General features: G+C 57.2%; 39 protein-coding genes, 3 tRNA genes and 1 other RNA gene (1 of these 43 running past the window's edge). 11 read left to right on the forward strand and 32 right to left on the reverse strand.

Annotation, left to right across the window (positions count from 1 at the left end):
• Positions 1–202: 202 nt before the first annotated feature.
• Positions 203–9,745 carry an autotransporter-associated beta strand repeat-containing protein gene (locus tag LIO64_RS10680; RefSeq protein ID WP_290549434.1) on the reverse strand — a complete coding sequence of 3,181 codons (9,543 nt, stop codon included), beginning with the start codon at positions 9,743–9,745 and terminating at the stop codon, positions 203–205.
• Between the two features lie 605 nt (positions 9,746–10,350).
• Here LIO64_RS10680 and LIO64_RS10685 point away from each other — a divergent pair.
• The 3 genes from LIO64_RS10685 to LIO64_RS10695 are packed head-to-tail and all read left to right on the forward strand — an operon-like array spanning position 10,351 to position 14,349.
• A complete protein-coding gene (locus LIO64_RS10685; protein WP_290549435.1) occupies positions 10,351–12,513 on the forward strand; it encodes an AMP-binding protein in 2,163 nt (720 codons plus the stop codon).
• Positions 12,514–12,516: 3 nt separating this feature from the next.
• Positions 12,517–13,881, forward strand: a complete 1,365-nt coding sequence (xseA, locus tag LIO64_RS10690) for an exodeoxyribonuclease VII large subunit (protein ID WP_290549436.1) — start codon at positions 12,517–12,519, stop codon at positions 13,879–13,881.
• Between the two features lie 51 nt (positions 13,882–13,932).
• On the forward strand, positions 13,933–14,349 hold the full coding sequence (locus LIO64_RS10695; protein ID WP_290549437.1) for a hypothetical protein: 417 nt from the start codon (positions 13,933–13,935) through the stop codon (positions 14,347–14,349).
• 379 nt (positions 14,350–14,728) lie between these two features.
• Here LIO64_RS10695 and LIO64_RS10700 read toward each other — a convergent pair whose 3' ends face one another.
• From LIO64_RS10700 to hisD, 5 genes are all read right to left on the reverse strand, one after another.
• A complete protein-coding gene (locus LIO64_RS10700) occupies positions 14,729–16,321 on the reverse strand; it encodes a tetratricopeptide repeat protein (RefSeq protein WP_290549438.1) in 1,593 nt (530 codons plus the stop codon).
• A 78-nt stretch (positions 16,322–16,399) separates the two neighbouring features.
• Positions 16,400–18,067: a tetratricopeptide repeat protein gene (locus tag LIO64_RS10705; protein WP_290549439.1), complete on the reverse strand. Its 1,668-nt coding sequence runs from the start codon at positions 18,065–18,067 to the stop codon at positions 16,400–16,402.
• 224 nt (positions 18,068–18,291) lie between these two features.
• Complete coding sequence (locus LIO64_RS10710; RefSeq protein ID WP_290549440.1) at positions 18,292–19,197, reverse strand: hypothetical protein; 906 nt, start codon at positions 19,195–19,197, stop codon at positions 18,292–18,294.
• Between the two features lie 23 nt (positions 19,198–19,220).
• Positions 19,221–19,865 carry a TetR/AcrR family transcriptional regulator gene (locus tag LIO64_RS10715; RefSeq protein WP_290549441.1) on the reverse strand — a complete coding sequence of 215 codons (645 nt, stop codon included), beginning with the start codon at positions 19,863–19,865 and terminating at the stop codon, positions 19,221–19,223.
• Positions 19,866–19,887: 22 nt separating this feature from the next.
• Complete coding sequence (gene hisD, locus LIO64_RS10720; RefSeq protein ID WP_290549442.1) at positions 19,888–21,186, reverse strand: histidinol dehydrogenase; 1,299 nt, start codon at positions 21,184–21,186, stop codon at positions 19,888–19,890.
• A 201-nt stretch (positions 21,187–21,387) separates the two neighbouring features.
• On the opposite strand from hisD, the gene sucC reads away from it, so the two are divergent.
• From sucC to LIO64_RS10735, 3 genes are all read left to right on the forward strand, one after another.
• Entirely contained in the window at positions 21,388–22,569 is a 1,182-nt protein-coding gene (gene sucC, locus LIO64_RS10725; RefSeq protein WP_290549443.1) for an ADP-forming succinate--CoA ligase subunit beta, read from the forward strand.
• Between the two features lie 21 nt (positions 22,570–22,590).
• Positions 22,591–23,478, forward strand: a complete 888-nt coding sequence (gene sucD, locus LIO64_RS10730; RefSeq protein WP_290549444.1) for a succinate--CoA ligase subunit alpha — start codon at positions 22,591–22,593, stop codon at positions 23,476–23,478.
• Positions 23,479–23,656: 178 nt separating this feature from the next.
• Positions 23,657–24,265 carry an NAD(P)H-dependent oxidoreductase gene (locus LIO64_RS10735; RefSeq protein WP_290549445.1) on the forward strand — a complete coding sequence of 203 codons (609 nt, stop codon included), beginning with the start codon at positions 23,657–23,659 and terminating at the stop codon, positions 24,263–24,265.
• A 53-nt stretch (positions 24,266–24,318) separates the two neighbouring features.
• On the opposite strand, the gene LIO64_RS10740 is transcribed toward LIO64_RS10735, so the two are convergent.
• The 4 genes from LIO64_RS10740 to LIO64_RS10755 all read right to left on the reverse strand — a co-directional run bounded on the left by LIO64_RS10740 (position 24,319) and on the right by LIO64_RS10755 (position 29,441).
• Positions 24,319–24,858 carry a hypothetical protein gene (locus LIO64_RS10740; protein WP_290549446.1) on the reverse strand — a complete coding sequence of 180 codons (540 nt, stop codon included), beginning with the start codon at positions 24,856–24,858 and terminating at the stop codon, positions 24,319–24,321.
• 381 nt (positions 24,859–25,239) lie between these two features.
• Positions 25,240–25,332 (reverse strand) — tRNA-Ser (locus LIO64_RS10745).
• 74 nt (positions 25,333–25,406) lie between these two features.
• A complete protein-coding gene (locus LIO64_RS10750; protein WP_290549447.1) occupies positions 25,407–27,134 on the reverse strand; it encodes a hypothetical protein in 1,728 nt (575 codons plus the stop codon).
• A 156-nt stretch (positions 27,135–27,290) separates the two neighbouring features.
• Positions 27,291–29,441, reverse strand: a complete 2,151-nt coding sequence (locus tag LIO64_RS10755) for an ATP-dependent DNA helicase RecQ (RefSeq protein ID WP_290549448.1) — start codon at positions 29,439–29,441, stop codon at positions 27,291–27,293.
• A 214-nt stretch (positions 29,442–29,655) separates the two neighbouring features.
• Here LIO64_RS10755 and LIO64_RS10760 point away from each other — a divergent pair.
• Positions 29,656–29,732: transfer RNA gene (locus tag LIO64_RS10760), tRNA-Arg, on the forward strand.
• A gap of 80 nt (positions 29,733–29,812) precedes the next feature.
• Positions 29,813–30,172: a transfer-messenger RNA gene (gene ssrA, locus LIO64_RS10765) on the forward strand.
• 951 nt (positions 30,173–31,123) lie between these two features.
• Here the strand turns inward: ssrA and LIO64_RS10770 are convergent.
• The 22 genes from LIO64_RS10770 to LIO64_RS10875 form a co-directional block, all read right to left on the reverse strand.
• Entirely contained in the window at positions 31,124–32,266 is a 1,143-nt protein-coding gene (locus LIO64_RS10770; RefSeq protein ID WP_290549449.1) for an acyltransferase, read from the reverse strand.
• A gap of 12 nt (positions 32,267–32,278) precedes the next feature.
• Positions 32,279–33,370: an adenylyltransferase/cytidyltransferase family protein gene (locus LIO64_RS10775; protein WP_290549450.1), complete on the reverse strand. Its 1,092-nt coding sequence runs from the start codon at positions 33,368–33,370 to the stop codon at positions 32,279–32,281.
• A gap of 50 nt (positions 33,371–33,420) precedes the next feature.
• Complete coding sequence (locus LIO64_RS10780) at positions 33,421–34,572, reverse strand: WecB/TagA/CpsF family glycosyltransferase (RefSeq protein ID WP_290549451.1); 1,152 nt, start codon at positions 34,570–34,572, stop codon at positions 33,421–33,423.
• Between the two features lie 2 nt (positions 34,573–34,574).
• A complete protein-coding gene (locus LIO64_RS10785; RefSeq protein WP_290549452.1) occupies positions 34,575–35,813 on the reverse strand; it encodes a glycosyltransferase family 4 protein in 1,239 nt (412 codons plus the stop codon).
• Positions 35,794–36,393: a hypothetical protein gene (locus LIO64_RS10790; RefSeq protein ID WP_290528552.1), complete on the reverse strand. Its 600-nt coding sequence runs from the start codon at positions 36,391–36,393 to the stop codon at positions 35,794–35,796. The genes LIO64_RS10785 and LIO64_RS10790 overlap by 20 nt, the downstream gene beginning before the upstream one ends.
• Entirely contained in the window at positions 36,390–37,496 is a 1,107-nt protein-coding gene (locus LIO64_RS10795) for a glycosyltransferase family 4 protein (RefSeq protein ID WP_290549453.1), read from the reverse strand. Before LIO64_RS10795 ends, LIO64_RS10790 begins: the two co-directional genes overlap by 4 nt.
• A 3-nt stretch (positions 37,497–37,499) precedes the next feature.
• Positions 37,500–38,360, reverse strand: a complete 861-nt coding sequence (locus tag LIO64_RS10800; RefSeq protein WP_290549454.1) for a hypothetical protein — start codon at positions 38,358–38,360, stop codon at positions 37,500–37,502.
• The gene (locus tag LIO64_RS10805) at positions 38,342–39,190 is read right to left on the reverse strand and encodes a glycosyltransferase (RefSeq protein ID WP_290549455.1); all 849 of its coding nucleotides are present in this window, start codon (positions 39,188–39,190) and stop codon (positions 38,342–38,344) included. Before LIO64_RS10805 ends, LIO64_RS10800 begins: the two co-directional genes overlap by 19 nt.
• Positions 39,187–40,431, reverse strand: coding sequence for a hypothetical protein (locus LIO64_RS10810; RefSeq protein WP_290549456.1), 1,245 nt, complete (start codon positions 40,429–40,431; stop codon positions 39,187–39,189). Before LIO64_RS10810 ends, LIO64_RS10805 begins: the two co-directional genes overlap by 4 nt.
• Positions 40,432–40,507: 76 nt before the next feature.
• Positions 40,508–40,969, reverse strand: coding sequence for an acyltransferase (locus LIO64_RS10815; RefSeq protein ID WP_290549457.1), 462 nt, complete (start codon positions 40,967–40,969; stop codon positions 40,508–40,510).
• 200 nt (positions 40,970–41,169) lie between these two features.
• On the reverse strand, positions 41,170–42,495 hold the full coding sequence (locus tag LIO64_RS10820; RefSeq protein ID WP_290549458.1) for a glycosyltransferase: 1,326 nt from the start codon (positions 42,493–42,495) through the stop codon (positions 41,170–41,172).
• A 5-nt stretch (positions 42,496–42,500) separates the two neighbouring features.
• Positions 42,501–43,487, reverse strand: coding sequence for a hypothetical protein (locus tag LIO64_RS10825; protein WP_290549459.1), 987 nt, complete (start codon positions 43,485–43,487; stop codon positions 42,501–42,503).
• A 13-nt stretch (positions 43,488–43,500) separates the two neighbouring features.
• Positions 43,501–44,361 carry a hypothetical protein gene (locus LIO64_RS10830; RefSeq protein ID WP_290549460.1) on the reverse strand — a complete coding sequence of 287 codons (861 nt, stop codon included), beginning with the start codon at positions 44,359–44,361 and terminating at the stop codon, positions 43,501–43,503.
• Between the two features lie 4 nt (positions 44,362–44,365).
• Positions 44,366–45,862 (reverse strand): hypothetical protein, encoded by a 1,497-nt coding sequence (locus LIO64_RS10835; protein WP_290549461.1) that lies wholly within the window; start codon positions 45,860–45,862, stop codon positions 44,366–44,368.
• A 119-nt stretch (positions 45,863–45,981) separates the two neighbouring features.
• Positions 45,982–48,318, reverse strand: coding sequence for a polysaccharide biosynthesis tyrosine autokinase (locus tag LIO64_RS10840; RefSeq protein ID WP_290549462.1), 2,337 nt, complete (start codon positions 48,316–48,318; stop codon positions 45,982–45,984).
• A 24-nt stretch (positions 48,319–48,342) separates the two neighbouring features.
• Positions 48,343–49,140, reverse strand: coding sequence for a polysaccharide biosynthesis/export family protein (locus LIO64_RS10845; RefSeq protein ID WP_290549463.1), 798 nt, complete (start codon positions 49,138–49,140; stop codon positions 48,343–48,345).
• Positions 49,141–49,176: 36 nt separating this feature from the next.
• Entirely contained in the window at positions 49,177–49,839 is a 663-nt protein-coding gene (locus LIO64_RS10850) for a sugar transferase (RefSeq protein WP_290549464.1), read from the reverse strand.
• 716 nt (positions 49,840–50,555) lie between these two features.
• A complete protein-coding gene (locus tag LIO64_RS10855; RefSeq protein WP_345779589.1) occupies positions 50,556–51,206 on the reverse strand; it encodes an NUDIX hydrolase in 651 nt (216 codons plus the stop codon).
• A 240-nt stretch (positions 51,207–51,446) separates the two neighbouring features.
• Positions 51,447–52,088 (reverse strand): ElyC/SanA/YdcF family protein, encoded by a 642-nt coding sequence (locus LIO64_RS10860; protein ID WP_290549465.1) that lies wholly within the window; start codon positions 52,086–52,088, stop codon positions 51,447–51,449.
• A 238-nt stretch (positions 52,089–52,326) separates the two neighbouring features.
• Complete coding sequence (locus LIO64_RS10865; protein ID WP_290549466.1) at positions 52,327–53,076, reverse strand: ankyrin repeat domain-containing protein; 750 nt, start codon at positions 53,074–53,076, stop codon at positions 52,327–52,329.
• A 507-nt stretch (positions 53,077–53,583) separates the two neighbouring features.
• A tRNA-Leu gene (locus LIO64_RS10870) sits at positions 53,584–53,666 on the reverse strand.
• A gap of 70 nt (positions 53,667–53,736) precedes the next feature.
• Complete coding sequence (locus LIO64_RS10875) at positions 53,737–54,198, reverse strand: RidA family protein (protein ID WP_290549467.1); 462 nt, start codon at positions 54,196–54,198, stop codon at positions 53,737–53,739.
• A gap of 154 nt (positions 54,199–54,352) precedes the next feature.
• On the opposite strand from LIO64_RS10875, the gene LIO64_RS10880 reads away from it, so the two are divergent.
• The 3 genes from LIO64_RS10880 to LIO64_RS10890 form a co-directional block, all read left to right on the forward strand.
• Positions 54,353–56,017 carry a hypothetical protein gene (locus tag LIO64_RS10880; RefSeq protein ID WP_290549468.1) on the forward strand — a complete coding sequence of 555 codons (1,665 nt, stop codon included), beginning with the start codon at positions 54,353–54,355 and terminating at the stop codon, positions 56,015–56,017.
• 98 nt (positions 56,018–56,115) lie between these two features.
• On the forward strand, positions 56,116–56,625 hold the full coding sequence (locus LIO64_RS10885) for a ferritin (protein WP_290549469.1): 510 nt from the start codon (positions 56,116–56,118) through the stop codon (positions 56,623–56,625).
• Between the two features lie 874 nt (positions 56,626–57,499).
• Positions 57,500–57,671: the 5' portion of a MarR family transcriptional regulator gene (locus LIO64_RS10890; RefSeq protein ID WP_290549470.1), read on the forward strand. Its footprint extends 263 nt past the window's final position; the window shows 172 of its 435 coding nt (coding positions 1–172); its start codon is at positions 57,500–57,502; its stop codon lies beyond the right edge, outside the window.

Consider the following 57,671-nt stretch of genomic DNA (forward strand, 5'->3'; position numbering starts at 1 on the left):
GTTAAGAGTTAAGAGTTAAGAGTTAAGAGTTAAGAGTTAAGAGTTAAGAGTTAAGGGTGGAGAGTGGAGAGTTGAGTTGCTATTAACTATTCCCTATTAACTGTTAACTAAAAAACAGAGCCGCTCCGGATCTTGTCCGGAACGGCCCTGGAAGTCCGGAGAGGGAAGTATCTCCACTCTCCTCTCTTAACCCTTAACTCTCTTAGAAGTCATACCGGTACCCCACGCTTCCGTTGAGGGAGTTGGCTCCGCTGCGGATGTCCGCGTTCCCGTTCACGAAGATCGTTCCCTTCGTTCCCACGGGTACACTCAAGCCCGCTCCGATTTGCAGCGCCGTCGTCCCTACCTTCGCTCCCCTCACCGTCTGCGTGTAGCCGGGGTTGGCCAGGAAGCCTACTCCCGTCTTGCCACGGTCGTCTCCCATGTCCTGGGCCGCATTCACTCGGAACTCTGCCAGCGCTTCACGTCCAAAGACATTGCTGCCTACCAGCCCCATCCACCGGCCGCCCAGTGCTACCGTTCCCGTCGTCCATTCCTGCTTGCCTACATTCAGCCCCGCATTTCCGGCTCCCGTTTCCGTGTAGCCGTCCATGCTCGTTTTCACGATGGAGGCGTTGAACAAAGGCTGCAGCACACTGCTCTTGTCTTCGTTGAGGTAGATGTCATAGGTCAGCTCATACATCGCTCCGAATCCCCACCCGTTGGTGTCTCCCTGCGTGCTGTAGCTGCCTTCCCCGTAGTTGACCGTACGGTTGAGTTTGGCGTCGTTCCAGCCTCCCGTCAGGATCAGCGTGTGCGCCCAGCGCTTGCTCTGGTAGCGCCCGAAGAGGTTGGCGTAGTAGCTGTCCAGGTGGCCGTCGGCGGAGTCCGCCGCGCTGGCCGTCAGGTCACCGTAGTTGGCCGTGAAGGCCGCTCCCATGGTGAAGTGGTTGCTGATGTCCACATCCATGCCCACGGTACCGCCCCAGGTAGTGAGCTGGTAGCCGCTTTCATCCCCCTTGGTGTCCAGCTTGGCGTAGGACCCCGTGCCTTCCATCCACATGTGGAAGTAGGGCATGTCTTCGTTGACATAGGAGGGGTTGACGCCCATCAGCGTAGTGCGGTTGCGGATCCAGCCCATCTGTTCGCGCAGGGCGTCTCGCTGGGCCGTGCCCAGGGCGTTTACCGTGCTGCCCGCTGCTGCTGCCATGGAATGAGCGGCCTGGGAGGTATTGCCCGACTGAATGTCGTTTCTGACCGCTTCCCGGAAGTCGCCAAGAACGGTGCCCTTGGGCGCGTCGCCGCGGCTGTTCCAGAGGAGGTTGGCCCCGGCTTCCGAGTTGGCCGTGTTGGCAGCTCCCAGGAAGGCGTTGTCTGTCTTGACCATGCCGGTAACGACAATCTTCCCGTTTTCCGAACGGATACCGAATTCCTGATAATAGAAGTCAAAGTAGCCTGAGGCTTCCACGGAAGCTCCGTTTGCCGTGACGGTGCCTCCCGCTCCCTGCGCATCCACCAGCGTGAAGTTGAGGTTGGCGGTCGGGTCCGCCGGGTCGTCGTAGTCTTCCAAACTGCCCAGGGAAACGGTAGTCCCGTCGAGATTGACGTCGCCAGCCTGCACCGTGATGACCGGGCCGGAGAAGAGGTCGTCCCGGTTGGTGTTGATCACCAGGTCCAGATTGGAACCTGCCAGGTTGAGACCGTTGGTCACCGTCAGCGCCGTGTTCACGGCATCCACTCCATCCCCCACCGGAGCCAGGCGCACATGCGTTCCGGAACCGGCGGTAAGCGTCTTGTAGGTCACGGAACCGTTGCCGCCTGGGGCGCCTATCAGTTCCAGCGTTCCCTTGGTGACGCTGAGGGCCTGGCCGGCCGCGCCGTTCCCCTTCAGGGTCTGCGTGCCCGTACCATTCATGGTGATGCTGCCGTCTCCGCTGAGCACTCCTTCATACAGGGCGTTTCCGGCTGTCGTGATTTCCAGAGCTGACCCGTTCTGGAGGGATCCGGTCCCCGTAAGGCCGGAGATGCTGTTGGCGGCGTTGCCGAGATTTAAGGAGGCATTGCCAGCAAGGTCCACCTGCACGCCGTCCAGCCTGGAGGTGCCGTTGAGCGCCAGGGAGGCGTTGTCCGCCACCAGGAGCTTGCCTTCCCCGGAAATGGTGCTGCTGGATAGTTCGGAGCCGGCGGCTCCGAGCGTCAGCTGGCCGTTCTTCCCGAGGGATAGCGCGCCCCCGTTGCCTTCATCCGTCACCGTTCCCGCTGCCGTCTTCCCGGTGATGTCCAGGGAAGAGAGATTGCCGGAGTTGGTGGAATTAAGCTTGATGAAACCAAGATCCGCCGTGCCGGAGAGCGTCAGTTTGCCCCCCTGCATTTCCAGCGTTCCGCCGGTGTTCACGGTTCCGGCAAGTTCCAGGGAGCCCGCTCCCGTTTTGGTGATGTTGGCCGTGCCGCCATTGATGGTTCCGGAGTATTTCGTGTCGGGTCCGGACGTATTCGGATCAGTTCCCAGCACCTCGTTATTCAGGATGACGGAAGCCGTCTTGTCATTGGTGCTGGTGATATTGATGACGCCGGAAGCCGCACCGGAGAGGTTGTTAACCGTCAGGCCGTCAGCCGCATTGTCCACGCCGGGGATATTGAGAGCCAGATTGCCGTCCACCATGACTGCACGGTATGGGTCCAGTTCGGAGTTGAGAGTGACCGTCCTGTCTTCACTTCCCACCGCGTAGATTTGCGTGGCGTCCCCCGTGATGCCGATGGAGCCTCCGTTGAGGCCCGTCACCGCAAAGCCCAGGCTTTCCAGCTGCGGGGTGAAGGTGGCCGTGCCGTAGCCCAGGATGCCGTTGGTCAGGTTGAACCACGCCGTACGATCGCCCGCTCCCCAGCTTTTCATGGCATTGATCACATCGGCGGACAGGGTAAGGGTAAGCGTTTCAATTTCCAACTGTGTTCCGTTCGCGTCAAACCGGATCATGGAGGCGCTTCCATCCAGATTCTGCTTCTTGGAAACGTTGCCCGTGCCCACCACCAGGCTGGCGCTGTCCAGGCTGGCAGCGCCTGCAATGCCGCTGATGACCGTTCCGGCATCCGTCATATTAATGGTCTTGAGAGCGGAACCGGAAAGGGAGCCCAGAGAGATGGAGCCAACGCCGGCGGCCGCGTTCACGGAGACGTTCTTGACGCCCTTGTAATTCTGGCCGCCCGTCAGGTTGCCCCCGGTAACGTTGAGCGCGGCTTTATAGCCATTAGCGCCGTTCTGGAAAGCAAGTGTGCCGGAAGCCAGCGTCAAGGTGCCCGCGTAATCCGCGCTGGCGGCCCCTACGCCCAGAGTACCCGTACCGGTTTTCAGCAGATTGCCGGATCCGGTGAAGGCGCCGTTGAGGGTGATGTTCCCGCCCGTGGTGTCCACTGTAGCGGTCTTGCCCGCAGCGGCATTGAGCACAACTCCTGCGGAGGCGGCCCAGGCCCCCGTAGCGTTAAGCGTGCCTTCTCCCAGCGTAAGGGTGCCGGATGTTCCGGTAATATCCCCGCCCAGCGTGAGCGTGCCGTTTCCGCTGAGGGTAATGCCGGAGTTGGAGCCATCCAGGAAGGAAGCTCCGGCCAGCACGGCCGTTCCGCCGATAATGTTCAAGTTGCCTGCCAGCGCGCCCTGGCCGTTGGCGCCGCCCAGATGAACGCCGCCGGAGGTGAGCGTCATACCTGTAAGCACGTTGACTGCGGAAGCCTGTGTATTGCCCCCCACCGTTCCGCCGCCGATTTGCAGCGTGGCGATGTTCTGGGAATGTTTCAGGTCCAGCGTCACGCCGTAGGTGACGTCAACGAGGTCGGCATTCAGCGCACCATTGACCGTAATGGTCCGGTTGGCCGTGGCCGCTCCGTAGCCGGACAGAACGATGCTGCCCCCGGCATTGCTGAGCGTGCCGCCGAGCGCATCATTTCCATTGACCGCCTTGACGAGCAGGGATCCTTCATCCGTTTTGGCAAGCGTTCCGGTGATGTTCTTGAGAATGCCGAAAAGGGCTATCTCAGAACCGCCGGAGAGGTTGAGGGTGGAACCGTTGGCCACGGTAATAATTCCCGAGAGCACCTTGGTATTCGCAATGCCCCCCAGCGCCACGGCTCCGTTTCCGGAAATGTTCCAGTTGAGACCCAGGAAGCTATCCTGCCCGGCCGTATCCACCGTCAGCGTGGTGCCGGCGCCGGAGGCTGCCAGCTTGACCGCGTCCCCGGCGTTTTTCTGCACCATGACCTGCGTCAGCGTTACGTTGCCAGAAGCCTGCAGGGTGCCCCCGCCAAAGATAATGGAGCCCGTTCCCAGCGCACCGTTGCCGTTAATGTCCACCACGCCGCCGTCCAGAGAGGTGGAACCGCCGTACGTATTGGCGGTGCGGATTACCAGCGTGCCGTCTCCCTTCTTGGTGAGGATGGTCGTGGCTCCTGTAATGTGTCCGGCTCCTTCAAAGGTGTAGGTGTTGGCGGCTCCGCTGTTGTTGACGATGATGGAAGACGGCGCCACGTCTCCCGTGATGGAGACGGTTTTGTTTTCCGCCGTGTTGTCAAAGATAAGGGGCTGCCCGTCCGTGCTCACCGGAGGCGCGCCCGCTCCCGCGTAAGTCCAGTTGCTGACGTCCCCTGCGCTCCACGTATTGGAGCCCTCCGTTCCGTTCCAGGTGAGCATGTCCGCGGTAGATTCAATCTTGAGCTGAAGCGTTTTGCCGTCCGCAGAGAGCCCCAGCATGTAGGTCAGTTCCGGATGGGTTTCATTGATGAGTTCTCCCACGTTGAAGGAACCCAGCGTCAGCGTTCCGGTTCCCACCGTCAGGAGGGAATAATCGCCGGAATCCACCAGAGACTCGTAATTGGAGAGGGTGAGGTTATGTGTCCCGGTGAGCGTCAGGCCTCCCGTAAGCGTCACCAGAGCGGTTCCTCCCGCAGAAAGCCCCGTCATGTCAAAGGTAAACGAGGAACCGGCGGCCATCGCCAGGCTTCCCGCCACATTGAGGCGGGAGTAGCTGCCCAGCGTCAGGCTGCCGATAGCTCCGCCATCGCTGGTGATCGCACCCGTGGAGAGTGCATCAGCGGCGGTGCCGGCCTTCACGCTGACCGCGTTCTTCAACGCATAATTGCCGATGTCCAGCGTTGCGCCGGAAGAGATGGAAACCGTGCTGGTCCCGAACGCTGCGGCGTTTCCGGCCGCCAGCGTTCCCGCTTCCGCATTGGTCGTGCCTGCATAGGTGTTGGCGCCGCTGAACGTCACTTTGCCCGTTCCCTTTTGAGTGATGGTGCCCGTACCGCCAATGGCGTTGGCCACCGTCTGATCTCCGTTTACCGCGTAAGTCAGGAAGGCGTCACCGTTGCCGCCAAGCGTCACGGCTCCTCCCCCCAGGGTTCCGGCTCCCGTCAGCAGGATTGTCCCTTCCTTGATCAGGGTTGCATTGGTATAGCTGCTGGCCTTGTTCAACTGGAGCACCCCGTTCCCCTGTTTGACCAGGTTGGTGCCGCTGCCTTCCGTGGCCACGATCACATCCAGCTTCAAATCAGCCGTGTTCGTGTCGTCCAGCGCAAAGTTCCCGCGGGCTATGTCAAAAACAGCCGTACCGCCGCGCAGGGTCAGAGCGTTCGCCTCGTCGGTGGCAGGAGCTCCTTCAGCTACGGAGAAAACGCTCATTCCGGTAGCGGACTGCTGCGTTACAAGGGTATTGGTGCCGCTGTACAAGTCGAAGCCGTTTAATCCTCCGCCTGCAATATTCAGAACCACCCGGCTGTTGTTGAACACCATTCTGGTAGAGGCCATCGTCGTGTTGCTGCCGCTGACATTCCAAGTGCCGTTGTTCAAGGTCAGCGTGCCGAAATTCCCACTGTTGTTGTAGCCGAACGGATCCCCTGCCGTGGTATTCAGCGTACCGCCGTTCACCATGAGGTTCCCGTAAAGAATGGACTGCGCGCCACTGTTGGGCCCCTTGCCGAGATTCAGGACCGCCCCCTCGCCCACCGTGGTCAAACTGGTTTTCGTCTGGGCGGCAGAAATTGTCAGGGCCGTTCCGCTACCCATCACTTCCAGATTGATGCCGGAGCCATTGGCCAAATTGGTTCCAAGCGTATTGGCGCCCCCGGAAGTAAAGGCGATCGTGCCTCCGTTGATCGTAGGCATGGTGGAACCGAGGATACCTACAATTCCACCCGTTACGCCAATTTCCAAGCGTCCCGTCCTGTCCACTGTCACCGTTCCGGTACCCAGGGCCATGTTCGCCTTCACGACAACGGTACCCTCCTTGATGTTCACCGCGCCGGAATAATCATTGTTGGTGCTGTTGAAGGTCACTTTCCCTTCCCCCAGCTTGGTCATGGCGCCGTTTCCGGAAAGCTTGCCTCCGTTATTGGTCAGTTCCAGATCCTTGCCGGCTCCATTGTTGAAGTAGATGGCCTTGGCTTCCATGTTGCCCGTCAGGACCACTTCTCCCGTATGGGCACCGTCAAACAGATACGTCTCCGTATTGTCCACGGCTCCGATCTGGTTGCCGTCCCAGACAATCACGCCATTCGCCATGCTCACGGTGACGGACACCGTCTTGCCCGCCGTATCCACGTTAAACTCGCCATGATACAAATCCGCCAGAGTTCCAGTCAGGGTCATGGAACCTTCATCCGCAAAGTTCCCGGCTGTCAGGTTGTCCCATCCGACTAGCGTATAGGTCCCAGCGGTCACATTGCCGTCAATATTCAGGCTCACGCCGGCATCCGCCCCCAGCTCCAGGTTGGCTACCGTCAGGATTGCGCCGCCCGGCGTCAGGGCGGCCCCGTCAACGGCCAGGGAGGCGGCACTGAGCGTCCCCGTCACCTGCTGGGAACGCAGGGCCGTCACCTTGGCGGAAGAAGCATTCAGCGTCCCGGCCAAAGCCGTATCCGCGTTCAAATACAGGTTGGCACCGGAAAGATTCAAGATTCCGGTAAAACCGGAGGCGTCACCACCCAGGGTCAAAGCCCCGGCATTGTTCCTGGTATTCACCGCCAGAGTTCCCGAGCCGCCTAGGCCGCCGAGCACCTTGAGGCTGTCTCCGCTCACGATGGTAGCCCTTCCGTTTCCAGACGTTTCCACGGATACCTTTCCATTGAGATTGACGTTCACGGTGGCACCGGTAAAGATGTTCAGCGTCGTAGCCGCATTCGTCCCTTTCAGGGTGATGTCCCCGGCCAGGGAAACGCCACCTGTGATCGTATTGGAGTTCAGGTTGCTGAAGGTGACAGTCACGGAATTCGCGCCGCCTCCCATCGTCACGTTCCCCTGCCCCCACGGAGTCAGGGTCTGTCCGGAAACGATCGACGCGTTTCCTATGTTATACGTCAGATTAACCACCCTGTCCGCAACAGTAGTAAGGATTTCCGTATCCCCGTCATAGGAGTTTTTCACCCATCCCGCGTTGAACCCCCACGCGTTATCACCATTGGAGAGGTGCGTAATCAACAATCCGCCCATACCGCTGATGGTTCCGTTAACGGAAGTGCTAGCTCCATTCGAAGATCCGGCTATGGTAGCCCTTCCGTCGACAGCATCCAGAACAATATTCATCGCGAAAGGGCCGCCTGAAGAATTTCCATTATATAAGTTAAGAATGGAGCCGGCGCCCATGGTCAATGTTCCCGTTCCATTAATTTTCCCATAGGCATGAGACACAGTCATCGCCGTATTGCTTCCGAGAACAATGTTCATACTGGACGTGTAGGCATTGCTGTCTCCCAACAGGAGTCCACCCTGTTCTATGACAAGCGTTGCTCCGTCCGAAGCATTGAATGCAGCAGCATTCAAATTCAAGTTGCCTGTGCCGGTCTTTGTCACCATACCGCCGATTCCTCCGTTCAAGGTAGAATCCCCTGCGCCGATGATCAGGGAGCCGTCCCCGCTATTCGTCAGCTTGCCGCCATAAGTTCCGGCGCCGAGCGTCAGGCTGCCGTCTCCCGTACGGGTGATATTCTGCTCCCATCCAGCCAGGGCAGTCCAGGCCACGGCATTCCCATTCGTATCCACCAGGATGGCATTGGAAGCCAGCGCATCCTTCTTGATCTGTCCGGAAATATCCGCCGTGATGCCCGCGCCATATTTGAGAGAGCCCCCATTAAAAATGATGTCGCCGCTGCCCAGAGCGTTGGCGTGCTGCATTTCCACCGTGCCGCCGCCCAGCAGGACTTCTCCGGAAAAACCGGCATTGTCCGTAGCGATGGACAAGGTTCCATCTCCGGTCTTCTGCAGCTTGGAGCTTCCCGTGAGGGAACCGGTTCCCGTCCACGTGTAATCGGTGGAATCCGCATTGACGACAATCAACTTCGGATTCACCGGTCCGGCGATGGTCACGGTCTGCGGCACATTGCCGGTCACGTCTCCGAAAACGACGCCGTTGCCATCGGCAAAGGCCAGCCCCGCATTCCACGGGGAATTTCCCGTTCCTCCCACCGTCCACGTATTATCTCCGCCGCCTGTCCAGGTCAGGGTCGTCACCTGCTCCACGACAAATTTCAGCACATTGTCCTCCGTGCTCCAGTTTCCCATAAAGCCGGTTCCCAACAGGATGGTATTGGTCAAATCTCCGGTGATGCCTCCCGTGGCATTGATCAGGTTATAGGTTCCCGCGCTCCAGCTCACGCCGTCGCTGTTTTCCAGCAGAAGGCTGCCGTTCACCGTCAGGGCTCCGTTCAGGGTCAGCAGCGCATTTCCATTTACCGTCATAGGAGCGGCGTCAATAAGCGTCCCGGCGCCCAGATTCAGGTTGCCGGTCATCGTGTTCTGCCCCCCCAGGGACAAAACGCCGGAGCCCATGGTCAGGCCGGCATTCTCATCCACGGCGGAAACGTCCAGGCTCACCCCTGCGGACAGGGCAAGCCCCCGGTAACCCGCGGAAATGCCGCCGATAGCCGCATTGCCCGTCACGGAAAGATTCTTGTTGGTTCCCATCCCGGAGGCATGGCTCACAATGAGGGTGCCACCTTTCAGCTCCACCCCTCCCGTGAAGGAAGAGGTATTGGCCAGAGTCAGCGTCCCGGCGCCGTCCTTGATCAAACTTCCATCTCCACGGAACACATTGTCATTATCCGTGGCCATGCTCCCGGCTCCGGTAATGGTCAGCACGCCGTTCAGCTGGACATAATGGGTAGCGTCAGCGGTAATTTTCATGGTGCTGGCGGCATTCACCACCTCCACCGTGCCCCCGCCCGCCGCTACCGTCAGTCCATTGCCGAACGTACCGTCGGTTGCCTTGGTAATTTCCAGGCGCCCGTTGTTCAGGGTCCAGTACTCCGTGTTAACAGCCATGGACCCCAGCCCGGCGCCGTCATAGGTATATTCCCCCACGCGCAAGGTGCCGCCGTTGGTCACGGTTACCTGGTAACGGGTGTAATTATCCCCCGTCATGCTGAGACTGGCTCCCGGAGAGCTCAAATCCAGCGTGGCACCGTTAATGGTCAGGGTCTTGGAGACGGTGCCGCTGCCCACTACCACGGTGGGCGCCGTTTCAATCTTGAAAATTCCGCCGCCGGTAATGGTAAGACTGTTGTTACCAATGTTGAACGCCCCCGCCGCCTGGGTAAGGGTTTTTCCGGACTCAATGGTCAGCGTTAAATTGTCCGCTCCGATGGTGGTGTCTTCATTCCACGTAACGTCCGTATCAAAAACCTGGTTCTCCGTAATGGTGAGGGGGGCGGCATGAACGGAGGCAGGCCATACGGCGCAACAGGCGAGCAAAGCGGACAACAAATTCAAGGGCAAATGCAGCTTCATAAAAAAATAACTTATTATAAATAGATTAACAAACGTGTGGTCTTTTAGCAGAGATGAGATACGCTATTAAGCAAATGGAATATCGGATTTGAAATCCGGTGTCAATCTGGAAATAACGTTCCCAAGGTTTTAAATTATCCCCATCCTTTTGTTTCCCTCTCTTCACCTCGGAAAAATCATCCATTTTATTCAAATAGAAACCCCAATAGGAATATCAATAATATCTATTTATAAACACATTACTATCTTTTCGTAATTTTCTTCCAGAACAATATCTCCCCTTGTCCGGATTTCAAATCCGCTTCTTTTCCCTTACATTTTTTCCTTGAAGAGCATGGCTTTGCTGCAACGCATGCGGCCGTCCCGGTCCAGATAACTCCCTCATGCAAACAGGGATGCATCTTCTTTCTTCATCCGGTACGCCGGCGCCCCACCCCGGAATTCCCATAAAAACCATTCCGCACACATAAAAATCCATTCAGCTGCCGCAGCAGCTTTTCAAACAGGCACACGTCACAAGAAGAGAGGCAGGAAGGATCCTTTCCTTCTTGCCCTCGGCACAACAACTTGCTAGCATGCGCCAAGCGAGTTTTCCCTCTTTTTCCATGGCCATTTTCGGTACCTCCCATCTGTCCGACGCCGGCGACCTGCTGATTTTCAACAAGCTGTCCCATAAAACCCTGCTCATGTTCGAAAAAGAACTGGGCAGAGACCGCATCACCTATCTGGTGGAGGAAGCCCTCCCGCCGGATGCGGCCATCGCGGCCCATCTGGAATCCACCAGGGCGGACGGCATCCTGTTCCGGGCGGAGACCAGTGATCCCATCGCCCTGCGCGCGACGATTATGGAACGCATCAACCAGGGCCGCCGGGTGGTTTTCCTGCCCGGTCCGGTGGCGCATATCAAGGGGTCCATCTGCCAAATTCCGCCGCGGGTGATGAAAACCCTGGGCGCCCTCCATATTTCCCCCATACCCGTATATGTGGGCTTCTACACCAGCTCCGTGCTGGATGCGGAAGCGGATACGGACGCGCAGGCGGATATTCAGATACACATTCTTCCCAAGCTGGCTCCCGGAGCGGAAATGGCGGCGCGCCTGACTTCCGCGTGGCTGGAATGTTCCGCCCAGGCTTACGCCACGCTGCCCCAGCTCCACGGCTCCCTGTCCGCCCTGCTTTTCCGCAGTCTCAAGCTCCATTCCGACTGCCGGGTGATTGACGGCATTGACGATACCACGCTGACCTACGGCCAGCTGCTGGCCATTTCCGCAGCCTTCGCCAAACGCCTGAAAAAGATCACCACCAACCGCCGCGTGGGCATTATCCTGCCGCCCGGCAAGGGAGCGGCCATTGCCAACCTGGGCTGCCTGTTCGCCGGGAAAACGCCGGTGAATTTCAACTATTCCTCCTCGGAAGGGGCTTTTGCCAGTTCCGTCAAGCAGTCCGGCGTGGACTGGTTCATCACGGCGGATACCTTCATGCGCAAGCTCCAGAATTTTCCCTGGCCCCCCCAGCGGGACCTGATCCTCATGGAAAGGGAGCTTCCCCTGCTCAAGGGTTCCGCCAAACGATGGGGACTGGCCATCAAATTCCTGACCGCCGGCTTCATGATAAAAAAGCTGGGCCTGGACAAGCCCACGGGCGCGGATGAAGCCGTGCTGATGTTTACTTCCGGCTCTTCCGGAGAACCGAAGGGCGTGCCGCTGACCCACCACAACCTGCTTTCCAATATCTCCCAGTGTTCCTCCCGCATCACACTGGCCCCGCAAAGCAGGTTCCTGGGCAGTCTGCCCGTGTTCCACTGCTTCGGCATCACCATCGGCCTGTGGTACCCGATGATCGGAGGGTACGACATGGTCACCTATCCCTCCCCGCTGGAAGCCAAGCGCCTGGGCGCCCTGATCAAGCAGTACGGCATCAGCCTGGTGGTGACCACGCCCACCTTCCTGCGCGGATTCATGAAGCGCTGCGAGCCGGATACCTTCAAAACCGTTCGCTACCTGATCGTAGGCGCGGAGAAGCTGCCGGACGATCTTTCCGCCGCTTTCCGGGAGAAATTCGGCACCACTCCGTGTGAAGGCTACGGCCTGACGGAGGCTTCCCCCGTCTGTTCCGTCAATTTCATTGACCCGGCCCCCTCCAATGCAGCCGGGGACTTCATTCCCGGCATGAAGAAAGGCTCCGTGGGAGCCCTGCTGCCGGGCATCGCCGTCCGCATCACCAGCCCGCATACGGGCCGCGTGGTGCCCGTCACGACTTCCGGCATGATCTGGCTGAAGGGCCCGAATATCTTCCCCGGCTATCTGGGCGGTCCGGAGGCCGACCGTGACATATTCGTGGATGGCTGGCTAAAAACCGGGGACATAGGCTCCGCGGACGAATTCGGCTTCCTGAAGATCGAAGGCCGCATTTCCCGCTTTTCCAAAATAGGCGGGGAGATGGTGCCCCATGAAGCCCTGGAATCCGCCATTATGAATATCTGGAACCTGGATCCGGCAGACGAGGAACGGCGCATAGCCGTCGTCACCATTCCGGACCCCGTCAAGGGGGAGGCCGTCGCCCTGCTCACCACGCTGGTGACGGATTACGTGCACCAGGCGCGCACCCTGATCAGGCACGGCCTGATCGACCAGGGGCTGCCGGCCCTGTGGTGCCCCAAGGAGATCATTCCCGTGGAGCATATTCCGGTGCTGCCGTCCGGCAAGCTGGACATCAAGCAATGCAGGATGCTGGCGTATGAAGCGCTGAATATCCCCTTTGAACCATAATTTATGGAATTCCCGGAGGAAACGCCCGCCGCTCCCAGGCCCATCACGGTCAAACAGCTTGTTTACCGCCTGAGGGATACGGTCAGCATTGCCGTGGGCACGCAATGGGTGGTGGGGGAACTGAGCAACGTCAAGCACCATACCAGCGGCCACGTTTACTTCACGCTGAAGGAACAGGGAGCGGAAATTTTCTGCGCCTTTTTCAAGGCGGCGGCCTCCAGGTGCCCCATACGGCTCCAGGAAGGGATGAAAGTCCATGTGCTGGGAAGCGCTACCGTGTATCCGGACAGGGGCCAGCTTCAGCTGGTCATCAGGCAGGTGAAAGCCGCCGGACAGGGAGACCTGCAGGCCCGTTTTCTGGAATTGAAGGAAAAACTCCAGCGGGAGGGATTGTTTGACGCAGAACGCAAAAAGAGCATTCCAGCCTTCCCCCGCGCCATCGGCATCATCACCTCCCCTACCGGCGCCGTCATCCAGGACATACGCCACGTGCTGGAACGCCGCGCCCCGTGGGTGAAGGCCTACCTGCTGCCCGTGCGCGTCCAGGGGACGGGCGCGGAGCACGAGATAGCCGCCGCCGTCCGCGCCTGGTCCCGCTCTTCCCTCAACGGACTGCCGCCCGTGGATGTGCTCATCGTGGGCCGCGGCGGCGGCTCCATTGAAGACCTGTGGAATTTCAATGAGGAGACGGTGGCGCGCGCCATTTACGAATGTACCGTTCCCGTGATTTCTGCGGTGGGCCATGATACGGATTTCACCATTGCGGATTTTGTGGCGGACCTGCGCGCGCCCACCCCCACTGCAGCCGCGGAACTCGCTACGCCGGATGGACCGGAATGGCTCCGCAAGCTGGACAGAATGGAAGAGGCCCTTCACGCCTCCGCCCGGCATTCCCTGTTGCGTTCCAAGCTGAAACTGGATGTTTACCTGCGCGGAAAACTGCTGGATGCGGATTCCCTGCTCTCCCCCTACGCCCAGCGCCTGGACGACATGGAAGAAACCCTGCTGAATGCGACCGCCACGCGCATTTTTCAACATACGCTCCGTATCAACCAGCTGGAACACCAATTGCAAATGCGCCATCCCGCCCACCGCAACAGGGAGAGAGCGCAGCTCCTGGCCACCCTCCAGGCCGGATTGACCCATGCCGCAACCGCACGCATGGCGGACTTTTCTTCACAACTGGCTCTTCTTCAAGCCCGGCTGGAAGCTCACAGTCCGGAACAAACGCTGCGCCGCGGGTACGCTCTGGTAGAAAACCAGGATAAACAACTCATCCGGCAGACGAACCAGGTGCATGCAGGAGAAAAATTGAAAATCCGTGTCTCCGACGGTTGTTTTTTTGTCAAGGATGACACACCGCAATAAGCTGGTCACAAGCGCCTAAAAGTGCATTTTTTGCACTCAATCTAACAAATTGTGTTTTTTCTGGATTTTACAGGAAATGGCACCTATCCTAATAGAAGCCTGTCACTGCTCCTATTACCCGGTCCCATAACTTCTGTACATATGCCTTGTAAAAACATCACCCGCTACACTTACGAAACGACGGCCTTTCAAGGCTATCGGTTGGCGATCTGTAAGAACAAGCGTTTGTTCACCCGTTATTTCTCCGATTCTCAATACGGGGGTGCTGATGCGGCGCTTCAGGAAGCAATGAGAGTGAGAGATAACATTTTCACACTTTTTGAACAGGGCAACCTGACGGTTAGCCAAATTTTCGCAAAATATACCGTGCGTTCACGCAGGCAGTCCGCCGCTGACCGCCGTGAAAAAATGATCCACGGAAAAAGGGCTCTGGGCCACGTGCGGCAGAAAGCCAAACTCCGCGGCTGAGACATCCAGGGAAGTTGTTTTCCACTCCAGCAGAGGAGTTCCCTGCATGTACCGGAAATGTGACATCCGGTCAAGGTGGTGCACGCTCTTGTTGCTTCAACAGGCCCCGCTCCGTTCGGGAGGCGGGAATGCGTTGATGCATGCAGCAAGGGAGACGATCATCCACACCACAGCGGCCCATTTCGCCATGTTGTGAAACGGGAAAAGCCCGGGACGGCCCAACAAAGGCGCTCCCAGTATCAATGCGGCGCCGCCGGACAGGCGATGAAAGGCCTGCAACACGCTGTCAACATGCAGCCCATACGCTTTCTTCTTCCGCCTGGCCACCTGTAAAACTTCCCGTCCTGTGGGACGGAAAGCCTGCTGAAAAGGGCTTCAATTATCTGCGGCGGCGGCGCGAAGCGGGCTTTTCCTGTTCTTCCGCAGGAACTTCCCCTATCTTTGCCATGACCCTGCGGGCTTCCGTGGTCCTGTTCTGTTTGAGACACACGGCGGCCCAGCCGCGGTGAATTTTCTTATAAAGTTCTTCCGACTGGATGGAAGCCAGGTTGTCCTGAAGCTTCGCCTTGTCCTCCTGGCTCAGCGCATCCCACTCCTCCACCAGCTTTCCATACTGGGCCTCCGCGAGCGCCCATTGTTCCCTGCCAGCGCTTATCTCCGCCTGAAGGTTCAGAATAACGGGCTGGAGCGCCTGGACAAACGTGGTGTTTTCACGGGCCACTTTCATCGCCTGGTCCAGGTACTTCACGGCCTGGTCGTAATCCCGCGCCTTCAGGAAGGCGGCGGCCATGTTCACCTCCTCATAAGCCCGTTTCACCAGGGCTTCCGCCTGACCGTATTTCTCAAGCTGGGAACGCAGGGCTGCAATGTCCTGGCTCAGGCTGGAGCCGCTGAGAATGCGCGGCGCATCCACCCCCAGCGTCATGGCTGCCCCTTCCGCGCGGGACAGCAGGCGGGAGGCCTCCTTCAAATCCCCCATTTGCATCCTCACCTGCGCCAGGGCCAGCATCGTCTCCGGCGTGCAGTCCATCTCCGTCTCCGAGGCGCGGAAACAGATCAAGGCGGCTTCCAGACGGTCTGCCATGGCTTTCAGTTCCGCCTGGGAATACTTCCGGCGCGCATGGAGCGGCATATTCAGTTCATTCAGGATAATGCGCCCCATGTCCGGACTGGCGGTCAGGCGGAATTTGGTGAGCAGTTCCCGGGCGATGGCGCTTCCCGTGCTGCCGGGCTGCCCCGTGGCCTTGTCCGGCAGGGTATCCTGCAGCAGCAGGATCTTTACCATGCTTTTCACGTCCTCCGGCTTTTGCAGCATGCTTCTCATGACAGGAGAAGAGGCCTGGCCGCATAATGCGGAAAAGCGCTCAAACCTGGCCTGGTCATACGCATAATGGGCCAGCGGTTCCAGACACGCGAGACGGGTGGAAACCTGGTCCTCCGGCGTATTTTTCAGGATCACCTCATAAAGCTTTTCCGCCGTGGCGTCATGCTTGCGGGCGGCAAATTCCCGCGCCCAGTTCAGGCTGACGCCCAGAAGGCGCTTCCTGTCCTCCTCCGTCATGGAAGCGGAAGCGGACAGCTTTTTTTCCAGCAGGGCCGCCAGCATGGGTTCAGACTCCTTCATCATGCCGCGCCTGTCCATTTCCACCGCCAGCAGCCATGCAAAGGAATCCCGAGCCTCCGGGGAGTTCATCCATTCCACCTGCTTGTCCACGGAGGACGCCAGCTGCGCCAGTTCCGCATCAGTGCCGTTCCAGGAGGCCAGCATGCCCTGCAAATGGCCCATGGCCTGGGTCTGGCTGTGCACCTCATGGATGGTCGGCTTGAACCATCCCTCAATCGTGGGCCAGTACTGGATGTATCCGAACCAGAGGCCCCCCAGCACCATCAAAAAGAGAACCGGCTTCCAATAAGACTTTTTTTTGCGTGAGGGACGGTAGGGTTTGTTGGAAAAATGACGCTCGGAACTCATGCAGGCATTGAGCCAAAAAAACGGCACAAATCAAGCAAAATAAATACCTCGCAACGTCTTACGGAGGCCAGGCGGATCCTACCGCCGGGAAGCTCTGGCGCTGCCGGACGGCCTGCGCCCGGGGGAGGCGATGCGCACGCGGGGGAAGCCGGATTCCTTCCAGCAGGCATCCGCCTTCCCCTTCATGCCCAGTTCATCGTAACAGCGGCCCAGCTGCTTGTAATTCTCCGACCGCTGCTCCCCTTCCAGCATGGGGAGCACCGCTTCAAAGGCATCCACGGCCTCCTTCCACTGTTCCCCGTCGCACAGGGCGTATGCCTTGCATAAATAGGACTGCACCAGCAGGTTCCTGCGCTCCGGCCCTTCCCCGCATTTCAGCAGGAACTCCACGGCTCCGGCGTAGGCGTTCAGGGCGCCTTCCCGGTCCCCCGACATGTCGCTGGCCAGGCCCAGGGAATAGTAAACGCGGCCCAGGGACAAGGCGTCCGAAGCAAAATGGGATTCCCGCAGCTGAATGGCCTTTTGAAGGTTTTCCCGGGCTTTGTCTCCCTCTCCGGCGTCCAGCCATGCTTTGCCCAGCCCTTCCAGGGACTGGGCGGAAATGACAGGAGAAGCCGCGCTGTTGCCGATGGCCTTCAGGAAATCTGATCGGGCTTCCGGCGCGGCCTTGCGCATGATATTCACCCATCCACGCTGATCATACAATCCGGCCCAGAAGGCATGGTCCTCCGGCAGTACGCCGCGGGCGGCGCCTTCCGCCTGGTAAAGATAGGCCAGGGCTTCCTCATAATTTCCCTGTTCCGTGGAAATGCGCGCCAGCCCGCGCAGCGCGTTAAGGCAGTCATTCAGCAGATAGGAGGCGTTCTCCGAACCGGAAAGCCCCTTTAAAAACAACTCCCGCGCCTCATCATTCCTGCCTGCCTCCAGCATGGCCTCACCCATGCTGATGCTTGCCAGGGCCAGGTCACCGGTCGTCTTGTCCGGCTGCGGGCACAAGGCCAGGGCTTTCTTGAAATATGCGCGTGATTCCGGAATGCGCCCCGTGGCGCGAGCAAGCCTGCCCTGGGCGGCCAGAAGCCTGGACCTGACCGGGAGGGCATCCGCTCCCAGGCGGGCGGCGGCGTCCACGGCACGCTGCAACAGGGTATTCGCCTCATCATTCCTGTTCAGCATCTGGTCAATGGAGCTCATGGTCTGGAGGGAGCGAACCAGTTCCGCAGCCATTCCCTCCTTCTCATATCCTTCTACGGCCGTCTTCAGGTAATCATAGGCCGGAGAATACTGGTGCTCCTCCAGAAGAGCCTTCGCCACGGCGTCCGCACGGGGAGCCCACAGCTGGTAACGCCCTGCGGCGTACCCGGCGTCAATCAATTCCCTGGCGACGGGGAGTGCGCGGGCCACGCCGTCACGGCTGATCAACTCACGGGAGAGTCCCCAGGCAGTTTCCGTCCGCAACTCCGGATCCCTGATCCACGCCAGCCTCTCCTCCCGGTTGTCCAGTATACCGGCCAGGCTCTCACGGGAGGCAAATACATCCGCCATGAAACGGGACAAATTCTGCATGGCTTTTTCATCACTCTTCTGCACCACCACCGGCGGGGTAGTCAGCAGCCCTTCATCATAACCGATGCGGTACGCCATGTGGTACGTCAGGAACTCCAACAGCAGCACAAGCACGCACAAGCACAGGGCAATCAGCCATTTGGTACGCGAAGACAGGGGTTTTAAAGGAGAAGAGGCCTGCATAACAAGTGCATAACGTTACCGGGCGTTCCCTGAATTTCAAGCTTTTTGCTTGGAAAGGGGCCTCCGCCATGCACCCAGGCAGCCGGCAGACCTCCGTCCACAGTTTCCCCGACGGCGGCCGGGATCAGGTGCAGGGGGGGACTGTCCTTCCGCCTTTTCTCCCTTTCCAGCCATCCGTGGCCGCATTTTCCAAGGGTGTTTCCCCTGGAATCCGGGACGCCGCGCTAGCTCCCTCCGGCCGTTTTACGCTTCCGCTCGGAAGCACGGTACAGCTGCCAGGCATTCCACAGATTATGCCACAGCACGTAAAACGTGGGGCCCAGCGCGGCAATGGGGCTGGAATAAGTCAGCGCCAGGTAAATGGACAGCGTCGTATTCTTCTGACCCAGGGCCTGGCTGCCCTCTGCGGCGCGGGCACGCCCACCCAGTAAATGTCCCAGCCCGAAGTTGATCACGCAGACCAGCAGCGCAATAACGCCGATCTGTTCCAGCACGCGGTCTGAAATGCCGTCACGGGAGGAAATATCATAAGAGGCGTTTGCCGCGATCAGCACCAGAATCACCACCCAGATGCCGAAGGTGACATCCTTCAGTTTCCGCGGCCACGCAATGGCGCGCGGATAAAAACGCCGCGCCGCCAGCGCCAGCACCAGCGGCAGAAGCATTACCAGGGAGATATTCTGGGCCACGTTCAGGTAAATCTCAAAGCCGCCCTTCCCCACGACCGCAGGCAGAATAAAAGGCAGCAGGGCGCAAATGACGCCGTTGAGCAGCAGAAGGGCGGTCAGCATGAACTCCACGCTGCCGCCCAGCAGCCCCATCACCACGGGAGCCGCCGTAGCCGTGGGCATGATGCCCACGAAGAAAGCCGCCTCCGCCAGGTACCCTTCCCCGAAAAGGAGACGGCACACGCCCCAGGCCGCCAGGGCCACCAGCAGATTGGCCCCCACCAGTAGCCAGTGCGTCCGCTCCGGCTTCATCCGTTTGAAGCGGATGCCCAGGAACGTCACAAACAGCATGCCTATCAGCATCCATTTGAACGTCCAACTGTACACATGCAGGCCGGGCATCATATACCCCGCAATAAAGGCCACCACAATGGCAAACGTGCGGATGAGGGACTTGAACATGAACTCCGGAGGCAGTGAAACGGTTAGGCGGGCTTTCCGCACAGGCGGATCAGGCCGGCTACCTGGAGGGAAATCAGCTCAAACAAATCCTGCACGCTGCCCTTGGGAACCCTGTTGTTCTCCATCAGCTCCATAATCATCCGCAAACGGGTCAGCAGGCCTATCATGATGCTTTCAATAGCCAGCACCGTCCAGAAAATCTGGTACGTGGAAGCGCCCGGAAACATGGAGCGGATGCAGTCATGCAGCTTCCTGCGGATGGGGGAATACACCTCCTTGATATACTCCACCGCTATCTCAGGCGTCTGCACGTGGCAAATGGCCAGCAGCCGCAGGTAATGGGGGAAATTACCCAGACCGTCCAGCTTCACATGCAGAAGGCCGTGGAAGGAAGGATAAACGTACGCATGGGCCAGAGCCTCCACGGTTCCCTCCTCCATGGCCTCCTCCATCATGGTAATCCGGAAATCCCGCGCCTGCGGCGCATACTTCATCATGACCTCCTTCCAGAGCCCCTCCTTGCCCCCGAAATAGTAATTGGCGGAGGCGATATTAACGGACGCCTGCTGGGAAATCATGCGCATGGAAGTGCCTGTATAGCCGTGCTCCGCAAACAGGCATTCCGCCGCCTCCAGCAATCGTTCCTTGGTTCCTTGCTGTCGTTTCATGGCGGTGAAGGAAAGCTTGGAATTACCGGTTGACGCGCGCCGCGCGGACCTGGAGGGAATGGTTATGAGCGTCCAGCCCCTCCACCCTGGCGAACTCCGCCACATACGGGGCGGACCTGAGCACGGCGTCCCGGTTCATCCGCACCACGCTGGTGCGCCTCTGGAACTGGTCCGCCCGCAGACCGGAAAAGGATTTGCCGGCTCCTCCGGTGGGCAGCGTATGGCTGGGGCCTGCCAGGAAATCCCCGCAGGCAACCGTGGAAAGGGTTCCGGCGTAAATGGCCCCCGCCGTCCGGATGCCGTCCAGAACAGCGTCTTCATCCCGCGTGACGAGCACCAGGTGCTCCGGCGCAAAAGCATTCACCAGGTCCACCCCCTCCTGAACGGAGGAAACCAGAAAACCGTAGGCATGCTTGTCCAGCACCTCCCGGATGATGGCTCCGCGGCTCAACAGGGCGGCCTGGCGCTCCACCTCCGCCTCTACCTGCTCCAGCAGCGTTTCAGACGTCGTCACGAACACCACCACGCTGTCCGGACCGTGTTCCCCCTGCGCCAGCAGGTCGGCGGCCAGGAACTCCGCATCCGCGGTTTCGTCCGCCAGAACCATCACTTCACTGGGCCCGGGCAGCAGGTCAATGGCTACGGCCCCCACCAGCTGGCGCTTGGCCTCCACCACAAAACGGTTGCCGGGACCGAAAATCTTCTCCACCGGCCTCACGCTCTCCGTCCCCAGAGCAAGGGCCGCCACCGCCTGGGCGCCGCCCACCTTAATAATCTCCGTAGAGCCGGAGGCTTTCAGCGCATATAAAAGAGCGGGGTTCACCCGGCCGTCCGGCCCGCAGGGCGTGGCGGCCACAATCTCCCGCACTCCGGCGGCCTGCGCAAAACCGCCCGTCATGATGGACGTGGATACCAGGGGGGCCTTTCCGCCGGGAATATAAATACCCACGCGGTCATACGGAAGGAAGCGTTCCGCTACCTCCACCCCCTGGGCATTGACGCCGGACCAGTCCTGCCTGCGGCTGCGGTCTGAAAAATAATGGATGTTCGCCAGGGAGGCGGCAATGGCCTCTTTCACGGAATCCTCCACGGCGGCTTCCGCTTCCGCCAGCTCCGCTTCCGTGACAAACAGGGAGGAAGAATCCAGACGAACCTTGTCAAATCGGGCGGCGTAGTCAAACAGGGCCTCGTCCCCGCGCGCGGAAACGTCCCGAATAATAGCATTGACGGTGTCCCTTACGGAATCCTCCGGGAGAGCGCGGCGGTTCATCCGGCTCTTCATCTCGTCAAAACACTTGTCGGAAGGGCGGTAAATTTTCATAAAAGATATAATACGGAAAATGAGAAGGAAGTTTCACAATCTTTGAGCATGCAGTCAAGCCTTCTATCCTCTTTGATTTCCAAAGGCACTCCATGAATCTCCCGGACAAAAAATCAAAAGACCAAACCATTCTCCCTTGACCGGCACCAGAAATAGGCCTAGCCTTTCTTCCGCAAACATTTGGCCGAACGGCCCACTGTCATGAACATTCACGAATATCAAGCAAAACAACTCTTTGAGCGCTTCGGCGTGGCTACTCCCAAGGGCATTGCCGCCGCCACGGCTCAGGAAGCGGCACAAACAGCCCGGAACATGGGCCTCTCCCAATACGTAGTTAAGGCACAGGTACACGCCGGCGGCCGCGGTAAAGGCACCTTCAAAAACGGCTTCAAGGGCGGCGTGCACGTCGTCAACTCCGTGGAGGAAGTGGAAGAAGTGGCCGGAAAAATGCTTAACCAGGTTCTGGTCACCAAGCAAACCGGGGAAACCGGCAAGCTGGTCAGCAAGATCATGGTGGCGGAAGCCGTGGACCTGAAGAAGGAATGCTACTTCGCCATTCTCCAGGACCGCTCCCGGGAATGTCCCGTCATCGTAGCCAGCACGGAAGGCGGCATGGACATTGAAGAAGTGGCCGCCACCCGTCCGGAAGCCATCATCCGCGAGCATATTGACCCCGCCCTGGGCATCCTTCCCTTCCAGGCCCTCAAGATCGCCGTGGCCCTGGGCCTTACCGGCCCCCTGCTCCGCCAAGCCACCAAGCTCATCACCAACGTTTACAAACTCTTCACCACGCTGGACTGCTCCCTAGTGGAAATCAACCCCCTCGTCGTCACCACGGACGACCGCGTGTGCGCCCTGGACGCCAAATTCAACTTTGACGACAACGCCCTGTACCGCCACCCGGAAATCATGGAAATGCGGGATGAAACGGAAGAAGACCCCCGTGAAGTGGAAGCCGGCAAGTACGACCTGAACTACATCGGCCTGGACGGCAACATCGGCTGCATGGTGAACGGCGCCGGCTTGGCCATGGCCACAATGGACATCATCAAATACTACGGCGGCGAACCCGCCAACTTCCTGGACGTGGGCGGCTCCGCCACGGAGGAAATGGTCACCAACGCGTTCCGCATCCTCACCAGTGACAAGAACGTGAAGGCCCTTCTGGTCAACATCTTCGGCGGCATCATGCGCTGCGACGTCATCGCCCAGGGCATTGTGGCCGCGGCGAAAAACATTGACATGCAGATCCCGCTCGTCGTCCGCCTGGAAGGCACCAATGTGGAAATCGGCAAGAAAATCCTCGCAGACAGCGGCATCGCCATCATCCCTGCCGACAATCTGGACGAAGCCGCCCAGAAAGCGGTGGCAGCAGTCAAATAACCCTCACCATTTATTACGACAATGACATCTCTCATTGACAAAAACACCCGTCTGGTCGTGCAAGGCATCACCGGCAGCGCCGGCGCATTCCACGCCAAAAACTGCATGGACTTCGGCACCAACGTAGTCGCCGGCGTGACTCCCGGCAAGGGCGGCCAGCTCTTTGAAGGCAAAGTTCCCGTATTCGATACCGTGGCGGAAGCCAAAAAGGCCACGGACTGCAACGCCTCCATGATCTTCGTGCCCCCGCCCTTCGCTGCGGATGCCATCATGGAAGCCGCCGACGCGGGCGTCAAGCTCATCGTCTGCATCACGGAAGGCATCCCGGTGCAGGACATGCAGAAGGTGAAAACCTTCCTGAAGGACAAGGACGTCACCCTCATCGGCCCGAACTGTCCCGGCATCGTCAACCCCGCCGCCCATTGCAAGATCGGCATCATGCCGGCCTACATCTTCAAGCCCGGCAGAATCGGCATCGTCTCCCGTTCCGGCACGCTCACGTATGAAGCCGTCTGGCAGGTCACGAACATGGGCCTGGGCCAGAGCATGTGCATCGGCATCGGCGGCGACCCCGTCCACGGCATGACTCAGCAACAGGCCGTGCAATTCTTCACGGAAGACCCCAACACGGACGCCTTCATCATGATCGGTGAAATCGGCGGTTCCGAAGAAGAAGAAGCCGCCGAATGGATCAAAAACAACTGCAAAAAGCCCGTCGCCGCCTTCATCGCAGGAGCCACGGCTCCCAAGGGCCGCCGCATGGGCCACGCAGGCGCCATCGTAGCCGGAGGCAAAGGAACGGCAGCCGCCAAGCAGGAAGCCCTGAAGGAAGCCGGCATCGTGGTCGCCAAGACGCCCGCCCAGATGGGCGCCGCCCTGGCGGAAGCCATGAAAAACAAGGGCATGTAAGCCCCCGTTTACACACTTCCAATCATCTCAAAGCGCCTCCTGTCCGGGAGGCGCTTTTTTGATGTAAACATTATACTCCATGCATCGGCAGTTTGACTTGCTTAAAATCCGGCGTTAACCTGCCGGTCAACAGACGACATGCCGATTTGAAAAGAAAAATGGAAAAGGAAACCATGCCATGAACATATCCGTTATTCTGGGACATCCCTACTCCTATAGCTTTAACGCGGCCATTGCCGCCACAACAGCACAGGCATTAAAGGAACAGGGCCACACCATCCGCTTCCATGACCTCTGCCGGGAACAGTTCAACCCCGTTCTGCCTGACACGGAACTGGTCAGCGACGTCCCGGAAGACGCCCTGACAGCTCTCCATCAGCAGGAAATCAGGGAAGCGGACGGCATTGTCATCATCCATCCCAACTGGTGGGGGCAGCCTCCGGCCATCATGAAAGGCTGGATTGACCGCGTGCTCCGGGAGGAAGTGGCCTATACCTTCCCCAAAGGCGATAACGGAGGAGGGCTGCCCATCGGTCTGTTAAAAGCAAAAGCGGCTCTGGTCTTCAATACCTCCAATACGCCGGAGGAAAGAGAGAGGAACGTCTTCGGCGACCCGCTGGAACGCATCTGGAAAGACTGCATCTTCGCTTTCTGCGGCGTGCATGTCTTTGAAAGGAAAATGTTCCGTATCATTGCTGCCAGCACTCCGGACATCCGCGCCAAATGGCTGGAGGAAGTGCGGGAAACAGTACGCAGCCTCTTTCCCCCGGAGAGCGCCTCCCGGTAAGAACCTACTCCGTACCAGGATGAGCGCGCATGGGAATTCCTGAAAGCCACGGACTACTCCCCTACCGTAAACTTGGCGGGAGGGGAAACTAGTTTCCCTTTAAAGCAATTACGGCCAAATTGATTTTCATACTCCCCCGTCAACGTGTATTCCCCTTGGGGCAGCCCTTCCGGATATCGATTCTTGATAAGTTTTGGCAAAGGGAAGGATACAAGGTAAATTCCGCCAGGGAGCAAATCCACATACTTCAGCGGCTGGCACAGCTCAATCTTGATACATGGCATGTAATCCAGCACTTTTTCCCCTTTGTCATTGTGAATGATCACTCTCAGTGAAAAAAGATTTTCTTCATCCACATCAAACAGATCAAGAAGATAAATGGGTGTCTTTCCCTGATTTTTAAACATAAAACTGGCTGGAGCATCAGGAGAGACAGGATCCCACCACCGTTCTCCCTGCATGGAAAGAGTAATGGGGCTATCCGGAACAACCGTATTTTTTTCCTCTTGTCCCGTATCACTGGAACATTGTTCCGCTCCCCGAAGAGAGGGAACAAGGCAAAATGCCCACAATAAAAAAAGAATGGTTTTCATGGCGAGGATACGTTATTCATTTTTAATAAACGCTTCACAGAGAAAATCAATCAATAAATAACATATCTGCCGCAGCAAATAAGGGAAAGGGGCAGCATCGCCATTTTTTAATCCTTCCCCATTAATAATTTCGGAACAATCAGGCTTCCTTCATGCCCCCCTCATTCCCCGGCCTTGCCACTCATACGCCGGAAGAACTTCGGCAGTGACGGCTTGTTGAACCGTATCCGCATGCAACTCTCCCTGGCCGGTTTCCCAATCAGTGCGGTCAGGCATTTGGCTAAAAGGTACATGATCCATCCCCTCTTCTTTCAACCCTGCCGAAAAAGCAGAAAAGAGCCTGCACCGTTAAAATGCAGGCTCTTAAAAAATGAAAGGTTTTGGCGGAGCGGGAGGGATTCGAACCCTCGGTACCGGTTTTGCCAGTACGTTCCTTTAGCAAAGGAGTGCTTTCAGCCTCTCAGCCACCGCTCCGTCTTGGGTAATGTGTGGGGAGAAAAGTACACACTTCCCAAAATGATGTCAATACATAAATAAGACGGCGGGAATTACTCCAGGTAGGTGTACTGGTAAGTCAGTTTCTTTTCCTCCCCCGGTTTCAGCGTGATTTTCCACTGGAATTTTCCATCCGGGTTCATGACCCGCTGCCAGTTGGGAAGACTGGCCATTTCCCCATCATCCGACACGGCGGAAGGAGTGCCGATGACCGCTTTGCTCACGCGCATGTCCATTGCACTGCCGGAAATATTCTTCATGGTCAGCGTGCCTTCCACCGTATATTTCTGCCGGGAGCGGCCCTTGTGCTCCACCTGCTCGGAAGAAAGGGTTTCTTCCGAAAGACTTACCATGGTCTCCATGGATTTGTTCAGCCGGACCAGCACATGTTCTCCCGGATTGGTGAAAGTAAGGGTGCTCTGGCCCGCAAGCCTGCCTTGGGACACGAACTCCACCATTCCCGTGGACCACGGCACGTTCAGGGAATTCGTCAGCCGGATGCAGTGCCAGACATCCAGGGGGGAGGCGGCGGCTTCTCCGCGGGGCTGGTTCTGGTTCCATTCCGCCAATGTCTTCTGGTTGGGAACGTCCCAGGTATAAACGTGGCTGTATGGAATATTTCCGTCAAACAGGTTTTTGGTCACTCTTTCCTTATATTTGCAGGAGAAGCCGGGTATGGAATAGAAGAAGAGGTCTTCCGCCTGCCGGATTTTTTCCGGGTCAATGGCCGTGGCCTCCTCCATATTGAATACGGGCCGCTCCGTTCTCATCTGGCTCATAAAGCCATTGGAAGGCAGCAGGGAACGCACATATTCCATTCCCGGCCTGTCCGACCCCAGGGCGGCAAACAAAGCGCTCATGTTCTGCTTCATGGAGAGAGGGGAAGGCAGCCCCGGCATCTGGAGGGAGGGAAAGCCGGAGATCAATTCCATATCCACCTTATCCAAATCCATCAGTTCATTCATGATGGTGGCCTTGCACTGCAAATACCCCTTTCCCTCCCCACTCAGCTCCACCCGGTAGGTGGGCAGCCAGCTGATTCCGGAGGAAAGGCTGTTGACCGTAATGGTTTTCCCCGGAGCGGGGCGTGCCAGGTTCAGGACCAGCCGCGTTCTCTCTGCGCTCCACGTGGGAAAGGCAATATCCTTGTCCAGAATCTCAATCTGCTGAAGGGTGTATTCCTGCAGCAGCACATATCCCGTTTCCGTTTGCAGCAGAATCCCCTTTTCCAGGGCAGAGGGGGAACGGTACCCGGCATCCGCATCTTCCACGGGGGAAGACATGGCGTCCATCATGTTGGGACGGAGCCCTTCCAGAGCACGGTTATTCCCAGGCGCGACCACCCGCCCCGCAACCACGGCACCCTTGTCCGTCGTAACCCGGACGAGCTTTCCGGCATTGGCCCTCAAAAAATCCCCCTTGCCGTAATCCGTTTTGGGAACCTTGACGTTCACCCTGCTGCTGACCAAATCCCGGACCAATACGCCCTGTTCCGCAGAAAGCCAGAAGGAGCCGTAGGAAGGAGAGGGGAGCCCGGTCAGTTCCATGGCCTCTCCCTCCGCCGTTTTCCCTTCCATCGTCACCGTTCCATAGCCATTCTTGAACAGAGCCAGTTTTCTGGGCTTCATCCGCACCTCCGGCAGGGAAGCTTTTTCAACAGAAACGGCATCCGGAACGGAAGCGAGGCAGGAAACGCCAGCCAGGAACAACGGGAACAATCCAAATCTGCAGATTCTTACCAGGCGTCCTGCACTGATCATGGTATCATGGTCTATTGTCATGCATACAGCCTAAACGGATACCTCACTTAAAATCAATCAGAAACCGTTCTTCACCTGCAAATGTAACACCGTTGTAACATTCAACGACTAAACAACGGGGAAAAATACGGCATTCCGCTATGGCGGCATGCACAGTTCGGACAGAACAGGGCGGCCTTAAACCCCGCAATGCTCTGCGATCACTTCCAGAAAGTCATCCAGGTACCGGGCGGCCTTCTGTTCCCCGATGCCGTGGACGTTCATGGCTCCGCGCCGGGTGGTGGGTTTCAGCCGCGCCAGCGCTTCCAGGGTGGAATTGTGGAATACGGCATAAGCCGGAATCCCGGCCTCACGGGCCAATTCATTCCTCAATTCCTTCAATTTCAAAAACAAATCTTCATCAAACTCGCCCAGAGCAGTCAAATCTCCCGTAGCCCGCACCCTGGTCCGCCCCGTGGAGGCGGAAGCCTTCCCCCTGCGGGCAAAAGGCCAGATCATGGAGGCGTCCCGCCGTCCCATCATCACTTCATTTCCCTTCGGGCTCAGGGTAATCAGGGGGCGGTCCGCTTCTCCGCTCATTCTGGTCAGGCCAGCCATCTGCATGGCGCGGAACAATTGGCGGATATCGTCCTCGCTCCAGCGGGCAAGAATACCGTAGGTGCTCAACCGGGACAGAGACGTTCTCAAAATCTCCTGGGTCTTCGCCCCCTTGAGCATCTGGATAATTTTCGTCTTCCCCCACCTTCCCTGCCAGGAACCGTCCCCCATCCGCACGGAGGCGCGCGCAATCCCGCTCAACGCCTGCCGGACCACCCTGGTTTCCTCTTCACCCAGGGACTGCCCTTCTTCCACCCCCAGCGCCATGCACTGGTCGCAGCGGCCGCACGGTGCGCCATCCTCTTCCCCGAAGTAATTCAAAATCCACTGCTGGCGGCAGCCGGAGGAATAGGCGAACTCCGTCACCGCTTTCAGTTTTTCCCGGTCCCGCACCTCCTTTTCCCTCAGAGCCTGTTCGTCCAGGGGAATCTTCAAGCCGCTGACAGAGGGATCCTCCACCCTGGTCATCTTGACGCGCTGCCCCGGAACGTCATGGCGGCTGATCGCTCCATTGCGCGTAAGAACGGACAAAGCCGCCCCCACCTGCATGGCATTCCGGCATTTGAGGCGTTCCGCCATCTCCTCCATGGACCACGCCACCTCGTGGGATTCCGCACTGCAATGCTTTCTCAATAACTCATATAATTCCACAATCAACGGAACGCCCGGATTCACTCCTTCAATAAAAAACTCCTGTGTGCGCAAATCCGCATGGTTGAACAAAAGCTCGCAATAGGCGTCATCCCCGTCGCGTCCGGCACGGCCAGCTTCCTGGTAATAAGCCTCCACGCTGCCGGGAATCTCAAAATGGGCTACAAACCTTACATCGGCACGGTCAATGCCCATGCCAAACGCATTCGTAGCAATAACGATGTCTGCATGGCGGTTCATGAAGGCGTTCTGGGCTTCCTCCCGCTGCTCATCCGTCATGCCCGCATGGTAGGCCGTCACGCTCAGGCCAAGGTCGGAAAGGGCCTCATGCACCTGCTCCACCTTCTTGCGGGTGGAGCAATAGATAATCCCCGTCTTATGGCTTTTCACCAGCTCGTACAGCCTCTTGTACTTTTCCTTGTGCGTATCGCACGCCGTAATGCGGAAATGCAGGTTCTCCCGCGCAAATCCGCGCACGATCGTCACCGGATCATCCAGCCTCAAATGTTCCAGAATATCCTCCCGCACACGGGGAGTGGCCGTGGCAGTCAGGGCAGCCACCTGCGGACGGCCCATCGCTTCAATCGCCCTGCCCAGTTTCAAATAATCCGGGCGGAAATCATGACCCCACTGGCTCAGGCAATGCGCCTCGTCCACGGCCACCATGTTCACGTCCACTTCCGCCAGGGCATGCATGAACCCCTCATGGCCGAAACGCTCCGGAGCCACATACACCAGCTTGAACGCCCCCGCCTTCATGGCGGCCAGGCGTTCCTTCTGTTCCGGAAAACTCAGGGAACTGTTGATCATGGTAGCGGGAATACCCTTGGCGGTCAGGGCATCCACCTGGTCTTTCATCAGGGCGATCAACGGGCTGACCACCAGGCACACCCCGTCCCGGCACAGGGCCGGAAGCTGGTAGCACAGGGATTTACCGCCGCCGGTGGGCATCACCACCAGCACGTTGCGGCCCTCCATGATGGAAGCCACCACGCGATCCTGCCCCTCCCTCAAGCCGGAAAAGCCGAAGTACTCCTTCAATGCCTCCATCGGCGACCTGATCACCTTGAATTCACTCATCTTTCCCGTTCAGTGTGCCACAGCCCATTCCGGGACGCAACGCCTTTCCCCTCCTTTTCCACCCCGGAATGAACGTCCTGCTTCTGAAAGGCACTCCTGCCTGCGAAGAAGGAAAATGAGATTTTTTCTCAAATCTCCTTACAAACATCTTGACTTTCCCGGAGAAAAATCTATATTTCTCTCACCGCTTACGCGGTACACGACGCAAGTCAAAGCGCCCGTAGCTCAATTGGATAGAGCGTCTGACTACGGATCAGAAGGTTTGGGGTTCGAATCCCTACGGGCGTGCCACTTGCATCACTCATCGGTAAATAAAATGATTCCTGCCTGAACGTCATGGCGGGATTTTTTGTCTCTACCGGTATACATATGGGGGCGCCATGGTTTCGACTGGAAGTCTGCGGTGCTGGCTGCATGTGAAGGTTAATCGGCTGGCCTTCTAAAAAGCCGATTAAAAAAATAAATGCAGAGTCTAACGACCTTGCTCTGGCTGCCTAATTAGTTCAGCCGCGTCAGAACCTCAACGCCTGCTAGAGGGGACGACGAATATTCAGCAGGCTGGTGCAATGCGGGGTTGCCGCGCAACGCACGAGACTTCCACAGGCAACTAGCGAGCCTGCCTAGTTGGCGCATGACGAAGCAGCCGCGAAAGCAGCAATATGCGTCTGAACATGGAGATGCCGGTATCAACGGCCTTCAGGACACGGGTTCGACTCCCGTCGCCTCCACCATCTCAAAACAACCGCAAGCGTTTGAAAAAGAACGCTTGCGGTTTTTGCTTTTATAGAACCGCAGTACAAACTGCAGTACATTATAATGACTTTTAGAAACAATGTACTGCGGGAAATTGCCGTGCACTGCGGGTATAAAGAAGCCCTCTCCTGCGGTGGGCAGGAGAGGGCTTTGGTGAAAATGTTGTCCTGGGCGTAACGGTTAGTGTGGGTGTAGCCGTCCGCGTCCCGGTACACGGCAGTCATCGTGAACTTGTCCCACTCTCCAAGACATGGGAACTGTAGATGTAACTATCTATCTGCAATCATGCTATCAGTCTTGGTCTTGAGTATCCGGATCAATAAAATCCTCTATCGTCTCGGACTGGACGCGTTATACTTGATGGCCGAAAATCCATAATACGCAGGTTTATAACCGTTCATGTATCGCTGCATAATGCGCGGAGCACCTATATGTCCACAGTTGTGGCGTTTGTACTGTTGTAGATGTCCAGGTGGCATGCGTTAAATCCTACCGAGTTGTAGGTATGTATGCCCCGCACATTGGCGATGCGTATGCAGCAGCGATTATCGTAGCCGCCTGTCATTAGCCACAACGTCCCATAATTGTCAGTATCCCAGCCAGTGTCACGGTACTGGTGAACACCAGCCCGCTGATGGATGCGGGCACGGCTGTGTTGCTTCAAGGGGTAATAATGCCCTCGTAGTCTTGACAAACTTTCTCCCCGCTGAACGGGAGTAATAAATCTCTCTGACTCTGACCCAGTACCCCCTGGCCTCAGAATCTCTTGTGCCAGATATAGTCACATCCAGCACCTCGCCAAAGTGCTCAGCGCTAGTGTGCACCCTAGTGTAATCGTCAAATAGAGGCACATCTGAAAAGATGATGTCTGCTCAAGCGTGCAGGTTCCCATTCTCCCGATCAGAAGGCACAGGAAAAACAGAAGACCGCTAAAGACGGGGTTCATTCATGGAGGCGGAGCCGAGGGAGCCGGCTGCAAACTTCTCCTTTTTCTTCCCGTCAGTTGCCGGCTTTTTCTGCTTTTGGGCAAAAATCAGGTATTCCCAGACCGGGTAATGCCGAACCACCCGCCGATGAAGAAAGAATGCTCCTGCAAATACCAGGACCGCACCAACCAGGGCAGAAAGGATTTCCTCAGGGAGAATTTTTAACAGGAGCGGCATCAAGTAGGGCAGGACCAGGCAATGGACGGCATAAATGAAGAAGAAGAGGGGAGCGCATGCCCGCGCAATGTTGCGAAAGAACGTCTTTTCCGCCAGCAGGACGCACAGGGAGCCCAGTCCCAGAATCCCGGAAATCCAGCAAGGTATGGTGTGCAAGGTTTCCGTGGAGATGACGCCGCCATGGTTCAACCACGCTATTGCCGCCCACGCGGGAAGGGAAATAAAACCTGTTTTTTTCAGGAACAGCTTGATTTCGCCCAGCGTCAGGGAGGAAAGACAGAATCCCAGCATGAAAAAAGCTAGGGCGTCCGCCCACGGAACCCGCGGGGGGTCGGAAAACAGCGCGTTGAGCTCCGGAAACAGCACCACGGAGAAGAGAACGGCTATCGTCACGGGAATCAGCAGCTTCCTTTTTCCGAGGGCGAATAAAAGCGGGGAGAGCATGCTCAGCGCCATCACGTATTTCAGGAACCACAGGGGACCATCGTAAGGGAAGGTGGTTCCCAATCCCGTCAGCTTCCAGGGCAGGATGCTCCAGTCCCACGCGCTTGAATGGCCCAGGCTTGAATAAATCCAATGCCTGAAGAACGCTTCCAGAAAAGCCGCCCCGTTCCATGCCAGATAAAATAGAACATACCTGCACGGGGAATGGCGCCAGTAGAACATTTTCCTGCGTCCCACAAAGTAGGCCGCCGCCATGAACAGAAAGGGCACCCGCTGGAAGAAGAGAGGGAATTCCACTCCATTTCCCGCAGCATGAAAAAGGACGATGAAGAACAGGCCCGCCACCCTGCCCAGGTCAAGCCAGCATTCCCTCGGAGGCGCTCCGGGAACACTCCCCGGACGGGCGGCCCGTTCCTTTTCCGGCTCCCCGGCGTGACGGCATTCCTCAAGCATGGATATTTTCATTCCGGCAAAGAATCAGAACGGCCTTTTGCAATACGGTTCCACGGCCCTCATGCCGTCATGAACCCGCACCGCCTCATCCCTGTCCTCCCGGGAAGCGAACAGGTACAGGGCATATCCGCCGAATCCGCCTCCCAGGTATTTCTTCGCCAGTTCCTCCCCCAGGGCTGGAAGGGGAGCCATTCCCTCCTGGAGCTGCACGCTATGGTAGAGCGCCACTCCGGCCGCCAGTTCATGAATGCTGCGCTCCATCACTCCGGCTCGGGCAATCAGGGAAGACTGGGCGATGCGGGCATAGTCCCTGCACCCGTCAGCCATTCCCGGCGTATCATGGTCATGCCCGGTGTGGAAGACCGCCATTTTCCCAGCCAGAAAGTCACCGGAGCTCTTGATGTCCAGCACGGGAACGGCGCCGGAACGCCAGACGCACAACCCCGTTTCCGCAATCACGGCCGGGTCCTGCCAGCCAACCCCCAGGGCAAGTTCCGACTGGACGGGGTCCCTGCCCTGCAGCATGGCCCAGGCTCCGCTGCCTCCCAGTCCGGCACGGAGTTCATAGGGCCAGTGGTCCAGGGAGACAAACGGACTGATGGAGCAGTTGACAATGTACGCCCCCTGCCGCGCATGCCTGGGAACGTCCAGCCAGCCCCCCGCAAAATCCACGCGCAGGGGAACGCTAAGCGGGGCCTTGATTCTGTTCACCAACTGAGTGGTGGAAATCTGTTCGGAACAGGGAGGCGTTTTGGGAAGCACCACATACCGCGCTCCAATCCTTGCGCACAGTTCCCTTTTAAGGCCGCCGTAACAGTCATCTTCCGTAACGGCCAGGATATCGGGCCGTTCTTTCAGGAAAACGTGTTTAAAATCCATTCCCGGCTCCAGATTTTCTCCGCAGACCACCTTGTCCACCATGCACAGGCTTTCCAGAATCACTTTTTTATGGTCGTCCGGGATGGATGGTTTTCTGCGCTTGTGTTTCCAGAGCACCTGCCCGGAAGCGAAGGAGACGATGAGGAAATCCCCCAGCGAACGCGCTTCGCGGAAGAACTGGATATGCCCGGCATGAATGATATCGTAAAAACCGGAGACGAATATTTTGGTAGCCATGGTTGAAATGTATCAAGGTGTGGATGTTGCTGTATGGAAAGGGGTAAACATTAAACCGGCGCGGCGGGAACCGCTGGATGGGAGAAACCCGCCTCCCACTCAAGAGCCATTGTTTCCAATTCCCGGCTCCCTTCCACATAGTCCTCAAAGAGAACCGGATATTGTGGCAAAAGCAGCGGAAGGTCCTCCGGAACGTTAATTTGATGCCGCCTTCCCAGTTTTTTCCTTACCAGGCGCTGGAGTTCGCAAAAAGCCATCGGCACCAGGCTGGCGTTGGACGGCAGGTTCCAGAACCCGGCATCGTCGCTCACAACGACGAATTTCCTGCCCTCTTCCCTGCCCCAGGCCGCCAGCAGGTCACCCATGTTGCCGGGAAGCCGGCCGAAACAGGAGACCAGAGTACAGGGAAGAGAGGATGTCTTTTTTCCCATTCCGGAGGAGGCAGACGGCCTGGCCGCCTTTTGCCGTTGTTTTTCACGGATAAAAATCCAGGGCAAAACAGAGATTATTTTCCAGCAGCGTTTCATTTGCTTGCGGGGTTCATTGAAAATGCGGTAGAGAAATTCCAGCCTGCAGTCCACCATCCAGGCGGGGGCCCTTCTGATATGCCGCCCGGAGACGAAGTTAAAGACGGCTCCCACGGCCACCATAACCCCCCGCTGAAGATGGGGGCACAGCCTGTTCATGAATATTTCCTGCTTGGGAGCGCCCAGTGAAACCCAGACGATGTCCGGCAGGTATTCATTGATGCGCCCGGCAATAGCCGCGTAGTCAAATTCATCCACAGGGCAGAAAGGCAATTCCTCAAAAGGCATGCTCTTCACGCGGGGGTCTTCCCCTTCCAGGATCCGGCGCAGGGCATCCAGCGTGTCGCGGTTTCCCCCCAGGAACATCATTCTGTATTTTTTCATGCTGATGGCGTCGCTGAAAATCTGGGCGCCGCAGTATTGGGGCCTGTCCGCATGCAGCAGCCATTTCAGGTAGACGGGCACCCAGCCGCTGTCGCAAATGGTCAGGAGCGCTCCATTCAGCACATTCCTGTATTCCCGGTTGCGCTGTACCTCGGAAAGCACATGGCCGTCCGCCACACAGATGTATCCCGCGCCCCCGGAACGGAGCACTTCGTCCATGCGCCGGAAAACGCGTTCACGGTCAAATTCGTATCTGATGTTGAAATAGGTCTCCATACGGTTTTCACTCATGGTCAATGTTGACGTTCCTTCAAAACTTCGCGGTAAATGCCGGCCATCCTTTCCGCCTTGCGGTTCCAGTCCAGCTCCCTCTGCCTGGCGTAAAACTCTCCATCCATCTTCCGCAAGACCTGCCTGTTATGGAAAAAGAAACGGATGCGTTCCGCAAAGTCCCGGGCAGACCGTCCGGGACGGGTCAGGGGTATCTTGCATCCCACGGTTTCATCAACGATGGTTCCCATGCCGCAGGTATCAAAGCAGAGCACGGGCAGGCGGTTCATCAGGGCTTCCACAAGCACGGTCGAGGTAGCCTCCATGATGCTCGGAAAGAAAAACAGGTCGCTTCCCCGCATGAGTGATTGCACCTTTTCATTGGAGACCGTGCCGTGCCACACGCATTGCCCCGCCACGCCCAGCCGCTCCGCAAGGTTCCGGTAGCCCGGCTCCCTCTCCCCTCCCCCGCAGATATGCAGCTTCAACTCCGGCAAATCCCGGAGATGGGTGAGGGTCTGTAATGCCAGGGCCAACTGCTTGCTGGGTATCATGCGGCCTGCCCACAGCAGCCTGAATTGGCCTCCGTCCGTTGCCCGCCGCACCGCCTCCGGCCGAGCGGCGCAGCCGGTTTCACTCATCAACAGCACTTCCCGCCGATGGTAACGTTCCATTTTCTCCCGCACTCCCTGAACGGAAGCCAGCACGGCGTCAGCGCGCTTCATGGCTTTCCGCACCCTGGGCTGGAACCTGGCTTGTACAGTATTGATCACGTTTTTCAATGCCGCCTTCCCCACCTGCCTCCAGCCGCTTTCCCGCAAGTAGGCCACCGGCGTATTTTCCATTCCCCCCACCGGTCCCCATATGTAGGGAATTCCCCCGATTTTCCACAGCATCCCCGGCTCCCGGAAGCCGATCATGTTTAACTGGTGAATGACGTCTATGCGGTTTTCCGCCACGATGCGCCGCGCCAGCACAAGCGCCCGCTCCTGCCATTTTTTGTAATAGCGATAAAAACGCCAGTCTCCCTGGTCCCAGCACATCCGGCGTATTTTTTCCGGCACGGGAAGATAATGGAACACGATGTTGCCGGCCTGGGGAAGGCGGGCGAGTTCCCGCTCTATGTTTTCCCTCCATTCCCCTTCAGTAATCACCTGCACCTTGCAGTGCATGGCCACGTGGATGACCCAGTTCCACCCCATACCGGGTTCGCTGCCCCAGTCCGGGTTGACGGCATAAGCGTTAATCAGGATTTGCATCATGGCTTGTCTGTTTTATGGAATCAAGGTAGTTCCGGTGCCTTTCCTCTTCTTCCGGGGTGGCAAAGCGGCGGCGGATGACCCGGGCCGGATTGCCGCCCACCACGGTCATGGGCGGCACGTCTCCGGTCACGACGGCCCCTGCCGCCACAATGGCACCGTCCCCCACGCAAACGCCCCCCAGTATGACGGCTCCATGGCCAATCCACACGTCGCTGCCGATGACCGTCATCCCGTCCTCCCAATTCCGGGGAGAATCCCAGACGGCGCAACCGGGCCTGTTAAAGGAATGGTCCCTTTTTCCGATGAATGAAACGCGGGCGGCGCACAACACGCTGTTTCCAAAACGTATATCGCAGGAGACATGGCAGTGCGGCCCCAATTGCACCCTGTTCCCAAAAATGATCCGTTTGTGCGGGGAATTCAGATGCACATGCCTTCCTATCCTGGTCATTCCCTCCACGGTGACCCAGCGTTGGATAAGGCGGAAACGGATGAAACTGCGCACTCCGTTGGCCAGGGAACGCAGAAACAGGATGGGCCGGGACCTGCCCGGGGCTGCATTGGAGGAAGCATTCATCATACAATATGTTCCATGAGATGGCTGACGTATTCCCGGAATCCGGCAGGCATCAGGCATTCTTTCAGGCGCGGAGAGGAAGGACTGGCGCCGCGGTCCAGGCAGGTTTTCCGGAGAAGAGAGGCCAGCCCCCTTTCATCTTCCGGATCGAACAATTCCCCATTCCAGCCCCGGCGGATCAGACAGGCGGAGCCGCAACGCCCGGAAACCAGGCAAAAACATCCGGCAGCCAGTGCATCATTGACAACCGCTCCAAACGGTTCCACCAGGCTGGGAAGAACAAAAACGTCGGCCAGATTGTACCAAGCGGCCAGGCGTTCGCCTTCCAGCCAGCCGGTAAAAATAGCGCTGACCTCCAGCCGGACGGCCAGATCCTGCAAGACCGTCCCCAGGCGGCCCGACCCCGCAATCACCAGAACGGCGTCCTCCGGAAGGGCCGCAGCCGCCCTGACCAGGCATTCCAGATTCTTCTCCGGGGCCAGGCGCCCCACATACAGGACCACCCGTTTTCCGTGCAGGCCGTATTCCCTCTGCATGGAATGGCTCACGGAAAGCGCTTCCCGGCATTGTTCCCGGAATGCCCGTTCATCCCTGACAATCGGAAAAAAGACGCCCTTTCCATAACGTTCCCGGTACCAGCGGCATGCCTCCATGTCCGGGAGAATCACATCGTCCATCACCGGCATCGCCGCCTTCCGCGCCAGCGCATGCATGCGGGACAATTCATTGCCGCGGATCATGTCCATGCTGTCATCGCAGATGCTGACGATTTTGAATTTCCAGCGGCAAACCGCGCGCAGCAGGCACACTTCCAGAGCCAGAATGGAAAACTCCGGAACGATCACCAGATCGGGCCGTCCCTGCCGCAGAATGCGCGCAAGGCCGGAGGGAATGCGCCGCCCGGCCACCCGAACATGGTTCAGGTATTGGGGGCGGAAAGCGCAGCGGGCTTCCATTTCCTCCCTGTTGTAGTGGTGGTCCGGAGAATTTTCATATTCAAAAAACGCCTCCATGTCTCCAAGCCGGGCCAGCGCATTGAAAAAATCAATGCGGTAGGGAGCCAGGTATTGATGAAAGACCATCAGTTTACGTTTGTTGCCGTTCATGATTCAGTGCCTTTTCCTGTAATACTGCCACGCTTGCCTGAAGAAGCCGGAGGCCGTCTCCCGGACGCCTACGCACCGGAGAGAAAACCGCAAGGGGTGTTGAATTGCGCCGCTCAGCTCCAGCAGCTCTTCATCGGAATATTGGAAAAGGCGGCTCAAACAGCATTTGAGGAAGGGGATTCCATGGCGGCGGGAGTGAAAGGGAATGACGTGCACCCCCCGGCGGCGTCCCAGAAGCTCCCTTTGCCTCCGGTCAATGGGAGAAAACAGGGAATGAAAATAATAAACGGGTGTCCCCGCATGCAGAAAAGGGGCCAGGCGGTAAAAAGGAGCCCGTTCCGGGTCGTTCCTGTACCGTACCAGCAGGGGATTGACTCTGGCGGCATCTTCCATTTCCGTTTCCGGTGCAAGATCAAAATAGCCGTTGAAGGAGAAAACGCGCTCCGCATGCAACAGGGAGCCGAAGAGAACGGCCGCATAGCCTCCCGAGGAACTGCCCACCATCGTTACCCGGCAGCCTTTCGTCTCGTTTTCAAGCCACTTCAGCACCTTTTCCGGAGAGTCCAGGCGGCTGTTGACGCCAGCCAGGTACCATTGCTTGAAAACGTCTCGGATGAAGATGTGCCTGCCGCAGCCCGGAACCCTGGTTCCGAACCATTCAAACGTATTCCGCAGGGTGACCCGTTCATGGAACCGGGCGCGGTTGTTGGGAAAGTACAAGTCATTGCTGCTGAAATAAACGGCGCATCGCGAATCATCCCCCTCCGGAGAGCGCTCCATGAGGTAATTGTCACGGGTCCTGTACGTCTCCAGCACCTCTTCATCATCCGTCTGGAAAACCCAGTCTATTTCGTCGCTGTCCATAAGAAGGGGAGAAAAACTCGTACATGCATGCAGACCATGGCCTTGCACGCAGCCAGCAGGCCGTCGTGCCTGCGGACGTAGTGGAAGTAATACCTGGGCTGGGCATTCCCCAGCGGGGAATACAAATTGCGGAGCCTGCCTGCCAGGGGCACCTTCCGGTCCGTCCAGGAAACGGCCTTGTCATGCCGTTCGCAGGTTCCCAGGCAGGAGGGGGCCACCCGCAGCCTTATTCCGCGGGCGCGCGCCGTCCGGGAATAGTCGTAATCCCCCAGGGCGTGCAGGTAGAACCCGTCCAGAATACCGATGCGCTCCACCACCCGCCGCGGCACCCATAGAATGTTCCCGTGGCATAATTCGCACTCCCTCAGGGTTCCATCCGGAATAACGGGCTTCCCGCCCGCCGTGCCTCCGTAAGTCCACTCATCCGTGCCAGGATGGCAGGTGGAGCCGCAGATGACGGCGGCGTGCTCCATCCGGCGTGAGGCTTCCAATAGATGGCCTACGGCAAACGGATGCAGCACGGTATCATCATTCAGCCACAGGTAGAAATCCGCATCCTTCTTCAAGGCGTCCTCCCATGCCATCCTCATTCCCCGGTTCCAGAACAGGGTTCCGTCCCCCCTGATGACGGATACGGAGGGGTAAGCCTGCCGCACGGCGTCTCCGGAGCCGTCGGAGGAACCGTCATCCACCAAATGCACGGAGACGTCCAGCCCCGCTTCCGGCAGTGCGGAGAACAGGGCGGCAAGGGAGCGGAGCGTTTTTTCCCTGCGGTTGTGGCACGTCATCAGAACCGCAAGTTTTTTTCCGAAGGTATCGTCAGTTTTCATGGAATGCGTACGGAAGGGAGAGGGTTAGAGGAGCGACGGCGGAAGATGCTTTCCACCCATTCATGAAGCTCGCCGTCTGTCATGGCCCGGAAATGGCTGGAATAGCACATGGCGATCATCATCCACAGGGAGATGTTCATGATATCCAGGTTGAAGTTGGTATCCTCCAGCCATCCCCAGAGCCAGCGGAAGGCCACGAACACGCCCAGCAGCTTCATCCAGCGGTTGTTGGATCGGTAAATGGCCAAGCAGGAGGCCTGCCAGTAAAATCCCGTGTAAAGGAAGAGTCCCGCCACTCCCGTCCAGGCGAAAATATTGAGGAGGACGGGTTCGCACCAGGCTCGGCGTTTCTGGTCCCGGTAGGACTGGCGCTCATCACTGGACATCTGGAATCTGGTTTCATAACCCTGCGCCGGGGTGCGCCCCAGCAAAATGCAGCCGTCCTTCAGGGAAGAAGAAGCCACCTCTTCAAAGACGATGCTCCGGGAATCCGCCAGCAGGTCATCCTCCATGGAACTTCCCGGCGCTCCGGTGTAGGAGCCGACGTCCAGAACATTGAAGACGCCGCCCAGCCCAAGGGCGAGAAAGAGGGAGGGAATTAAAAACAGGGCGTGCCGCATCATCCTGTAAAAGCAGTCCTTGAGCAAATCCCTGCCGCAATAGGCGGCTAACAGGAACAAAGCCGCCAGCGCCTTTAAAATCTGGCTCCTGGCCCCCATGCTGACGCACACCATCAGGCATGCCATGACCAGCACCACCAGCTTCCATTTCCGGGGCAGCAGGGGCAGCCACGGCACCAGCATCAGCAAGGGATTCAGCAGGGAGGCGTAAAAGTCCGGATTGAGGGTGAGCATGAACAGGAAAAAAACGGGGATGAACACCTTGAACCAGACGGACAGGACCTGCCGCGTCACCTCCGGCAGGCTGAATACGTAAACCAGCACGGGAATGAAAAGCGTGGGGGCATTCGTCACAAGGGCCCGCGCGGACCAGTAGCCGTCCACGGCGAAGACGCCCCGCAGGCAGCAAATGAATACCCACAGGAAATAAATGGAGAAGAGGGGATAGACGGGGGCGTCCTCCCGCCGGAAATACTTCCGCATGATGACGAAGGACACCGCCAGCAGGAGGGCGGAGGAAAGGGAAATGGCCTGTTCCGTACAAATCGGGTGAAGGACGGCGGCAGACGAGTACATGGCCAGCATGATCATGGCCTTCACCAGAATGATGAAGGGGAGCACGACCCGGATGCTTGAAGGAAGGCGGGATTTCCCGTCAAGGGGCAGGCCTTTATTCGCCTGAAATAAAAGGTCCGTATTACGCATGCACGCTCCTTTCCATCATCGGAGAAACTTTCCCCTCCTCCAGCCCGCGGATGCGGCGCGCCGGATTTCCCGCCCATACCTCATTGGAAGGGATGGAACGCGTTACCACGGAACGGGCTCCTACGACGGCGTTATCCCCGATGGAAACGCCTTTTAAAATGAAAGCTCCGGCCCCGAGAAAGACGTTGTTCCCAATCCTGACGGGAGCGGACCGGCGCTGAAGCCTGTCCTCCGCTCCCCGCCTGGCTTCCGGGTCCAATGCGTGGAAATCCGTATCCATGATATGGACTCCGAATCCGGCCTTTACATCGTCGCCAATAGTCACCGACCGCGTGCAGATGATGACGGTATTGCTGACGCCCACCCGGTTGCCGATGCGCAGCACGCCGTCCCGGTCCACGGAAATCAGGCAGCGCTGGGAGGAACGGGAGACGCCGTGGGGGCCGTTTCTCATGGTAAATTCCCTTCCTATGCGGCACGGAACGGAACGGCGGTGGCTTCCCCTGGATATCCTGACGTCCGGAATTCCGAACGAACAGAGGCCGGGGCCGTAAACCGCATTGCCGGCATACAGGAGCCACCTGGCATACCAATTGTGAAGCGGATGCGTGCAGACGGCCCAACAGCGGAGCACGGCTTTCCTGGTAAGGCAAATCAATTGCTGCATGAGGCCCCCTCCCTTCCTTCATCTTCTTCTGTCCCGTTTCTGGCATCTCCGGCAATGCTCCCGTAAATGCGCTTCAGCTGTTCCGCATTCGCGGAACGGTCATGCCTTGCCAGGGAGGCCTGCCTTCCGCGGAAGGAAATGCGCCTGCACAAATCCATGTCCCCGAACAGGCGGCATACCAGCATGGCCAGCATTTCCGTCTCTTCAAACCGGTACAGGAATCCCGTTTCCCCGTCGGACACGGAATCCATCATGCCTCCGGCATAGGACGCGATGCAGGGAGTGCCCACCATCTGGGCTTCCCCCAGAGAATTGGACTCATTTTCAATCATGGAGGGGCAAACGAAGACATGCGCCTTCCGGAATTGGCTGCACATCTGCTCCGCGTCCAGGCGGCCCAGCCAGAGGAAGCGATCCCGGACTCCAAGCCGTTCCATCAGGTTTCCCAGATAACGGGCGTAGCCGTTCCTGCGCCACGCAGGGACTGACAGGATGTCCGGTCCGGCCACCCGCACCCTGGCGTCAGGATAATGCCGCAGGACCAGAGGAAGAGCCTCCACTACCTTGTGCAGCCCTTTCAGGGGGTAGTGGGACTGGCTGAGAAAAATCGTATGCTTTTCGCACGCCCCGGCATCCCATTCATGACGGTAAAAGGGTTCCCTGAGCGTGGGATGAAGAACATGGTACCGTGCCGCGGGGTTCATGGCCCATGCGTGGGTACGGTCCCAGGCGGTACGCCCGATCACATGGCGCACTTTGCCGAACAGCTCCCGTTCATATCTTCCGCGCGCCTTCATCTTCCGCTGCTGGGCAAAAAGCGTATCGCGGCGCAGCAGATCGCGGAAGGTAACGGATTTCACGAGTTCCCGGGGAGAAATGCCGCCCAGATAGAACCCGGCGCAGACGGAAGACAGCCCCTGGATGGAAACGGCCGTGCGTTCCGCCCCGCAGGCCCGCGCCCAGGCCAGGGAGTGCGGATATTCGGAACCGTGGATATGGACCACATCCGGGCCGAACATGTCCCTGATTTCCCGGAAACAGGGTTCCAGCTCCTTCCTGTACCCCTCCATGCCGGCAGGGGCGGGAATCAGGTAATAGGCCATGGCCTCCCCGTCCAGGCGGCGCAGAGTGCGCCCCGGGTAAAGCATGGCCGCGGCCAGCTTTAAATCCGGGGCGGCCTTCAACAGCTCCTGCGCCCCCGCGTACATCCAGCCTCCCAGAACCGGTTCCGGAAGTCCAAGCATCCGGCACGGTTCAGGAAACAGGATATTGGACAGCCAGAGCACGTTCATCCCTTTTTCCGGAGCATTCATCTTCTTCACCAGTAGCACCCTCCTTCCACACGGCTGGCGTGGCCTACCGTTTCCTCTCTTCCCGGCCGCGCCCACGCGTCATTGAAAAGTCGGGAATAATCATATTTGGGAGCTCCGGGATCGGCCCCGTAGGCCGGGTCTTCCCAGCGCCTGCCCCGCAGGCCGAACAGCAGTTGAAGAGCCCCTCCGAGATGCACGGCCTGCCTGCCCCGCCTCTTGGCATGGGCCGCCAGATGGAAGCCGTAAGCCCCGCATCCGATGAGACAGACGTCGTAATCCCGGCGGTCCATCTCCCCCTCCATCCATGCCAGGGCTTCAAACCAGTCGGCAAAACGGCCTGGCCCCGCGCCCAGGCTCTGGACGGCGGCCAGCGTCTCCAGGGAAAAGGAAGGAAGAACCTCCGGGTTTTCAAAAATCCTTTCCCTGTTCCGTTCATATTGAAGCGTTATGCTTTCCGCAAAAGGATGGACCACCAGCACCTTCCTTCCCTCCAGGGTCCTGCTCCATGGCCGGGAAGACCAGTAAGGCTCCAGATTCAGCAGGCGCACACGAGGAACGTCCCGGATCATGGGCATCACCTCCCGTTCGTACGGAAGCCAGCTTCCCAAGACATCCAGTTCCATCATATCACGGAGCATCAGCTCGCAGAAACGGGCCAGATATTCCGGCGTGGCCGGGAAAAAACCGGACCACTCCCGCATCTGCCTCATGATGCTTTTATTCCACCACCACTGGTCTCTCCGGCCAGTGATGTAATCCAGCGGATTCCTGCCCGCCTTTCCAATCTCCAAATAATTATGCAGGCAAGACATTTCCGTGCAGCCAAACCGTCCCACCATGGCGGGGCGCCCGGAGCGGAGAAGGTTCTCAATCATCGCGGAGGCCGCATCCGCATCCAGTTCACAGGAGGGGGGGCGCAGTTCCTCCCTGCCAGAACAGCGGTCAAACACGCGGCGCAGCAAATGCAAACCCTGGTGCATCAGTGAAATCATGGCATGGACAAGTTTAATTGCCTCCGCAGGCATTCCCTTCCCGAAGGAAGCGGCGCTTCATGGACCGGAGTTCCAGCCGGCTACGCCACGTCTTCCAGTTCCTGGCGGCATTCCTGATTCTTGCGGAGCAAGGGGTCTTTTCCTCCGGATCAAAAAAACCCCTCCTGGAAAAATCCATGGATATGCCGTGCCGTTCAAACAGCTCCGCCACCGGCCCGTACCATTTGCCGTGGATGATGCCCGTGAAAATGTAAGGAATGATCTGGTACCCCTCCCGGGAAAACAAGGAGGGGTCCACCGTTAAAAACTCCATGCGGGAATACTTCGCCCTCCGGCTGCCGAAGTATTCGAACTTCCATGCGGATTCCTCCTTCCTCAACAGGGAAAGCAGCGTCTCCCGGCGCCACAGGGAGCCCTGGCAGCACGCATACCAGGGGTAATCCGGGTCACTGGTGAAAAGGCCTTCATACCGCGAAGGCTCACGAGCCGGAATTCCCTCCGGCGTCAACTGGATGCAGGGAATTTCCGGATGGGCGCGCATCAGCGCCGCATACCTTTCCACCGCCTCGCCGTCCACCGGCGCCGTCAGGAAGTAATCCTCCTGCATGTACAGCACCGTGTCCGTTTCCATGGCCTCCAGGGCCCATTTCAGGCATTCGCTCCACGTGGCCCTCCTGCGCCCTGGAATGATCCGGCCTGCGCAGCTCCTCAGGGAAACGACGTTTTTTTCCGGACCGGAGTAGGACTTGTATTCCGTATTCAAGTAGACGCGGGCGGAGCAATCAGGCCAATAAAGGGACCAGAGCCTGAAAAAAGGCTGCCAGCAGTCTTCAAAGGAATCACAGGTATTGACGAGAATGGAATAGGATTTCATGGAATTATCTGGAAAACTGGATTTTCCTCCAGGCGCTTTTCAGGAAAAAAACAAAGGTGCCGCGCTCCCTGCCGTCCAGAGAAAAAAACCAGAGGAAAAGGAGGAAGACGACCAGAAGCGAGCAGGTACGGAACAATACCGGAACAGGTGAAAGAGACGCATCAATCCGTGACAGGAGAATGCCCGCGGCAAACGTAGCCACGCTGGGAACAAGGCACGGCGCCAGCACCCGGAAAGAAAAATCCCGCAGGCCGAGACCAAGGCGGCGCACGCAAATGAAAAGGGCCAGAATCCCCCCCGGAAGGGATACGAAGAGAATGGCGGCCACATACATCATGCAGGGAGGCCACCCCATGCGGTAGAATCCCCAAGTAGAGCCCAGGAAAAGAATTCCGGACCCCGTTTTCACCAGCGTGTACAGGCGGATGTTCCCCTCCGCGTAAATGGCGGATCCCAGGCTGAGGAAAAGCTGTTCCAGCAGGGTCCTGGCAAGCTGAAGCCTGCAGAACAGGACCGCCCAGGCGGGAACGGAATGAAGCCAGAGGCCCAGGAGCCCCGGAGCCTCCAGAATCAGGGGAATGGCGAAAACCGCCATGAGCAGGTAGGCGAATTTGCAGCCGGACAGGGTGGCCCGCAGCATGAGGCCGCGGTTGCCCGCCCCTTCACTTTTTGAAATGACCGGATTCAGGGCCTTCAGCATGGTCCCGGAAAAGGCCATGGTTTGTCCGTTGATCTGCTGGGCGACGGCCTGCGCCGCATTGAGGGCGACGCCGAAAAAGTGGTTCAGGACAATGCCGACGCCGTATTCCGACAACATGCTGCTGGCGGAAACCGTGAAATTCCAGCCCGCAAAGCTCCCCATTTCCCGGAAAACGCCGCGTTTCCAATAACGCAGCGGCGCAATCACGCACTCCACATAATTCCTGCGGCAATAAACAAGCATGGCCGTCATGGCAAGGATGGAAATCCCGGCCATTAAAGCTCCGTACAGAATCAGCTTGTCTGCCAGCACGTGAACGACAAGCAGGGCCGCCCCCAGCTTCAGGAAAGATTCCAGAACGCCTATGACGGCGAAATACAGCATATTTTCATGGGCGTTCAGCATGGCTTCATAGGGAACGCCCAGAATGCCGGCCACGGTGCTGGCGATCATGGCCCAGTAAACGCACCTGGCGGCAAAAACCCGGTCTTCCGGAATATTGAGGAGATGCCCGAACAGGAAGGGGGCCGCAGCATACAGCAGGATTCCGACCATCACGGCAATGGCAAGATGGAGCACCACGCTAATATTAAACACGATTTTCTGTTTCTCCGGGTCCCCTTCCCCCTCCGCGTAGCTCATGAAGCGCTGGGTAGCCGCCGCCATGCTGGCGTTGAGAAAGGCCAGCATGGCAATCACGCCCGCCACCATGTTGAAAATACCGAAGTCGTCCACTCCCAAGGCATTCAAAACCAGACGCGTCGTGTACAGGGAAATGAACATGGTAATGCCCATTTTCATATACAGGAATCCTGTGTTCCTTATCACTCTGGAGACGGTGTTCATGAAACGGAGGAAGAAGAAAATCCGGGAAAAAGGCTATAGGGCGAATGCTGAAGAAAAAGGGGTGGTTAACGGCGCTATCCGTCAGTTTCGGAATACTCGTTGTAATAATGAAAACGGGAGTTTTTGAAATTCTCCGCATTGAGGATAACAGCTCCGGAACGGAATTCTCCTTTGTCCGCCAGCCCCTGGATGACGGGGACGTACTGCCTCTCTATCATGCCGCACCTGATGACATAAAGGACCAGGTCCGCATGGCGCGCCATGAGGGAGGCATCCGCCACGACCTCATAAGGGCAGCCGTCCAAAATAATGCGGTCATACCGGGCGCGCCAGTACCGGAGCAGCTCTTCCAAACGGCCCTGAGTCAACAAAGCGACGGGATTGGGGGGAACGGGGCCTGCCGTCACCAGGTCAAATCCCGGGAACCTCCTACCGGATTGCAGGACGGAATCCGGAGAGACCTGTGGATTCATCAGCAGGTGTACGAGGCCCCTGGCATTCTTCCCTCCGTAAAAGGCGGAAAGACTGGCCTTGCGGAGGTCTCCGTCAATGAGAAGGACTTTTTTCCCCGTCTGGGCATACACGGCGGCCAGGTTCAGGGCCGTAAACGTCTTCCCTTCCCCCGCCCTTGTGGACGTAAGGAACAGGACGCGGGGCGCTTCCTCCGGATTGGGCAGCAGCATAAGTTCCGCATTGTTGCGGAGGATGTGAAAACATTCCTCCATGAAGGAGCGGCCATTTGTGACGACCAGCGGCATCTTCTTCCGCTCCTTTCCGGAAAGCAGGGGCAGCTCCCCTGCCAGCGGCAGGTCCGTCAGGCCGGCAAGGTCCTTCTTATCCCGCACCTTTGTATTCAGGGCGTTTCCGGCCAGCAGGGTCACAAGGCTTGCAAAAGCGCCTCCGGCCATGCCGCCCAGCGTCATCAGGGACAGTTTGGGTGCTACGGGGGCGTTGGAGCCGAACGCGGGTTCCAGAATGCGCGCGCTCGGTTCCGTCGTGGCCAGGGCCAGGGCGTTTTCCTCCCTCTTTTTCAGCAGCATCAGGTAAAGTTCCTCCATGACCTTCTGCTCCCGGAGCAGAGGGACCAGGCCTTCATCCTTGGAAGCCATGTCCGACAAAAGCCGGTTGAGTTCATTCCGCTCCTTTTCCAGCTCACCCATCCTCACTTCCAGCGCATTGCAGTAATTGGCGATGGAACGGCCAATGGACTCGCGCATCTCCTTCATATTCTCCGCGAGGGAGGAAACCATGGGATTCTGCCTTCCCGCGCTGGCGAACAACTTTTTATGCTGGAGGAAATTGTCATTGAAAAGTTCTATCTGCTTGGCAATTCCCGCATCCTGAATGCCTATATTGGCGGGGATCATGTCCTGCCGCCGGCTCCGGTCCGCCAGCAGCTTGGCGAGCACCTTCACCTGAATCAACTCCGTCCTGGTGGTAAAAAGTTCCGTCCCTATTTCCTGCACCCTGTTGAACGTGGCATCCAGCGTCGTATCCATGTCCTTGACGATCCTGCTGTTGCGCTTGTAGTCAATCACCTGCTTGTCTACGCCGCCGAGCTGGCCACCGAGCTTGCCAATGCGTTTGACAATGAAATCCTCCGCCCTCGAGGCCGCCATTTGCTTCTCCCGTCTGGAATGGTCATTGTAAACCTCAATAAGATAATTCAGGGCGTCTTCCGCCTTTTGGGGATGGGAAAGCCTCAACGTTAGCTCTAGCAGGCTGCTTTCCTTGGAATCGGGCCGCGTTACGCTCAGCTGGCCCAGCATTCCGGCGGTGGCCTCCTTCACGGAAACGCGCTCCACGAAAATGGTCCTTCCCATGCTGCCTGAAGAAAAATGGGAAGTAGGGCATACCTTCACCGTAGCGAAGGAAAGCTTCAAAGGGACACCGAACTTCCCCTGCAGAACGTTTTCCCGGCCCTCCTTCTCCCGATAGGACAGGGAAAATTCCCGGCCATTCAGCGGAGTAACCGCCAGGGAGCAAGGCTGAAACGCCACCTCTTCACTGAACTCCGCCTTCAGAGGAGTCGTATGGTAAAGATCCACTTCCCGGATATTCCGCTTCTCCCAGTAAGAGACGTCAAGCCCCAGCCCCTTCACGACACGGCTCATCACCTCCGAGGACTTGACCACATAGCTCTCGTTCGCCAGATTGGCCTCCCCCGGCTTGAACCCCAGATCGGAAAGAATGATTTCCGAAACCTGGGCGTTCTTCTGCTTGTCATCCCTCAGCATGATGCGGGCGGTCTTCTGGTACGAATACCCCTGCCGGGCGCAAATGAAATAAGCCACCCCCCCGCCCAGCAGGGCGCACGCCAGAATCCATGGCCAGTACCTCCTGGCCGTGGAAAAAATGAACCGGAAGGAAAAAATATCGTTGTCCTCAGGCTGTATCACTGAAACGGGCATGAAAGGGAAACAGAATGAAACGGCTTACAGGCTGATGGCGATGACGGCAATAAGCAGGGACAGGCCCGAAAGGCCCCAAGTGTAGTACTGGGCGCTTTCGCTCCTCATGTTGATCTTGCGGTCCGACGGAGTGACATAAATAATATCATTCTGCCGGATGTAGTAATAAGGGGAGGAGAAAATGGACTTGCTGCGCAGGTCCAGCTTGACGATCTTCCGGTCACGCTCCATTTCCCGAATCAGCACGATGTCCCTGTTGCCGTCGATATTCAAATCTCCCGCCCGGCTGATGGCGTCAAAAATGGTGACGCGTTGGCCGTCCACCTGGTAGGAGCCAGGATTATTCACCTCCCCCAGAACAGAAAACTTGAAATTCATGATCTGGACATTGACGGAAGCGTCCTTAATGTAATCACTGTTGCGGAGCTTCGCGGAAATGTCATGGGCAAGCTGGGAGCATGTCTTCCGGGCGGCCTTCATCCTTCCGATGACCGGCAGGACAATATATCCCTCGTCGTCAACCAGATACCCTTTAGGCCGCGAATTACTGGCGTTGTTGGAGATGGAATTGCCCATTTCCGCCATAATGAAGGGGGTAGTCAGTTCCGGCTGCTTGCTGCTGACGGAAATATAAAGCTGATCGTCTTTTTGAATAGTCGTCTGGTATTTGGTGACTATATCCTGCCGGGTCTCACCCGTAATGTCCTGGATATAGAGAACCTCTTTCGGATTGACGCAGGAGGCCAGCAGCATGGTGCAGGCAGCCAGGGAGGCCAGGCGGAAAATTCCGGAAGAAAAGAGAGGGGGATGTTTCATCATCATTAAGGTATAAGGGTATGGCTTTAAACAAATAAACAGTCAGGATTCCTCCTGCTTGGACGGAAAAAGCACAGGAACGGAAAGATCGTTCCTGATGAGTACGCTGCCCGAGATGTTCCTGAAAGCGTCCTCGCACTGCCGCACATCCTTATGAGCCAGCAAGCGGACAACAGTTTGGAAAACGATCCTGGCGTCCATGAATAGGGAAACATTCCGGGCGTAAACGATGTCGTAGCACAACCGCCTATAGAACGGGATTCCGTTCCTTCCGTATACCTGGGCCATACCGGTCAATCCGGGCCGGACGGAACAGCGCGCCATGCGGCAGTGGCCGGGAAAAACATCCAGCTGCTCCGGAATCCATGGCCGGGGGCCTACAATGGACATGTCTCCCTTGATGATGTTGACCAGCTGAGGGAGTTCATCCAGGGAATAGCGGCGTAAAAAAGTTCCCAGCGGAAAAGACCTCAGATCATCCGGAAGCAGGAGCCCCTCCGGATCACGGGCATCCGTCATAGTCTTGAACTTAAAAACCCTGAACAATTTCCCGCGGTACCCCACACGCGTCTGGAAAAAAAACGGAGACTTCCGCGTATGAACCAGGAGTATTATGGATATAACGGCCAGAAGAGGCGATACGAACATCAATGTCCATAAGGAGATAGCAATATCCAATACACGTTTTCCAAAAAACTTATACATGACTCCACCCGCAAACTACCGGATTTCAAATCCGGCATCTGCCTGTCCGGGAAAAAACGTTCATCATCAATGATGATAAATAACTTGCATGATTCTGAACTTTCTTTTCATGCCGCCTTGCGGAAGACCTGCCATTTATATATTCAACCACAAGTATCTGATCCGCATGAAAAAATATTAATTCGTCATTGACGGCGGATTTGAAATCCGCACTTTTCATGACCTTAACAACAACAAAATGGAAAGGCGAAAAACACCGCCATTCCTGAAAAAGGAAACCGTTTTCCACTCTCACAGGAACAACCAGAATATTCCGGCCTCTATATTCCGCAGTTGAAGGGAACCGCCATGGCAAAACAGGAAAATTAAGGGAAAAGGAACTTGAATTTCCGCGGGTTGGAAAATTCTTTCGCAAAAGGACGGCATTCCGAAGAAATGCGCCTGGGACATGCGCCAAAAGCACACACCTTCACGGACAATGAATCGCCGGCAACAGGCATCAAGACAAAAAACCGGTCCTTATGGCACCATAGGCCGGATGGCATTCCCTGCCGGAGTTGAACCGAGCCTTTGCCGTTGGAGAGACGGCCTTCCTGACCGCTAGAAGAAGGGAACGTTACAGCCGGAATAAAACAGCCTGCTTTCCACAAGCCGCTGAAACTGGCATAGCACTTTTCCGGAAAGAGTCAATGATTTTGCCGCGGATTTTCTCTTTTTCAATCAAACACGGGGTTCCAGCAGGGATCATCCGCAGCGTCAAAACACATCAAAACCTGCTCCGGAGTGTTCTTTTCCAAAGCCATGGGAGGCAGTTCATCCCGGCCAAACCAGCGGCTTTCCGATGTTTCCGGATTGGCATGGAAGGAACCTCCCTTTTCCTCGCACAAGACAAAGATTTTACAGACTCCGTAGGCATAAGGGGGATGATTGTGCCTGTTCCTGTCATGCAGGGCAATCAGGCGCACGGCCTCTACATGCAGCCCGGCCTCCTCCCATACTTCCTTGACCGTATTGTCGCGCACGGATTGGTTCACATCCACCCAGCCGCCCGGCAGAGACCATAATCCGGAACCAGTTTCCCTGACCAGCAATATTTTACCTTCCCGGAAAATAGCGGCGCGGGTATCCATCTTGGGCGTTTGAAAACCGGTTTCACTGCAAAACAATCCCCGCACCATATCCATATCCAGCCCGGATTTGGCGCTCATGATTTCCGCGGCAATTTCCCTCAACCGTTCGAAACGCTCCAGATCATAAGGATCCCTGGCATAAGTTATGCCTGCCTGGGCCAGGAACTGAAGTTCCACCGCCCATTCCAGCCACTTTGGCGGCCGTGCATTGCGGACCGTATCACCAGCGTCATCTATATCCCCACCCTAGCACAAGGAGCCATTCCGGAGAACTCTATTTTCCTCCGGCCATCCCGCGGTGACGGCTTGTTCCCTCAATCCTTCCGGACCATTTCCCGTGAACGGGGCAGACTTTTTCACGCAACCAGCATGATTCATTCATTCCGCCTTTCATCGATCAGGGTTCTGCATTCCTCCGGGGTTACCGAACCGCAGGAAAAGACGCCTCATGATGCCCCCGGCTGCATGAGGCGTTGTTCATTTCCTCCCGCTGTCTTCCGGCAAAGCGACAGGTTCCCCCAAGAACTTCGGTTTACGCCCCCACAGCCACAAGTCCATCATCATCCATACACGCGCCGCACGTTCCCGGAACCAGCTTTTGACGCGTGAACGGCGGTTGGGTACATCCGGGGCGCTGACAGCCCAGGCGACCATTCCCTCATGTCTGGCAATCGCCAGGGCGCGTTCATTGTGAAACTCCTGGGAAACAACGATCATCGTAGAAACTCCAAAGACCTCTTTCATCCTCACCACGGAATCCAACGTCCGCAGCCCCGCAAAATCACAGACAATCCGGTCCTCCGGTACGCCGCGTTCCATCAGCGCCTGTTTCATCCATTCCGGTTCATTGTAGGCATGGGAACTGTTGTCTCCGGAAACGATAAAAGCCGTCGCCTTCCCTGCCCGCCAAAGTTCCGCCGCCGTATCCATCCTGTTATAGAAGTACCCGTTGGGGCCTCCCTGGAACGTAGGGGAACACCCCAGCACCAGCGCAGGCGCGCGGACGGGAATATCTGCGGAACGCTCAAAAATCCTGCCCTCGGAAGCAGAAGCGATGTACCACTCCGCCGCTGCCGACAACAGAACCACCGCCAGCAGGATGCCTCCCGCTACTTTCAAGATGAAAAAGAATAATCTTCTTTTATTCTGACACGGAAAAACCATACTTATTTTTCACCAAACAGATGTTCATTCCTTAACGATTAAGATTGCCAGCGCCTCTTGCGGCAGAAGCTCCATCAGGAACATTTCCGTCCATGCTGACCCTGAGAAAAACGGGGACGTAAATATTTCCAGGAGTCCGGATGCTTTTCCCTGACTTTGAGTTTACAAATAAAAAGTTAACAACCAATTTTTTTTATTTCCCTTTAGCTTTCATACGCGATTGAAGATAGGTTTTGACGGAAGGATGCACCGTCTGGATGTCCAGAACCGAATCTCCCCATTTATTCCTAGCCTTGATGTCCGCTCCGTGATCCACCAGAAACCCCGCCACGTCCAGATAGCCGCCCTCCGCGGCATAGATCAGCGCTGTTTTCCCGTACTTGGTTTTTGCCTTCACCTTGGCCCCTTTTTTGACAAGGTACTGGACCATCTCCAGGCATCCCCGCTCGGAAGCTTTCATCAGGAGCGTGTGCCCCTCCTTGTCCGTACCGTTCAAATCCGCGCCCTTGGCCACCAGAATTTCCATGCCTTCCATATTCCTTCCATCAGCGGCATACGCCAGCACGTTCCTTCCTCCCTTGTCCCTGGTTTTTACATTGGCTTTCCTGTCAAGCAAGTAGGCAAGAATGTCATTGCGCCTGCACGTAGCCGCACGCATCAGAGTGGTGATGCCGTATTCACGGTCCTTCTCATTGGGATCACATTTGCATTCCTCCACCAGATATTTGACGATGTCCATGTTCCCGCCTTCAATCGCCCTCATGAAGACGGAAATGCCGTACTTGTCCACCCCCTTGGCATCGGCACCCTTGGACAGCAGGTAATCAAAAATATCCTTGTCTCCCACATACGCCGCCCAGGCGAGAGGAGACCATGACATGCTGTCACAGCTGTTGACGTCGTTCCCTTTTTTCAAGCCTTCCAGCTGCAGCTCAAGATTCATCCAATTCTTCAGCCGGTTTTTAAACTTTAAAGGGTCAAGCTTGGATTTCACCGCTTTTACTTTGCTTAACGCGGCATCGTAAGAGTCAATGCCGGCGGCATCAGCAGAAAAAACGGAAACCGCAGACAAGCCCGCAGCGACCAACCAAACGGAGAGTCTATACAAATTCATATTAAAAGCAGGGTAGGAAGAAGATCCGGAAGCCTGACAATCAATCCTTCCGGACAGGTTCCAATATAAGGCGGAGCGTCTTTCCAGTCAATAGCGGAGAAACAGGCAAAACAGCTTGTCAACAATTCCTCTTTCCCGGAAGAACCAGGGAAGATTGCATGCAAGCTCATTCAACCCAATCGGAAGTCTTCTTGAACCACTTCTCCGCCAACTATGGGGTAACTATTTTTGACCGGAGATACAAGTAAGAAGCGGTAATTTCCGTAGGCGTGAAGACGAAAAAGGCCCGCTATAAGCGAGCCTTTTATCTACGCAATTTATTGCTGTTTAGTGAAGTACCCCCGACCGGACTCGAACCGGTACGTCCTTGCGGACAACAGATTTTAAGTCTGCAGCGTCTACCATTCCGCCACGAGGGCATTGACCGGACGGCACTCTACAGGAATGCCGCAGGGATTCAAGCACGAATCCCTTCCGGACTTTTAAATCCTAGTCGCAAACTTCCACGACCATGCTGATTTCCACAGCCACGTTGAGCGGCAGGGCGGATACGCCCACGGCCGTGCGGCTGTGGCGGCCGATTTCACCAAAGGCTTCCACCAGCAGGTCGGACGCGCCGTTCAGCACCTTGGGATGATCATAAAAATCAGGTCCGGCGTTCACAAATCCGTTCACGGCCACAATGCGGGATACTTTTTCCAGGGAGCCCACCGCCTGCACGATGACGGCCAGACGGTTCAGCATGGCGGCGCGCGCAGCGGCCTGCCCTTCTTCCACCGTTAAGTCCTCCCCTACCTTGCCGAAGTATTTGTCCTCCCCGTTGACGGAAATGCCGCCGGAGAGGTGAAGCAGGTTTCCCGTGCGCACGCACTGCACGTAGGAACCCACGGGCGCAGGTGCGTCATAAATGGCATAACCAAGGTCGGAAAGGCGTTGACGTATTTTATCCATAATAGAGAATTTGACAAAGGTTGGATTGGAAGAATGCACCGGAAATATTTGCATTTCCAGATGCATTTCATGACATTTTGAACAATTTTCCGCCCGTTTGCACGTAAAATGATTGCCATAGGCCTCATTTAGTTGCTATTGAAACAACCCGTACATGATGACCGACGAAACTCCTTCCACCAACCCCAAGCAGCAGATTCCGGATCTTTCCGGCCTGGCCGACTTCCAATTTGGTCCGGCCTGGGCTAGACCGGGAGCCCGGCAGGAACGTTCCGCCTCCTACCCGGAACACAGGTCCGGAGACAGGCAGGGAAGCGAACGCCGCCCGCGGCGCGATAATCGCGAAGGACGCCAGCCCCGGGGCGAACGCCGTTTTGACGGTCAGAATGGTGAAAGGAGATTCAACCGGGAAGACCGCAACCGCGGCTCCTTCCGGCCGCGCCGTGACGGAGACCGCCGCGAGCAGGCGCCCCGGCCGCCGCTGCCTGAACCGGCGGAAGGCCTGCGCGTGGAGCTTCGCCCGGTGGATTCCGGCCTGGCCGCACTGCATCAGGAGGTGCAGAAGCACCGCCGCACCATTTCCCTGCTGGACCTCGCGAAGGTGGTCATGGGTTCCTATGACCGTTATGACCTGGTGTTCATGAAACAGGAGAACGGCCCGGACCTGTACCAGTGCAAGCACGGCGACGGAGCCTGCTTTATTTCCCGCCAGGAGGCCGTCAAGCATCTCTGGCAGTCTTCCTGGATGTCCAAGTATTATGAGACGGTGGAACAGGAAGTGGAAGCGCCCAAGGGCGATTTCAAGGCCATTGCCAAGTGTTCCCTGAATAACGAACTGGTAGGGCCCGTAAACTGGCACGGCTACCAGTCCGCCCTGATGAACCTGCACCGCACCAAGTTTGCCAACATGCCCTTTGAGGCCTTCCGTTCCAAGATCGTGACGGATAAGAGCGAAGAAGCCGTACAGGCATGGCAGGACGCCGTTTCCAAGCGCACTGCCTGGAAACCCGTCCGGGAAGGAGCCTCCGAAGTTCTTCTGGAATCTCCCGCCGCCGTGGAGCAGGATTTTGAATCCAACCATTTTGAGGATTGCTATGACGTCACGGACAAGGTGTTCGTCAATGGAGCCGTAAAAAAGAATCATCTTTCCCCCGGCCTGTGGGCGCACCTGATCCAGTTGTCCGGCACGACCCGCCGCCATCCCAGCATGCTGATTCCCAACCTCTGCCACGGGCTGGCGCGCCATCACATGCCCATTTTCAAATGGAAGGGCAACCATTACACAGGCCCGGCACGCCCCAAGGCCATGGAAGAAGGCACGGTCCTTTCCGATTCCCTGATGTCCATCGCCACCTGGGCGGCCAAAAATCCGGGCAAGGGCGTAGACGCCATGCTCAAGGAGCTGGCGCCCGTTCCTGATCCGGAACAAGCCACGGAAGAGGAAGTAGCCCAGGCCAAGGAAAAACAGCAGAACCTGGTCCGCGACCTGTTATGGCTGTCCGAACAGGGCTACATTCTGGTTTTCTCCAACAACACCGTCAGCCGTCCCAAGGCAGTTCCCACCCAGGCGCCCTCTCCCAAGAAGGTTCCCAAGGACAGGCAGAAGAAGGAAGAGAAGGCGCAGGAGACCCCGGCAGCGGAAGCCGCCGCTCCGCAGGAGCAGAAGGAGGCCGCCCCTTCTTCCCAATCCCCGGCCGTCCAGGAAGAACCGGCTGAAGAAACTGACACAGTGACAGAATCCGCAGAAGCTGCCGCCGTACCCGCGGAGGAAGAGGCTCCTGTGGAAAATGTTCCGGCGGCGGTTCCTGTGGAAGCTTGACGCTTTTCCCGAATTTCCCCGTCATACAGTCCGCAGGATTATCTTGATTCTGCGGACTTTGTTTTGTAGAAGAGAAGGAAATCAACAGGATTTTACATATGATCAGTACTACAATGGCAACCGCTCTCAATGAGCAAATTAAATGGGAAATGTATTCGGCCAACCTTTATCTGGCCATGTCCGCCTATCTGCAGGATGCGGGCCTGACAGGATTCGCCCACTGGATGCGGATCCAGTATCAGGAAGAAACCGCCCATGCCCTGAAATTTTACGATTTCCTTCTGGCCCGCGGCGGACAGGTTACCATGCTTCCCATCGATGCACCCGCCGCAAACTGGTCCAACATTCTGGAAGTTTTTGAAGAAACGCTGGCCCACGAACAGGAAGTCACGCGCCGCATTAATGACCTGGTACGCCTTGCCAAGGAGGAACGGGATTTTGCCACGGACATTTTCCTGCACTGGTTTGTCAGCGAACAGGTGGAAGAAGAAGAGACCGTCAAGGACATCATCAGCAAGCTGCGCATGATCAAGGGAGAGGGCCAGGGCATGCTGCTCATGGACAAGGATCTTGGCGCCCGCGTCTTTACGCCTCCCCCCGCCAACTAACGTACGGCAACCGTTTTCCCGGCCATTTTCCGGCATGCTTCTTCATGGAAGCCATTTCCCGGAGAATGGCCGGTATTTTTTTAGGAGGGAAGCAGGAGCCTGCGGGAAGAAGAAAGAGTCTTCCGGGAAAGGCCTTCTCCTTCCCTTGTTGTTTCCCGGCAGCGTACAGCCTTTTTTCAACCGTCTGTTCCGTTTTCCAGGCGGGATACTTCTTCTTTTCCACCGGCTCCATTCCGGACTAGGGAAAGGTATTCCCAGACGCGGCATAAAACATGTCCGCCATGGAGCTGCCGTGCTCTCTAAAGCGCATGCACAGCCCAGGGAAACTCCATTCTCCTGCACCCTTTTTTAATCAAGGAACATCCTTCCTTGCACATTCCTTCCGCCAACGCCGGACTTTCTTTTAGCGGCAGCAAACCCCGGCTGCATCGCCCTGCCGGGCAATACAGCAGCATTCCTTTTCCCGGCCACACAACCGCATAAAACTTTCCTGAAACGGGGCGTCTTTTTCCGCTGTTTCCCCTTTCCCAAGGTCTCCTTCCATGCCGGGCTTGTCATGCGGTGACGCCCTTTTATGCCAGTTCCATGCAGATTTCAGGTAGGCATTCAAAGAAACTTTCATTTTTCAACAGCTTACATCTATTTTTAACATGTTATTCACATTCTATCTCCAAAATACTATCATTCTATTAACATTCAACATATTGTATCCTGAATACCGTCCAAATTCTTATTATCCGCAAATGTAAAATTTTAATAAAAATTTATATTTTTGACTTGCCCGCGGAAGGCGGGAACGGTAGGTTGGCTGAACCGCCGGCCAGCCTCCGGACGGCACCGTTAACAAACCTCCCCCCCGACATTCACAACGACCATGAGCTCCATTTCCGAAGAAGCAAACAAGCTGGCGGATTTCATCCTGTTCACGCAACGTTCCTGCATTCTGAATCTCTCTTCAGAATTGAATGAGGGCAAGGTTTCCTATCCCCAGTTCTTCCTGCTGACCTACCTGGCCAGCGAGGATTTCCTGAGCATGTCCAGCATTG

Source organism: Akkermansia sp., from assembly GCF_020860705.1.
In the GTDB taxonomy this organism is placed as follows: Bacteria; Verrucomicrobiota; Verrucomicrobiia; order Verrucomicrobiales; family Akkermansiaceae; genus Akkermansia.

Bases quoted from the DNA above. Each gene is read 5' to 3' on its own strand.
- LIO64_RS10680 (WP_290549434.1), bottom strand. From the start codon at position 9,745: ATGAAGCTGCATTTGCCCTTGAATTTGTTGTCCGCTTTGCTCGCCTGT.
- LIO64_RS10885 (WP_290549469.1), top strand. From the start codon at position 56,116: ATGATCAGTACTACAATGGCAACCGCTCTCAATGAGCAAATTAAATGG.
- LIO64_RS10685 (WP_290549435.1), top strand. From the start codon at position 10,351: ATGGCCATTTTCGGTACCTCCCATCTGTCCGACGCCGGCGACCTGCTG.
- LIO64_RS10705 (WP_290549439.1), bottom strand. From the start codon at position 18,067: ATGCAGGCCTCTTCTCCTTTAAAACCCCTGTCTTCGCGTACCAAATGG.
- LIO64_RS10740 (WP_290549446.1), bottom strand. From the start codon at position 24,858: ATGAAAACCATTCTTTTTTTATTGTGGGCATTTTGCCTTGTTCCCTCT.
- xseA (WP_290549436.1), top strand. From the start codon at position 12,517: ATGGAATTCCCGGAGGAAACGCCCGCCGCTCCCAGGCCCATCACGGTC.
- LIO64_RS10875 (WP_290549467.1), bottom strand. From the start codon at position 54,198: ATGGATAAAATACGTCAACGCCTTTCCGACCTTGGTTATGCCATTTAT.
- sucC (WP_290549443.1), top strand. From the start codon at position 21,388: ATGAACATTCACGAATATCAAGCAAAACAACTCTTTGAGCGCTTCGGC.
- sucD (WP_290549444.1), top strand. From the start codon at position 22,591: ATGACATCTCTCATTGACAAAAACACCCGTCTGGTCGTGCAAGGCATC.
- LIO64_RS10755 (WP_290549448.1), bottom strand. From the start codon at position 29,441: ATGAGTGAATTCAAGGTGATCAGGTCGCCGATGGAGGCATTGAAGGAG.
- LIO64_RS10830 (WP_290549460.1), bottom strand. From the start codon at position 44,361: ATGAAATCCTATTCCATTCTCGTCAATACCTGTGATTCCTTTGAAGAC.
- LIO64_RS10850 (WP_290549464.1), bottom strand. From the start codon at position 49,839: ATGTATAAGTTTTTTGGAAAACGTGTATTGGATATTGCTATCTCCTTA.
- LIO64_RS10785 (WP_290549452.1), bottom strand. From the start codon at position 35,813: ATGATGCAAATCCTGATTAACGCTTATGCCGTCAACCCGGACTGGGGC.
- LIO64_RS10775 (WP_290549450.1), bottom strand. From the start codon at position 33,370: ATGGCTACCAAAATATTCGTCTCCGGTTTTTACGATATCATTCATGCC.
- LIO64_RS10800 (WP_290549454.1), bottom strand. From the start codon at position 38,360: ATGGACAGCGACGAAATAGACTGGGTTTTCCAGACGGATGATGAAGAG.
- LIO64_RS10820 (WP_290549458.1), bottom strand. From the start codon at position 42,495: ATGAATGCTCCGGAAAAAGGGATGAACGTGCTCTGGCTGTCCAATATC.
- LIO64_RS10750 (WP_290549447.1), bottom strand. From the start codon at position 27,134: ATGACAATAGACCATGATACCATGATCAGTGCAGGACGCCTGGTAAGA.
- LIO64_RS10770 (WP_290549449.1), bottom strand. From the start codon at position 32,266: ATGAAAATATCCATGCTTGAGGAATGCCGTCACGCCGGGGAGCCGGAA.
- LIO64_RS10710 (WP_290549440.1), bottom strand. From the start codon at position 19,197: ATGTTCAAGTCCCTCATCCGCACGTTTGCCATTGTGGTGGCCTTTATT.
- LIO64_RS10880 (WP_290549468.1), top strand. From the start codon at position 54,353: ATGATGACCGACGAAACTCCTTCCACCAACCCCAAGCAGCAGATTCCG.
- LIO64_RS10845 (WP_290549463.1), bottom strand. From the start codon at position 49,140: ATGATGATGAAACATCCCCCTCTCTTTTCTTCCGGAATTTTCCGCCTG.
- LIO64_RS10715 (WP_290549441.1), bottom strand. From the start codon at position 19,865: ATGAAACGACAGCAAGGAACCAAGGAACGATTGCTGGAGGCGGCGGAA.
- LIO64_RS10795 (WP_290549453.1), bottom strand. From the start codon at position 37,496: ATGAACGGCAACAAACGTAAACTGATGGTCTTTCATCAATACCTGGCT.
- LIO64_RS10840 (WP_290549462.1), bottom strand. From the start codon at position 48,318: ATGCCCGTTTCAGTGATACAGCCTGAGGACAACGATATTTTTTCCTTC.
- LIO64_RS10835 (WP_290549461.1), bottom strand. From the start codon at position 45,862: ATGAAAATGGGCATTACCATGTTCATTTCCCTGTACACGACGCGTCTG.
- LIO64_RS10815 (WP_290549457.1), bottom strand. From the start codon at position 40,969: ATGAGAAACGGCCCCCACGGCGTCTCCCGTTCCTCCCAGCGCTGCCTG.
- LIO64_RS10790 (WP_290528552.1), bottom strand. From the start codon at position 36,393: ATGATGAATGCTTCCTCCAATGCAGCCCCGGGCAGGTCCCGGCCCATC.
- LIO64_RS10805 (WP_290549455.1), bottom strand. From the start codon at position 39,190: ATGAAAACTGACGATACCTTCGGAAAAAAACTTGCGGTTCTGATGACG.
- LIO64_RS10700 (WP_290549438.1), bottom strand. From the start codon at position 16,321: ATGAGTTCCGAGCGTCATTTTTCCAACAAACCCTACCGTCCCTCACGC.
- LIO64_RS10825 (WP_290549459.1), bottom strand. From the start codon at position 43,487: ATGATTTCACTGATGCACCAGGGTTTGCATTTGCTGCGCCGCGTGTTT.
- LIO64_RS10735 (WP_290549445.1), top strand. From the start codon at position 23,657: ATGAACATATCCGTTATTCTGGGACATCCCTACTCCTATAGCTTTAAC.
- LIO64_RS10865 (WP_290549466.1), bottom strand. From the start codon at position 53,076: ATGAATCTTGAGCTGCAGCTGGAAGGCTTGAAAAAAGGGAACGACGTC.
- hisD (WP_290549442.1), bottom strand. From the start codon at position 21,186: ATGAAAATTTACCGCCCTTCCGACAAGTGTTTTGACGAGATGAAGAGC.
- LIO64_RS10780 (WP_290549451.1), bottom strand. From the start codon at position 34,572: ATGAGTGAAAACCGTATGGAGACCTATTTCAACATCAGATACGAATTT.